The sequence below is a fragment of the Methanoculleus sp. genome, from assembly GCF_035363275.1.
Taxonomy (GTDB): domain Archaea; phylum Halobacteriota; class Methanomicrobia; order Methanomicrobiales; family Methanoculleaceae; genus Methanoculleus.
The window spans coordinates 1-52238 of the sequence record NZ_DAOSET010000013.1 but is presented as its reverse complement, the minus strand read 5'-3'; the positions used below and the strand labels follow the sequence as shown (position 1 = coordinate 52238).

The window sequence follows — 52238 nt, the reverse complement described above, 5'->3', positions numbered from 1 at the left end:
CGCCCCTCTCGACACCCCCGGCGACCTGCGGTCGCCTATGAACTCAAGAAAAACGTAGCGGGAAAAGTTCAACGGAAAACAAGAAGAGTGGACCCGGCGGGATTTGAACCCGCGGCCTCTACGTTGCGAACGTAGCGATCTACCCCTGATCTACGAGCCCAAAGATAGGAGATCAGAGTATGATCTCGATATCTAATTTTTCTGCCAGTTCCTTATATCTGTTCCTGATCGTGACCTCGGTCACGCCCGCAACCTCGGCAACTTCGCGCTGGGTGCGCCGCTCTCCGCCGAGGATCGAGGAGATGTAAATGGCGGCAGCAGCGACGCCCGTTGGCCCTCTGCCGCTCGTAAGTTCGCGTTCTCCGGCCTGCCGGAGGATCTCGACCGCCCGGCTCTGGACCTCACCCTTCAGGTTCAGGCCCGAGCAGAAGCGCGGTACGTAATCGATCGGGGACGTCGGCAGGAGCTTCAATCCAAGCTCGCGCGAGATGAACCGGTAGGTGCGCCCGATCTCCTTCCTCGATACCCGGGAGACTTCGGCGATCTCATCGAGCGTCCGGGGCACGCTGCACTGCCGGCATGCCGCATACAGCGCGGCCGCCGCAACCCCTTCGATACTCCGGCCGCGGATCAGGTTCTTGTCCACAGCGTCACGGTAGACCACCGCCGCGGTCTCGCGCACGTTCCGGGGCAGGCCGAGCGCGGACGCCATCCGGTCCAGTTCCGAGAGCGCGAACGCCAGGTTCCGCTCGGTCGCGTTCGAGACCCGGATACGCCGCTGCCACTTCCGGAGCCGGTAGAGCTGGGCACGGTTCTTGCTCGAGATCGCACGACCGTAGGAGTCACGGTTCCTCCAGTCGATCATCGTCGAGAGACCCTTGTCGTGGATCGTGAAGGTCATCGGTGCGCCGACACGGGACCGCTTCATCCGCTGGTCATGGTCGAAGGCACGCCACTCGGGGCCGCGATCGATGAACTCCTCGTCAAGGACGAGACCGCAGTTCTGGCAGACGAGCTCGGCACGCTCGTAGTCGTGGACGAGCTGGCGGCTCCCGCACTCGGGGCAGACGGACTGGACGCTCTCCTCGGTGCGCTTCTTCTCCGTCTCCTTGACCTTCTGCTCCCCCCTCTTCTTCAGGGCCTCGCGCTGCAACTGCAGCTGCTTAAGTTTTTCTACTTCTGCCATCGAATTTACACCTATTTTGCAAAGATTTTCTCGCCAACCTGCACCGAACAGCCACTGTAGCAGAGGACTACGGCATAGGGAGATGATATATTCCCAAAGATATCAACTACCTTCCCTACGGGTTTTAACCGGCGATCCACAGCCTCACCGTAGAGGCGTGGCAACTGTGCAGCATCACATCGCAAGATTAACAAGCGATTACCACAAACACTTACAGAACGTCCGATTAACCGCAAACTGCAACCTCTAGGGGATACTATAGTTGGAAGTATTTAGTAACATATATATATTGACCCCTGGAGTATAAAATCGTTTTGCTAAATTATAAATACCCCATCTTCTTTCTGGAGAAGCCGTTTTATATCCGGGGAAAGAATCTCCCGGGATTCCGCCTCCGTCAGCCCTGCGCCGAGCGCAACAGTCCAACGCGCCTCCGTCGACATCAGATCGGACGGCACATGCGTATCGGAATCGACCGTGAGAGGACAACCGGCCTCCCGCGCCGTCCGCACCACATGGCCGTTGGTCCGGTTATGCCCCGCGCGGGAGGTGATCTCAAGTGCTATCCCATGCTCTGCGGCTGCGCGGGCATCCTCAATCGTTATGAGCCCGGGGTGGCCGAGGACGTCCACGTACTCGCACGTGCAGGCAGCGCGGTTCGTCCCCGGGGCGACGGGCTCCATCACCGTCTCGCCGTGGACCACGACGATATCGGCACCGCGCCGTTTTGCATCGCGCGCAAGCGCCGGGATCAGGGAGGGCGGGACGTGGGTGAGCTCCACCCCGACAAGCAGTTCAACGCCGTAATATCGCGCCGAATCCCGGACTTCGGCGACCGCCTCAACCAGGTGCGCGAGGTTCGAGGCATCCGCGTGGTCGGTGATGGCGAGGGTATCGTAGCCGAGCACGGCAGCCCGGCGCACGAGTTCGGTCGGGAGGAGTTCACCGTCGGAGAAGATGGTGTGGGTGTGCAGGTCATACATCCCGGTCACTTCCGGCCGGAAAGACCACCGGCAACCTTCCGGATCAGGTCTTCCTTGCTCCCTTCCCACTCCGCCACGATCCGGCCCTCGCGCTCGGCCCACCGGGCGGGATGGTGGTGCTCCTCTACCCGGTGCGGGACCTTCATCTTCCGCAGGACCGCCTCGATGGCGGCGATATCCGCGGACTTTGCGCCGAGATTCTTCGCGACGCGGCGTCCCTCACGCCGCTTTAACGCGGTGTTGAAGTAACAGGGGTACAGGATGCGTTCTGCGCTCATTGCCGTAGGGTTTGAGTGTTAACCTATAAACAGATCATGATCACATTACGTACCATGCACCATATCGACGTCCATGTGGAGAAGGACATTTACGACGTCAACAACCGCATAGCAGACGCCAACGCGGACCACCTCAAGGCTCATGGCATCCGGGCGTTCGACCTCCTCGGCGCTATCGGGTCCGGAAAGACCGCCCTGATCGAGCGGCTCGCACCAAGGATCAGGGAGCGGGGGCTTCGCGCCGGCGCCATCGCCGGGGACGTCTACGGCGACGACGACTTCCAGCGGATCGTCGCTGCAGGGGTTCCGGCCTACAATGCGAACACCGGGAAGGAATGCCACCTCGACGCCCACCTCGTCGAGCACGCCATCGAGCACCTGCCGCTCGACGAGATCGACGTTCTCTTCATCGAGAACGTCGGCAACATGGTCTGCCCGACCGACTTCCGGCTGGGCGCCGAGAAGCGGATCGTCATCGTCAGTTCCACCGAAGGAGACGACGTGGTGAACAAGCACCCGATGATGTTTCGCGGCAGCACCATCGGCGTCATTAACAAGATCGATCTCGCCGGGTTCGTCGGTGCCGACCTCGACAGGATGGAGCGGGATATGCACCGCTACAACCCGGAGATGCAGGTCTTTAAGACGAACATGAAGACCGGTGAGGGGCTCGAGGCACTGCTCGATGCGATCCTCGCGTGATCAGCAGGGTTAAATATCCCGGTCTCGAATAGTTATAGCACTTTAACGAGAGATTGCTATCCCCTGGGATATCGCGTCCTCTACAGAGTATATTACGGTGGTCACATGCAGTGGCAAGGAAGATCAGTACGGAAGCCGTCGGGTGGGCGCTACCACACCTCCCGGGGCAAGATGCGGTCGGAGATCGGAAGAGCTCCGGCAGAGACGCACATCGGTGAAGAACGTAAGAAAGTTGTCCGCTCCTACGGGGGCAACCTGAAGGTCCGGGCACTCCGGCTCGACTACGCGACGGTCGCAGACCCTGCGAAGGGCACGACCCAGAAAGTAAAGATCGAGACGGTCGAGGCGAACAGCGCGAACCCCAACTACGTCCGGCGGAACCTCCTGACCAAGGGCGCCATCATCAGGACCGAGATGGGCCGCGCGCGCATCGTCAGCAGACCCGGCCAGGACGGCGTCGTCAACGCTGTCCTGATCGCATAATACTCTTTTTTTCACGGCTTGAGGTAACACCAGCCTTCGGCCTGCCTGACAATCAGCTCCACGATCGCGGACGGGACGGTCCCGATGTACCCGGGAAAATCGCTGCGCGGGATGTTCCGGGAGTGGAGGGTATTCTCACAGACCACGAACCGGACACCGCTCTCCGCGAACTCTTCCAGGAGCGCCGTATGAGAGGTGCCGGTGCGGAGCCCCTCCACCCCGCCGGCATGGGTGACCACCTCGACCTCGACACCCTCAAGGTCGCCGATGAGGTTCTGTACATTCTCTCAGACAAGAGGCACCTTCTCGTGCTCGTCGAGACGACGACCTTCGGCGGCGTCATATCGCCATCACGCTCCCGCGAAGTTCTGCGCTCGCGGGGCCACGTGAGAGGTAACGTTCGAGCGCCTCGATTGCCCGGATATCAAGGTTCTCCCGGTTCTTCCCGTACTTCGCCGGCACGCCCTGCCCGGTGACAAACGCAGCCCGGTAGACGGCGTCCGGGTCGAGCCTCCGACCGCCCGCAAAGAACTCCTGGATCCGGAGACCGGGTGGGTTCTCAAGCTTGCAGTAGAGTTTGACCCCCATACACCGCTTCACGTACCCCCCCATCTGCTGGTAGGGATCGCGCGCAAAGGTCCGCTCCAGGTTCTCCTCCATCATCGCCCGGAGTTCCTGTCCCGTGACCTCGACCGTCGAGACCGGGGGATTGACCGGGATGATGTTCCAGAGATCGTTTGCCGTCACCGGGCCCGGCGGCACCGGGGCACCGTAACGCCAGCCGTTCGAGAAGGCCATCTGGGTGCCCGTGGCGTCACAGATCGCCTGCAGGAGGAGGTTGTCCATCGTGGCTTCAAGGACCGAATTCCGGTTGAGGGCGGTCCGGGTCTCCCCGACGACCCGCGAGAGACGCTCGCGGTGCGGGTCCACGGCTCCCGCGACCAGGTCGACGACTTCCGGATCAGGCCGGATCTCCTCCCCGACGATGATCAGTTCGTGGGAGTAACGCTTCACCCGCCGGTTCTCGACCGTCAGATCGAGCCGGCCGAGGAAAGAGCCGTGGCAGCCGGACTGGATGAGGATCGTGTCGTTGACGACCGCGGGCTCGAAGAGGCGGTTGTGGGTGTGCCCGGAGAGGAGGACGTCAATCCCGTCCACTTCCCCGGCAAGTTTCACCTCCTGCGGGAAACCGAGGTGAGAGACCACCACGACGAGGTCCACCCCTTCCTCGTCGCGAAGATGAGCGATCTGCCCCGGGAGTTCCTCATTCCCCAGGGTGAAGTGGATTCCTTTCGAGAAGGACTCCGGCATCACCTTGTCGACGATGGTGGCGGCGATCCCGATGACGCCCACCGCGAGGCCATCGGTCTCGCAGACCGTATACGGCGGGAAGACGAGGTCGCCGGTCGCATCGTCGTAGCAGTTGACGGCGAGCATCGGGTAGTCGAGGGCGCGGGTAATCCTCCTGAACTGCTCCGGGCCGTAGGCGAACTCCCAGTGGGCGGTCATGGCATCGAGGCGGAGGGCGTTCAGCACCGGGACGAGCGCCTCGCCCTTCGACCGAACGGCAGGGTAGGTCCCGTGAATGGTGTCGCCGCAGTCAAACGCGAACACCTGCTCCCGCCGCGCATCGCGGATCTCCTCGAAGAGTGCGGCTATCCGGGCATAGCCGCCCGCCATCCGGTACTCCGGCAGGCCCGCGGCATAGAAGAGTTCCGGGTGCAGATCCAGATACCCGTGTGAGTCGTTCATCTGCAGGAGGGTAAGGTGGTCCGTCATACGGATGCAGGGGGCGGGAGTATGCCAAAAACCTTTGTGCCGCGACGGGATCATATCCTTTTTACGTTCCGCAGACCTCAGTTCTAGTGATGCGCAGGATATATCATCGCTTTCCCCAGTCCATCGACCTCGATTTCGAGCTCGTCCGGCCGTTCCAGGACGTCCTCGCCTGTATAGCCCGGATGCACGACACTCATACGACCGTGCGGGGAGTTGACGGTCTCGTCAAGGAACGGATCCTCTTCCAGGTCGCGGACGGGCGGACGCAGTTCCTGGACCTCGACGCCCTCAAACCGTTCTCCGAGAAGGTCAGCGAGACGGCAGACTTCCGGGTCGATCTGCAGAGAACGCTTCTTACGCCTGAAAAAAGGCTGCCGGTCTCGGAGAATGTCTTTTTCCTCCGTATCGTCGACAGGGGTCCGGTGACGGAATGTTACGTGGCCAAGGACGGCCGCCTCGGCGACCTGGATGCGATGGACCTGCGACGACTTCTCAAGGGTGCCTGCGAGTGAGCGTCAGGATTGCGGTTGCTGCACCGTTCAAGCACATGCGCAAAGAGCGGCTTCAGCGAAGCGAGTTCGTCTTCTATATCGCCATCGACCGGAAGTGGATGAACAAGGAGCAGGCGAACCAGCTCCTGGAGCGGGCGACGGCGGAGGGGCTCGTCGAGGTGGACGGGGGGACCATCCGGCCGCTCTTCGATGTCGCGGAGGTCTCGATACCGCTCGGGTTCAAGCCCACCTCCGAGGTTCTCGCTGCCGAGAGCCCCTACGAGGACCTGATCGGGCGGGTCGCCGCCACGACGGGAAAGCCGCCGCAGGAGGTCTTCGCGGAGCTCCACCGGGTCGTGGCCGACCACTTCGACGGCAACCTCCGGGCGGAGGCGGCGGCGGTCATCCTCGCGAAGAAGTATGGGGTGGCATTCGAGGACAAACTGCCCGCCCTGGAGAAGTCGGTTGCAAAGTTGAGGTAGGTGCCGGACGGATGGCGTCCGGGCTCCTGGCGCCATCCGCGCCCCCACTACGGGGCGATGTACCGGTTGCCCGCGGTTATTCGCAAGGAGCGGGGAAAGGATTCGCGCACCGTGGGTACGGGATGCGGCAACCCGGGAGAGAGCCTCCACTCCGGGGACAGAACAATTCTAAAAAAAGAGGCGCTGATTATTCAGCCGCCGCCTCGGGCTGGCTGAAGTATTCGGCTAATGGTTTTGCGCCGCTCTGCTTTACGGCGGCATTGATCTGGACGAAGTCGGTGCTGATCTCGTTTCCACGCACCGACTTCCTGCGGCGCTCCCCGTCCATAACCGGGTGGAACCCGACACCCTTGGAGAGGAGGAGTCTTCTCCGTGCCGGCCCGGGAAGGTCGCGGCGCGCGGGAATGCCGGTCTTGTCTGTGCCGCCGGTGATCTGGATCATGTAGCCTGCAAGGCCGAAGATGCCCCCGTCGATCTCGTCACCGATGCGCTTGCCGATGAGTGCTCCTGCTGCGGGGCCGGTCGCATCGATCTTGTATGCATGCCCGGTCTCCGGGTCTGATAGGATAATTTTGAAATCTGCCATTGTTTTCGACTCCTTCGAAAGTACCTATACAATTTGAGAATATGATATTAATATTCTACCTTCACGAGGTTGATCGGAGATCCCGGCCGGGGGAGGGGGGCCGCATGGGGGCGGAGCGGTTCACTTCCCCCAGAAGGGATCTTCCCGGCGCCTGAGGATGGTGAACTCTTCGAGTGTCTCCCGCAGGCTCGAGCTTAAGTGGTCGAGCATCTCCCGCTCGATGATCTTGACGTGCCGCTCGGGTATGTCCACGTAGAGGTCGTCATCGACGTTGATCTGGCGGCCGACGGTAGGGCCCTCGATCGAGATCGCGACCTCTTTGCCCGCCTCCGCTTCCTGGACCGTCTCGTTCTTCGCCTGGATCTGCTTGATGCGGCCCACTTTTTTGCCGTTCGGGAGGGCCAGGTCGACACCGCTCTGGAGTTTCCCGCCAAGGACCCGGACGCCGACCACCGCGGGGTTGCTCTGCCGGAAGACGCAGTTCGGGAGGATCCGGATCTTGGCGGGCATCACCAGTTTCTCGAACTGCTGCCGCTCGAGTTCCTGCTTCTTTTCCTCGCGCCACTCGATGTAGTCGTCGATGAGCTGGTAGATGACCCCGCCCTCGAATACGTGGACATGGGACATCAAGGCGTCCTCCAGGGTGTCGACCGCGTCCGGCAGGACCGGGGTGTTGAAGGCGATGATCGCACTGTAGAGAGGGTCTTTGATCGTTCCCGCCTCGATGACGTCGTGGCGGGTGACCGGCCCGACGGTGGCCCGCATCACCTGGATCTGGTGGCTTTCGAGTTCTTTTGAGAGCGCTTCGAGAGCGCCGATGGTATCCGCCCGGATGATGACCCCGACATCGGCGAGGTTCACCTGGATGTCCTGGACCTCGTGCCGGACCATCTCGATCATCTCGTCCCGATTGGCCCCCCGGATGGCCCGGAGGGGGGAACCCGCGATGACGCCGTCGAGTTTCGGGGCGGCGACCTTGATCCCGGCGGCGGCGGTGATCGACTTGACCCGCTCGAACCGCTCCTCGATCAGGATCTCCTTCATCGGCCGGGGCTGTAGGAGGGAACGCACCTTCGTCTCGATGATCTGGTCGTTGCCCGCGACGACGATCTCGTCCCCGACCTTGAGAGTGCCGTCGTAGAGGATGACGTCGAGCGTCATCCCGAGTCCCCGCTCCTCTTTCACCTCAAGGACGGTGCCGGCACCGGGGCCGTCGGCGCTGACCCTGAGGCTCTCGGTCATGTAACGCTGGGCAAGCCCGATCAGTACCATAAGGATGTCGGGGATGCCTTCGCCGGTGAGAGCGCTTGTGGGGACGATGCAGATGTTCCGTGCAAAGTCCGAGACCCGGTCGAACCGTTCGGAGTTGAACCCGAGATCGGAGAGTTTCCCGACGAGTTCGTAGACCTTCGTCTCGAGTGTGCCCTGGACACGCTCGTTCTGCTGCGCAAACGTCTTCATGAACGGCTGGCCCCCCTGGACACGCCAGCCGTGGATGCGGTCGACTTTGTTCGCCGCGATGACGAACGGTGTCTTGTAGTTGCGCAGGATCTGGAGGGCTTCGATCGTCTGAGGACGGAAGCCCTCGTTGATGTCCACGACGACGATCGCCATGTCGGCGAGCGCCCCGCCGCGCGCACGGAGGGTGGTGAAGGCATGGTGCCCGGGGGTGTCGATGAAGAGGAGGCCGGGGACGTTGACGCTGACCTTGCTTAAGGCTCCGCCCATGCGGGTGATCGCATCGATGGGGACGAGCGTGGCGCCGATGTGCTGCGTGATCGCGCCCTCTTCGGTCGATACCACGGACGAGCCCCGGATCCTGTCCAGGAGCGACGTCTTGCCGTGGTCTACGTGGCCCATCACGCAGACAATGGGGGTCCTGATCGTTGGTTGCTTTGCCATAATAATCACCTTCCGGTATATGAAGTCTGGACGAATAAACCCAAAAAAACAGGAATATTGGCCATTTTTTCCTAATCACGCCAGAGTCTGGGCGATTCCCCTACCCCCGGGGCTTCGCTCGGCGCCCGGAACACTGGTACGTTATAGAACATGGAGTCTATTAATAATTCACCTCATCGCTCGAAGATCTTCAGTCTTCTCATGCTCCGAACGTTCGCACCCAAGGGTGCTCAAACTCCGGTTCAAACAAACCGTCGCACTTCGCACCCAGGGGTGCTCAAACTCCTGCCCCGAAGCCTGATGGCTTCTCAAGCTCCGGACGTTCGGTCCATCGCACCCTGCGACCGGTCGTGTGTCCGTGACCCCCGGAACAGCGTGTGATGCAGGCACAGTGAAGAGATACCTTAATCAAATCCGACTACCAACTATAATGAGTACCTTGCCAGGGTGGGGTAGTCGGTCATCCTAAGGGACTGTGGATCCCTCGACCCGGGTTCGAATCTCGGCCCTGGCCTTATTATTTCTGTTCTGATTCTCTTCCCGGATAGTTCAATAGCCTCTTTCTGACCTCACCTGCACGGGAGAAGCGTTCACGGCACCAACCCGGGGATCGTAGTCGTTCCGACTCGTCAAACTCACCCATAAGACTTATGCGATCCGCTTTCCTGCTGCCTCAAGCCGGGGAGTCTGGTCGTAGATCTCCTCGACCGTGAGGACGACCGCTGCCATCCCCTCTGTGCGAGTCGCGAACTCCTCAGGGTGTCCGGCCCAGACCTTCCTGTCAAGCGCCGCCGTCACCTCGTCGTCCCTGTGGATCACCACCCTCCCCTTCACCTGGTACGCGGTGAACGGCGGGGTCCGTTCCCAGACACAGAGCGCGACCGGGTGCCGCATGAGGTTCTCGTAGGTCTGCATGAAATAGAGCTCGCCCCAGACGATGGTCTCGGGATCCCTGACCATGACCGACTTCGCCGCGACATTGGGCATCCCGTCGGCCCCGGTGGTCGCGACGGGGACCGAATGCCAGTCTTTGAGGAGCGCAACGAGGGTATCGGGCATCACTACCATGGAGCATCACACCGGAAACGGCTGCGCCATAACACTCTCAGGACCATAAGCAGTCCCGGGGCTGTTCCCCGGACATGCTCATAGGTGTTCCGGTGCAGCACTTCGCCGGCGTTCCGGGGTCAGGCCACCGGGCCTCCCTTCGCAATCCTGCCCCAGGAGGAGCATCGACACCGAGCACGGCGAACGGCATCATGCTCATCTCCCCCGGCAGGCAGCCGCCGGCGGAGGCTGTGCCCCCCTCTTTTTCTCCGCCCGGGGACCCCACAACGATCACCGGCAGGAAGACTTATGCATACCCATGACCGCTCACCCCGGTCAGGGAGGCTGACACCACATGGCAGACGAAGACCATACCGTCGTCCCCCCGGCTCCCCGCGGACGGGAGATCCTCGGATGGATGGGGCCGGCGATCATATGGATGATCTCGGCCATCGCGACCGGCGAACTCCTCTTCACCCCCCGGATAGCCTCGCTCTACGGCTACTCCGTCCTCTGGACGCTCATCCTTGCGATATTCTTAAAGACCGTGCTCTCCATCGAGATCGGGCGCTACGCGGTCGTGACGGGGGGATCGCTCCTCCAGGGGATCAGGAACCTCCCCGGACCGGCGAACTGGGGGATCTGGCTCATCGTGCTCCCCCAGTTCCTCGTTGCGGTCACCACCATCACCGGGATGGCGGGGGCGGCCGGTTCGGCCGTCATTCTCGCCCTTCCGGGGAGCTTCACGCTCTGGGCGGCCATCGTCCTCTTAGTCTCGCTCGCCCTCGTCTTCTTCGGCAGGTACCGGGGCGTGGAACTGACGTCGATCGTCATGGCGCTCGCGATCATCGTCGCCCTGGTAACGACCGCGGGCTTCGTCTTCCCCGGCATCGCCCCGCTCGCTGCCGGCCTCGTCCCGGCCCTCCCCGAAGACGTCGTCTACGCCGAACTCCTCCCCTGGCTCGGGTTCGTGATGTCCGGGGCCGCGGGCCTCATATGGTACTCCTACTGGCTCACGGCCCGGGGCTACGGCGCCGCCTACTACACCGTGCACCGGCGAGGCGGGGAGGAGAGGGTCATCGAGGAGGAAGGGCTGCCGGAGATCGCACACCTCTCCCGGAGCGAGAAGGAGCATATGCAGGACTGGCTCAGGCTGATGACCGTATCCACGGTCATCGCGGCCGGCATCGTCCTCCTCCTGCTCGTCGCCCTCCTCATCCTGGGTGCGGAGCTCCTCCGGCCGCAGGGCCTCCTCCCCGAGGGCCCGGAAGTGACCGCGGTCCTCTCGGTCCTCCTCGGCGACGTCTGGGGAGCGCCGGGAACCTGGCTGATGATCCTGGCCGCGTTCTTCGCCTTCTGGAGCACCCTCGTCGCCAACCTCGACGGCTGGACCCGGATGCTTGGCCAGGGCTCGATCTTCATCGCCCGCCAGGCAAGAGCGACGGGGCGGTGGGTCTCGATGCGGTTCTACCGCTACGTCTACCTGCTCGGTCTGATGGGCGTCGTGCCGTTCATCTTCATCCTCGTCCAGCTCGAACCGGTGACCGCCCTCGCCATCGCGGGGATCGTCGAGGCGATCCAGATCCCGGTCGTCGCCTTCATGACGGTCTACCTGAACCGGCGAACGCTCCCGGTCGAGTTCCGGCCGTCCCTCCCCATCGTGATCCTGACGATCGCCGTCGGGATCTTCTTTGCGGCGTTCTCGGTATACTACATCGCAACCGAGTTCCTCGCCTGAACCCCGAACACGGCCGGGCACCCCCTTTTTATACCCGGGTGCGCAGTCTACGGCCGACAGGAGGCGCACATGAGACAGAACGTGACGATCGGATACCACGCATCCCACGAGCAGTTCCCCCCGGGCATGCTTCTTTCTCTCGCACAGAAGGCAGAAGACGCCGGGTTTCGGGCGCTCCTCTCTTCGGACCACTTCAACCCCTGGACCCCTGCCCAGGGAGAGAGCGGGTTCGCGTGGTCGTGGCTCGGCGCCGCTCTCCAGGCGACCTCGCTTCCGGCCGGGGTCGTCTGTGCGCCGGGTTACCGCTACCACCCGGCGATCATCGCCCAGGCGGCGGCGACGCTCGCCGAGATGTTTCGCGGCCGGTTCTGGATCGCCGTCGGGAGCGGCCAGGCCCTCAACGAGAGCATCACCGGAGAGGTCTGGCCGGAGAAAGGGGCGAGGAACGCCCGGCTCCTCGCGGCCGCCACCCTCATGCGGCGGCTCTGGGCGGGGGAGACGGTCACCGCCGATACCCCGGCCCGCACCGTCAACGCCCGCCTCCACACCCGGCCGGCAGAGCCGCCGCTCCTCGTCGGCGCCGCCCTGACGCCCGCGACCGCGGCATGGGTCGGCGGGTGGGCAGACGGCCTCATCACCGTCGCGATGCCGGAAGACGAACTTGCGGAGGTCGTCAACGCGTTCCGGCGCGGCGGCGGGGAGGGGAAACCGATGCACCTCAAGGTGGACCTCTCCTACGCGCGAGACGACGGGGAGGCCCGGAACGGCGCGTGGGACCAGTGGCGGGCGAACGTCTTCCCGGCGACGGTGCTCGAGACCCTCCGGACGCCGGAGCAGTTTGCGGCTATCGGGGAGTTTGCCGATCCGGCAAAGGTCTTTGAGAAGATCCGCGTCTCCGCGGACCTGGAGAAGCACATCCGGTGGCTCAGGACCGATATCGATCTCGGCTTTACGCATCTCTACCTCCACAACGTGAACCGGAGCCAGGTTGAGTTCATCGAGGACTTCGGGCGCGAGGTTCTCCCCGCGCTCTCCGGGTGACCGCATGGGAGACTACAAACCCATCGGCGACTACGCCGTCATCGGCAACCTCAGGACAGCGGCGCTCGTCGGGACCGACGGCTCGATCGACTGGTGCTGTTACCCCTACCTCGACCGGACAAGCGTCTTTGCCGCCCTGCTCGACGCCCGGCGGGGCGGCAGGTTCAGGGTATCGGTCCCGGGGACCGGGAGCGGGCGGCAGCGGTATGCCGGGGAGACCAACATCCTCAGGACGGAGTTCTCCGGTGAAACGGGGAAGCTCGTCGTGACCGACCTGATGCCGCTCTTCGGGGATATCGAGGGGCGGGCAGGTTCGTTCGCCCCGCCCGAACTCTACCGCATCCTTGAGTGCGCCGGCGGAAGCGTGGAGGCGGCGGTGGAGTGGTCGCCCCGGTTCGACTATGCCCGGGGGACGACCGGCATCTCGCGGATCCCCGGCGGCTGGTTTGCAACCGACGGGAGAGACGACATGACGCTCTTCGGTATCGAGGAGGCCGGGAAGGTCGAGGAGGGAGAGGGCGGACACACCCTCCGGGCGGAGATCCCAATGCGGGAAGGCGACCGGCGCGTCCTGATAGCCCGGTGGGGGACCGAAGACCTGACCTACCGGCCCGACGATGCGGGGTCGGTCGAGGAACAGACCGCGGAGGTCTGGCGGACCTGGGCCTACGGGAGCGGGGCCGGCCGCGCGAGGGAGTGGGCGGGCGACCTCCTCCCGCTCCTCGTCAGGTCCGAACTTGCCCTCAAACTGCTGACGAACGCCGCGACGGGTGCGATCGCCGCCGCACCGACGACATCGCTCCCGGAGGATATCGGGGGCGTGCGGAACTGGGACTACCGCTTTGCCTGGATCCGCGACTCGGCCATGACGGCCCAGGCGCTCATCGCCCTCGGCCACGGGGCGGAGGCGATCGAACTTCTCTCCTGGATGGAGCGGGTCTCGGAGATGCAGGCCGGCGAAGGCCGCGGGCTCCGGCTCATGTACAGCATCCACGGGTGGACCGACCTCGACGAAGAGGATCTCCTCCACCTTGAGGGCTACCGGGGCTCGCGCCCGGTCAGGATCGGGAACGGCGCCGCCGTCCAGCTGCAACTTGAGATCTACGGCGAGCTCCTCAACACCGCCTACGAGCTCGCCCGCCGGGGGCACAAACTCCCGGAGAAAGAGATGGCGTTTCTCTCCAGGGTCGCCGACGAGGCGTGTTCCCTCTGGAAAGAGCCCGATTACGGGATCTGGGAGATCCGCAGCGAGCCGCGCCACTACGTCTACTCGAAGGTGATGCTCTGGGTTGCCCTCGACCGGGCGGTCCACCTCACCGACCGGTACGGCCTCCGGGGAGACCGGGATCGGTGGGCCCGCAACGCCGCCGCGATCCGGCGGCAGGTCCTCGAACAGGGTTACGATGCGGAGGTGGGCGCGTTCGTCCAGTCCTACGGCTCAAAGGACCTCGATGCTGCGAACCTCCGCATCCCGCTGCTGGAGTTCCTCCCGTTCGATGACGACCGGGTAGAGGGGACGATTGATGCGACGATCGAGGGGCTGACGGAGAACGGTCTCGTCTACCGTTACCGGGCTGACGACGGCCTCCCCGGCAGGGAAGGGGCGTTTGGGCTCTGCACCTTCTGGCTCATCGACTGCCTCGCCCTCTCCGGCCGCATCGATGAGGCCCGGTCGCTCTTTAGCCGGATGGTCGACCGCGCAAACCACGTGGGGCTCTACCCGGAGCAGTTCGACCCGGCGACGGGAGCGTTCCTGGGGAACTTCCCCCAGGCGTTCACCCACATCGGCCTTATCAACAGCGCCCTCTACATAGCCTATGCCGAAGGGAAGCCGATCCCGGGCCACGCCCCCATCGGGACGCCGGAGCACCGTGCGGAGCTCGAAGGGGGCCGTGTTGTGATGATGCCGGTCTGAAGGGCGAGGCTTCGAAAAACGTCAGGCATAACTATCCCCGGTGCCATATCGCACTCCATGAACAGAGAGAGTATCGGCATACTGCTCCTGGCTTCCCTCGTCGTGCTCGGCAGCATCGCTGCCGGGTGCATCGATGCGCAGGGAACAACGTCTGCGGACTCCGCCCCACCGGAGGGGCAGGAGCCGCCGGACGACAACGGCAGCGTAGCGAAGGGGAACAACCGGTTCGCGTTCGACCTCTACCGGCACCTCGCGGGCTCGCCCGATTCGTCCGGCAAGAACATCTTCTTCTCGCCTTACAGCATATCATCGGCCCTGGCGATCACCTATGAGGGCGCCCGCGGCACGACCGCCGACGAGATCCGGTCGGTCCTCCACTTCCCGGCGAACAGGACCCTCATGCGGGAAGGATTTGCCGCGACCGACGCCCGCCTCAACCGCGGGAGCGACAACTACACGCTCCGGACCGCAAACGCCCTCTGGGCGGAGGAGACTTATCAGTTCCTCCCGGAGTACGTTGACGCGGCCGCTCAGTGGTACGGGGCGAACGTAACGAACCTCGACTTCAGGAACAACCCCGACGGATCGCGTGCGACCATCAACCGGTGGGTGGAGGAACAGACCGAAGAGAAGATCCGCGACCTCCTCCCGGCGGGCTCGATCGATGCGCTGACCCGGCTCGTGATCACGAACGCCATCTACTTCAAGGGGACCTGGGCCGAGCAGTTCGACCCGAATGAAACGACGGATGAGGAGTTCAGGGTCGGGCCGAACGAGACCGTGCAGGTCCGGATGATGCAGCGGACGGACGAGGACGCGGTCTACCGGTATACAGAGACTGAGACCCTCCAGGCGCTCGAACTCCCGTATACCCACGGCGACGGGACCGGGCTCTCGATGCTCGTCCTCCTCCCGAAAGGCGACAACCTGATGGCCGTCGAGGAGAGGCTCGATGCCGATATGGTTGCAGAACTCCGGAATTCGCTGGATTCGCAGAGGGTCAAAGTCTACTTCCCGAAGTTCACGCTTGAAACTGAGTACAATCTGCCCCCGGCGCTTGCGGCGATGGGGATGCCGACGGCCTTCACCGGTGACGCCGACCTCTCCGGGATGGACGGGACGCGGGATCTCTTCGTCAGCGATGTCGTCCATAAGGCCTTCGTCGACGTGAACGAGGAGGGGACCGAGGCAGCGGCGGCGACCGGGGTCGTCGTGAACCTGGTGAGTATGCCGCTCGAAGATACCACCCCTGTCTTCCAGGCGGACCACCCGTTCGTCTTCATGATCGTCGAGGAGGACTCCGGCACGATCCTCTTCGCAGGGAGGGTCGCAAACCCGGAGAACTCGTGAGGGGCGGGACCGATATCCCCTCACACCTCCTCGAGCCGCTCGACGATCGTCTTCTGCAGATACCCGATGATCGGCATGTCCGACCCGATCACCGCATACCGCCCGGACCCCGCAGTGGCGATGGCGAAAAAATCCCGGCCGTCGACCAGGATCGCGCACTCATCCCTCCTGAGACCCTCCATCACCGACTCGTTCACCGGCCGGGTGTTCAGGAGCTCCATCACGGTCCCCCTGGCCTCGTAGATCGGGAGGTTGATATCGGCACATTCCTCCCTCTTCCGCACGACCACGTAGAGGTCGATCTTCCGCTCCAGCGGCTTGATGATGGTGTAATACCTCCGGAGGAACTCAGGGTTGTAGCAGAGGACCACCATGCTCCTCTTCACCCGCCGGAAGAGCGCGGAGATATGGTTCTCGATGGCCCACCCGCTCCGGAGGATGAAGAACGAGTCCGGGGAAAGGCGCGGTTTGACCGAGAGGTTCTTCAATGCCTCGCGCGTCTCTTCAAGAGAACGGATGTAATCGTCTTTGAGCCGGTCAAAGACCACATCGATGTCGAGCACGTAGTAGGACGCCGGAGAGCCTTCTTCCACACCGATGAACCCCCGCCGGGCCAGATCGTTTAGTATATCGTAGATCCGGCCCCGGGGAACCCTGCTCATCTCGTGGATGTCCCGTGCGGTCGCCTTCTGCAGCCCGACAAGCGTTGAGTAGACGCTCGCCTCGTACTCGTTCATCCCGAGGGCACGGAGCCCGTCGATGATCGCATTCGCCATTGCAACTCTTTTAAGTTGCAACAGACATATAGGTTGCTGGGGAAGAGATAGATCAGCGAGAGAGGTAACCTCCTCGCACGACCGTCCCCTGCCGGGAGGCACCGTCAGAGCGCCTGCAGTGAGGACTGGTGAGAACAGCACGCAGAAGCGATACCACCTGAATCGAGAAGATCGGATACCGTCGAAACAGAACCGGGAGATCCGTCATAATCATGCCCTGACAGGTATCCGGGGCAGGCCCGGGTGTGGCCGGGCCGCTGCCCGCACAGCACCAGAACGTCCTTCCTATCTCAACGCTGATCCCGGGCGAACCCCGCCAGATGATTGGTCCCACAAGATTCCGCGGGGGATCCGACCCCGGAATCGTAGCGCGGGACAAGCCCTCTCCTGAGTTGCACTAAATTCATGATTGACCCTTCGAAACAACTACTCCGATAAAATAAATCGTTTATAGCGAGGAGAGACGTGAACTGCACAACAACGTATACCACAGGGTCCCGTCGCGGCCCCGATGACCCGGTGTGCCGGAGGCCGGCCAGCGGGAACCGTTCCTGCAAGGAACCAGTTTTTGAGGAGACCGACCAGGTCTGGACCGAGGCCGGGTTTCTCCCGCCCGCAGATTACCGGCGGCTCGTGGCTCTGCTCCACCGTCTTGCCATGGAAGAAGAGGCCACAGCATCCCTGCTCTCGTCCGTCCTGACGGCAGCGGCGGTGAAGTCCGGTGATGCGGGCCGCGGCTACAGGATCCTCGACCCCGTGAAACTCCGGCGTACCGCCGAGGAGTACGGGATCGGAACCGCCCCCGGAGACGAGATCGGGATCGCCCGCGCCGTGACGCTCGCTATCATCGGTGAGTACGGGACAGGCATGACGGAGGGGCCTGCATGAAGAACCCCTACGAGTGGCTTGCAAACGCCATCAACAACCACACCTGGACCGTCGCCGGGGTTGCCGTGGCCGTCTTCGTCCTGGCGCTCTTCGGGCTCACGATGGTGACGATGGAGACCGGCGACGACACCTACATCGACAAAGACACTCCCCGCGGCGCTCTCCTCGCCCACTACAAAGATACCTACGGCTCCGACGCGATCATGCTCATCTACGAGGCCGACAGCGTCAGGAACCCCGATGCACTCAGGTACATCGACCGTCTCCAGGAAGACCTCAGGAACGAGCGTTACGTCGACGAAGTCTCCGGCGTCGTCGATCTTTTGAAACAGGCGAACGGCGGCACCCTGCCGCCGTCCATGGCGGAGATCAACACGATCATCGAGATGGCCCCGCCGGAGATGGTCGAGCGGGTGCTGCCCTCGGACATGATGACGATCAGCGTCATTGCCCTCGAACCGGGCGTCTCTACGCAGGTCCAGGGGCAGGTCCTCGAAAACATCGAGACCATCATCAGTATATCAGAGCCCCCGCCGGGCGTCTCGGTCACGGTCTCGGGGACCCCGGCGTTCTCAAAGGAGATGGGCGAGGCGATGGGGGCAGAGATGGGCACGCTGATCCTTGTGGCCATGATCTTCATGACCATCGCGGTGATGCTCCTCTTCTCCCACGTCCGCTACCGCCTCCTCCCCATCGGGGTCGTGGCCGTCGGGCTCATCCTGACCTTCGGGTTCATGGGCATCTTCGGCATCCCGGTCAGCATGGTAGTGATTGCGGCGTTCCCGGTGCTGATCGGGGTCGGGATCGACTACGCGATCCAGTTTCAGGCCCGGTTCGATGAGGAGGCACGGCACTCCCCCCTCCCGGAGGCCGTATGGACCACCATCACGCAGATGGGGCCGTCGATCCTGATCGCGATGACGGCGACGGCGCTCGGGTTCATCGCGATGTTTTTTACACCGGTGCCGATGATAGCCGACTTCGGGAAGGTCTGCGCCATCGGGGTGGCCTCCTGTTACGTTGCGGCGCTCATCATCATCCCGGTCGTTGGACTCATCACGAACTACCGGCCGAAGAACGAGACGCAGACGGTCAACCCCGCCCCGGGGACCGGGCATTCTCTCGTTCTCCGGTATGAGCACTTCATCGGGAAGATGGCCTATACCGTTGCAAAACGCCCGCTTCCCGTTCTCCTGGTCTTCGCCATCGTTGCAGCAGGCGGGTACTACCTCGACGAGAAGGTCCCCATCAGCGCAGACGAGAAGACCTTCGTTCCCGACACGATGCCCGCCCTCCAGGACATGGAGAAGATCACCCGGACGATGGGAGCGACGAGCACCGTTCCGGTCATCGTGACCGCAGACGATGTCCTCTCCCCGGAGATGCTCGCCTGGATCGACCGTTTCGGGACGTATGAGGTCGAACAGAACGACAAGATGACCGGGGTTACGAGCATCGCAACCCTGATCCGGGACTACAACGGCGGAGTCCTGCCCGAAACAAGTGCGGAGGCTGACGCCGTCGTCGCCCGGATCCCGGCATCGACCCTGGAAAGTTATCTCAACGGGAATATGGAGGCGGCCCTCGAGTTCTCGACGGTCGCGATGGAAATGAACGCCATGAAGTCTTTCATCGAGGGGATCCGGAGCGACATAGCCTGGAACGATCCCCCCGCGGGCGCGACGGTGAGGATCACCGGCAGCGGAGAGATGTTCACCGCCCTCATGGACGATATCGCCGACTCCAAGACGTTCATGACCGTACTCGGGTTCGCCTTCATCCTCGGGTTCCTGCTCCTCGTCTACCGGAGAATCGGGGCCGTATCGCCGCTCGTCCCGATCGCCTTCGTCGTAGGCTGGTGCGGGGGGATCATGTACTTCCTCGGCCTCGACTACACGCCGCTGACCGCCGTCCTCGGATCGATGAGCATCGGCGTGGCCTCGGAGTATACCATCGTGATCATGGAGCGGTGCGAGGAGGAACTTGCAAAAGGCGTGGGTTACCTCGAAGCCATCCAGACCGCCGTTCAGAAGATCGGGATGGCCATCACGGTATCCGGGGTGGCGACGATCTCCGGGTTTGCGGCGCTCACCGTCTCGACGTTCAACATCATCAGCAACTTCGGGGTCGTGACGGTCATCACCATCGGGTTCTCGCTCGTGGGCGCGATCATCGCGCTGCCGGCGGTGCTCTCGATCATGTACCGCCACGCGGGGAGCCCCCGGGCTCAGGTTCAGGCAGGAGCCGGAGTCGCGGACTGATACCCCGGGCGCTGCACTTCACCCCCATAGGGAACACCGGGCTGCCTGCCGTCGGACCCCAGAACCCTATTTTTCTTCCGGCGTTGCCGGGAGAGGCCGGATCTGCCGTCGGTGCCCGCCAGGGAGCGTGGCGATGAGCCGCGCCTCTGCCTTTCGCAGGTGCTCGATTGCGGTGGCTTTGCTGATGCTCACTTTCTTCGCGAGCTGCTGGTTGTTGATCCTGCGGGGATTAGAGATCGGTATGGGAAGCGCACGCGAACCGGACTGTGATGTCTCTTTCTGCCGGGGGTTGCAGTAAGTTCATCTCCGGTCCCACAGAAACAGTACCCCAACAGATGAGCCACTTATAGCGAGGAGAGACGTGAGTTACATAATTCCCTGTAACACCGGATCTTGCCGGTGCTCTGATGAACAACGTCGATGCCCCGTACGTCCAGAGGGGTCATACGAGGAACCGTTTTTTGAGGAGACCAACCAGGTCCGGGCTGAAGTCGCCCACGCGGTAACCGTCGCGATCATCGGCGAGTACGGGACGAGCATGCCGGAGGAGCCCGCATGAAGAACCCCTATGAATGGCTTGCCGCCGCCATCAACAACCATACCTGGACCGTCGCCGGCATCGCCCTGGCCGTCTTCCTCGTGGCGTGCTTCGGACTCTCGCTGGTCTCGATGGAGACCGGCGACGACGCCTACCTCGACAAGACCACCCCGCGCGGCGCGCTCCTGAACCACTACGCCGAGACCTACGGTTCCGACGCGATCATGCTCCTCTACGAGACGGACAGTGTCCGGAGTCCCGAGATCCTCAGGTATATCGACCATCTCCAGGAGGATCTCAGGAACGAACGCTACGTCGATAGCGTCTCCGGCGTCGTCGATCTCCTGAAGCAGGCAAACGGCGGCACCCTGCCGTCGTCCAAAGCGGAGATCAACGTGATCATCGGCCAGGCTCCCCCGGAGATGGTTGAGAGGATGCTCCCCTCGGACCTGATGACGATCAGCGTCATCGCCCTTGAACCCGGCGTCACCATGGAGGCGCAGCAGCAGGTTGTCGGGAACATCAAGTCCATCGTCGCCATATCGGAGCCCCCGGCGGGGCTCACGGTCACGGTCTCGGGCAACCCTGCGTTCTCGCTGGAGATGGGCGAGGCGATGGGATCCGAGACGGGCATGCTGATCCTGGTGGCCATGATCCTGATGGTCTTCGCGGTGGTGTTCCTCTTCTCCCACGTCAGATACCGGCTTCTTCCGGTCGGGATCGTGGCCGTCGGGCTCATCATGACCTTCGGGCTCATGGGCCTCTTTGGTATTCCCATCAGCATGGTGGTGGTCGGGGCGTTCCCGGTGCTGATCGGGATCGGGATCGATTACGCGATCCAGCTCCACGCACGCTTCGACGAGGAGATCCGACGCGGCACGATACCCGAGGCCGTATGGGCCACCGTCACCCAGATGGGGCCGTCGATCCTGATCGCCATGTCGTCGACGGCGCTCGGGTTCATCGCGATGTTCTTTGCGCCGGTTCCGATGGTGGCCGACTTCGGAATGGTCTGCACCATCGGGGTCGTCTCCTGCTACGTCGCGGCGCTGATCGTCGTCCCGGTCTTTGCGATCGTCACCCGTTACCGGCCGAGGATGGAGGCTGCAGCCGCCGAGCCCACCCCCGAATCCGGGAGTTCCCTCATCGAGCGCTACGACCGCCTCCTCGGGCGGCTCGCCTACACCGTCGCAAAGTACCCGGTTCCGGTCATCCTGCTCTTTGCAATTGTGGCGGCAGGAGGGTTCTACCTCGACCAGAGCGTCCCCGTCAGCGCAGACGAGAAGACCTTCGTTCCCGGCGATATGCCTGCCCTGCTCTCTCTTGAGAAACTCACCCGGGTCATGGGGTCGACGAGCACCATCCCCGTCGTCGTGCTGGCGGACGACGTCCTCTCCCCGGAGACACTCATCTGGATAGATCAGTTCGGGGCCTACGAGCAGGAGCATAACGACAAGATCACCGGCGTCGCCAGCATCGCGACCCTGGTCAGGCAGTACAACAACGGAGTGCTCCCCGCAACCGAGCGGGAGGTTGATGGTGTCATTGCCCGGATTCCGGAGGCGACCCTGAAGCGTTACCTCAATGGAAACCTGGAGGCGGTGCTTGAGTTCTCGACGGTCGATATGGAGATGAGTGTCGCCCGCGACCAGGTCAGAAAGATACAGGACGATGTAGTGTGGAACAAACCGCCAGCCGGCGTGACCGTGAGGATCACCGGCCAGATGGAGATGTTTGCCGCCGTCATGGATGATATCAGTGATTCGAGGTCGTATATGACCGTGATCGGGTTCGCTTTCATCCTCGGCTTCCTGATCCTGGTCTATCGGAAGTTCGGCGCCGTCTCGCCGGTCATTCCGATCGTCTTCATCGTGGGCTGGAACGGGGCGATCATGTACCTCCTCGGTCTCGACTACACGCCGCTGACTGCCGTCCTCGGCTCTATGACGATCGGCGTCGCGTCCGAGTATACCATCCTGATCATGGAGCGGTGCGAGGAGGAACTCAGCCGGGGCACGGAGTTCCTCGACGCAATCCAGACCGCCGTCCAGAAGATCGGGACAGCCATCACGGTATCGGGGCTGACGACGGTCTTCGGGTTCTCGGCGCTCACGTTCTCGTCCTTCAATATCATCAGCAACTTCGGGATCGTGACGGTCATCACCGTCGGGTTCTCGCTCATAGGCGCGATCGTCGTCATGCCGGCGGTCCTCGCCCTGATGTACCGTTATACCGGGCGCTCCCGGATCCCGGCGGCTGCGGGGATCGCGGAGTAGATCCTCCCGCTACCGGAATGGCAGGGGTTCCGGCCGCGGAGCCCCGGACGCCGGGGAGGGGGCGGGCTCATCAAACTTTATATAGTACCTGCCATATCCTTCCCCGGTGATATACCGTGGCAAATGGAGACCTCACGGCGCAGGTATTGGCGCCATTTGAGCCGGTTGAAGAACTGGCCCGTAACGTTATTCTGTTTCTACCAAACCTCATTGCAGCGATCGTTATCCTGATCATCGGCTGGATCCTCGGGCGAATTCTCGGCAGAGTCGTCTCCGAGGTTCTTGACCGCCTCGGTGTCGACGACGCGCTCCGGAAGACATCGGTCGGCCAGCAGATTGAGCGGTCAGGAACAAACATAAGTCGCCTCTTCGATCTCATCGTCCGCTGGTTCATCTATCTTATCGCTATCCTTGCAGCAGTCAGCGTTCTGCAGATTCCGGCGCTCACACTGGCTGTCGCAGCAATCGTGGCCTACATCCCGAACATCCTCGCGTTCATCATCATCCTGGTCGCTGGATTCATCCTGATCGACTGGCTGATCGACCTCCTCACGCACATGGGAGAGACGCAGCAGATCCAGGGCTTCGGATTGATCGCGATGTTGCTCCGGGCATTTCTCTACTTCGTCGTCGCCATCCTCGCGCTCCAGCAACTCCTGCTCGACCTCTCGATCATCTATGTCTTCGTCGTCCCGATCGCATGGGGAGTCGGGCTCGGCCTCGGTGCGGCGATCGCCATCATCATCGGGTTTGGCCTCCGTGACCGGGCGCCGGAGATGATGGACCGGCTGATGGGCAGGATGAGAAGAGAATAACCTTTTTTTTATGGCGGGTCAGAGTCCGCCGTACTTCCGCACATGCTCCCGGGCCCGGCGGCGGGGTTCGTCGTCGCCGGCGGGGGCGGTCCGGCCGTAGTGCCGCCGGTCCTTCCCCACCGGACAGACCCTGATGCAGATCCCGCAGGGGGAGATGTGGCGCCGGGCGAGATCGGCGCTGTTTGCGGCACAGGCCGCTTTATCGGTGAGGCCTTCGGGGTAGTCCCGCTCGTCGAGCGCGCCCGTGGGGCAGGCCTCGACGCAGAGCATGCACCGGGTGCAGAGGTCCTCCGCGAGCAGGGGGTCGGGCGGGAGGTCCGCGGCGGAAAAGACCGAACCGAACCGGACCCGGGGCCCATACTCGGGGGTGAGGAGGGTGTTGTTCACGCCGAAGGTCCCGAGCCCGGCGAGGAACGCGGCGTGCCGGTGTGAGAAGAAGGCAACGGGGTTCTTTTTGAGCACCTCGACGCTTCCGTAGCCGTCACGGGGGACGAAGACCGAGGGGTAGCCCTCGTCGTTGAGGAAGGTGGTGAGCCGGTAGGTATACTGGTCGAGCAGGGTGTTGACGGTCTTATACAGTTCGTGGTAATAGATCGAGGGAGAGGTCTCGAGCACCGGGAGGTGGACGGGAAGGCCGATGACGATCACCGACCGTGCTTCGGGAAAGATCGACTGCGGGTAGAACTCTTCCGGCATCCAGGGCAGGAACGGCGGGTGCTCCCACCGTTCCGTGCTCGCGACCCCGACGAGGGGGATCTCCATCCGCCGGCACCGCTCGAGGAGGGCTGCCTTCAGGTCGTCGTTCATCATCGATCTCTTGCGCCCGGCAGGAGAAAAGGTTCACCCCGGGCGGAGGGGATCAGTCGACGTATTCCCCCGGCACCCACCGCTCACCGTCCCGGTAGAACTCCTTCTTCCAGATCGGGACGGTCTGCTTGAGCCGGTCGATGATGTATTCACAGGCAGCGAATGCCTCTTTCCGGTGCCCGGCGCCGACGACGATGAGGAGAATGGTCTCACCGACCGAAAGAGTGCCCACACGGTGGACGATATCCACCGATTCGATCGGGTATTTCTGCATCGCCTCGTCGCGGATAGCCGCCAGTTCACGGACCGCGACCTCTTCGTAGACCTCCAGTTCCATCCGCTCCACCCCGCTGTCGTCCCTGACGACGCCGCAGAAGGTGACCAGAGCGCCCATGCCCGGCCTCTTCGCCGCCTCGATCATCGCGCCCGCGTCGATCACATCCCTGGTAATGCCAATCATGGCCTTATACCCCCTCATCCGCCCGCGACCGGCGGGAAGAGGGCGACCTCGTCCCCGTCCGCGAGGGCATCGGAGTCGTCTCTCTTCACCCGCTTCCCGTTTCGCATCAGGACGACATGCGTCCTGAGCGCCCCGGCCTCGTCGAAGATTGCATCGCTTTCGTCCCCGGCACGGTCCCGGAGCGCGGCGAGAACCGCTGCCATCGTCGCCCCGTCGGGGACCTCGATAGCGAGGTCGCTCCCGAGGATCTCCCGGAACCGGGCGAACGCCTTCACCCGGATCTTCATGGCCGCATCTCCCCGCCGCAGACGGGGCAGTCCGGCCGCGGTTCTACGGTAAACGTCTCAAGCGTCGCCGCAAGCCCGTCCCAGATGAGGAGCCGGCCGGCGAGGAGGTCCCCGGCACCGGTGATATACTTGATCGCCTCGTTCGCCTGGATGAGGCCGATGATCCCCGGCGTCGTCCCGACGACCGGGAAGACCTCGGCCGGCGGGGCCTCCGGGAAGATGCACTCGAGGCAGGCCGTCCGGCCGGGGACGATCGTCGCCACCTGGCCGTCGAATCCCCGGATGGCACCATGGATAAGCGGCACGCCGGATCGGAGCGCCTCCCGGTTCAGGAGGTAGCGGGTGGGAAAGTTGTCCATCGCGTCCACGATCAGGTCGGCACCGGTGACCATGTCCCGGGCGTTCGTCTCGTCGATAGTCGTCGCAACGGCCTTGATGCGGATATCCGGGTTTGCCTCCCGGAGTTTCGCCTCTGCGGACCGGACCTTCGGCATGCCGAGATCCTTCTCCCAGTGGAGGACCTGCCGGTTCAGGTTGGTCCGGTCCACAGTATCCCGGTCCACAAGGCGGATCTCCCCGACACCGGCGACGGCAAGATAGAGGGCGATCGGGCAGCCGAGACCACCTGCTCCGGCGATGAAGACCTTCGCCTTCTTCAGCCGCTCCTGCCCTTCCTCGCCGAAGAGGAGGATCTGCCGGGCGTAACGTTCCCGTTCCTGCTCGGTGAGCATACGGTTATCCTCCGCTCGCCTCAGGCGCACCCTGCCGCGCCCGGTAGTCGTCGATCGCCTTGTGGATCCCTTCTTCGGCGAGGACCGAGCAGTGGAGTTTCTGGGGAGGCAGCCCCTCCAGCGCCTCGGCGACCGCCCGGTTGGTGACCGCCAGCGCCTCGTCGAGGGTCTTTCCCCGGATCAGTTCTGTGGCCATCGAACTCGACGCGATGGCGGCGGCGCACCCGAAGGTCTTGAATTTCGCATCCACGATCCGGTCATCTTCGATCCGGAGGGTTATCCGCATGATGTCGCCGCAGGTCGGGTTTCCGACCTCGCCGACACCGTTCGCATCCGGGATCTCCCCCATGTTGCGGGGGTTCATAAAATGGTCCATAACCTGTTCGCTGTACATTATGATCACTCGTTAACGTTCCGGGGTGAGCGGCGAGATCTCCCGCAGCCGCCCGATGATGCCGGGCAGCACTTCGAGGACGTAGTCGACGTCCTCCTCGGTGTTCCGGTGGCCGAGGGTGAGCCGGAGCGAGCCGTGGGCGTGTTCGGGCGGAAGGCCGCAGGCCGTGAGGACGTGCGAGGGCTCAAGCGACGCCGAGGTGCAGGCGCTCCCGGTCGAGGCCGCGATGCCGAGGGCGTCGAGCATGAGCAGGATCGACTCCCCCTCGACGTAGCGGAACGCGACGTTGACGTTGTTTGCGAGCCGCTCGGTCGGGTGGCCGTTCAGCCGGGTATCCGGGACGGCGTCGAGGATCCCCCGGATCAGCCGATCGCGCATCGCGGCGAGCCGGGGGGCGTTCTGCGGCATCTCGCCGACCGCAAGCTCGATCGCGCGCCCCATCCCCACGATCCCGGGGACGTTCTCGGTCCCGGCCCGGCGGCCGCGCTCCTGCGCCCCGCCGTCCATGAACGTCCCGATCCGGGTTTTCCGTCGGATATACAGCGCTCCCGTCCCCTTCGGCCCGCCGAACTTGTGGGCGGATATGGCGAGGAGGTCGGCCCCCATCGCATCCACGTCGACCGGGATTGCCCCGATCGCCTGAACGGCGTCGGTGTGGAACAGGACGCCGTGGTCGTGTGCTATCTCGCTGATCGCCGCCACGGGCTGGACCGTCCCGATCTCGTTGTTTGCCGCCATCACCGAGACGAGGATGGTCTTATCGGTGATCGCCTCCTCGACGGCTCCCGGTTCAACCCGGCCGAACTCGTCGACCGGGAGGTAGGTGACCCGGTAGCCCTGCTTCTCGAGGGCCCGGCAGGGGTGGAGGACCGCGTGGTGCTCGATCGACGAGGTGACGATATGGTCGCCCTTCTTCCGGTTCGCCGCCGCCACCCCTTTGATCGCCCAGTTGTCGGCCTCCGTCCCCCCGGAGGTGAAGAAGACCTCTTCGGGTGCCGCGCCGATCGCCGCCGCCACTCGTCCCCGCGCCTCCTCGACCGCCTCCTTCGCCTCGCGGGCGAGGGCGTAGAGCGAGGAAGGGTTCCCGAACCGTTCCGAGAAGTAGGGGAGCATCGCGCGGGCGACCTCCGGCCGCGTCGGCGTCGTCGCCGCATGGTCCAGGTAGACCAACCGTCGCCCTCCGTCAGTCATGAGACTCACACCGTAATCCGGCCTTGCACAAAGGTATTTCTTCTCCAGGGACAAAGTTAACAATTGTTAACATCTCTGTTAGATCTGCTCCGGAACCATTAAACGTTGTGGTATGCGATGAAACTCCCCTGCCAGTTGATTGTATGGAACGTGTTGCCCGCGATCCGGGCTGCAATCGCCGAAGAACTGAACACCATGGGCGTTTCCCAGCTGGAGGCCGCCCGCCTTCTCGATATGACGCCCTCAGCGATCTCCCAGTACCGCACCGGGAAGCGGGGATACCGGATCGTCTTTGAGGGAAGGGTGAAAGAGTCGATCAACCGGCTGGCGCAGGACCTCGGTGCCGGCCAGGTGGATGACCTCGCTGCCAGGATATGCGAGATCTGTGGGCAGATCCGCGAAGAAAACGATCTGGAGGGTTCGTGTGCCAGGGAGACATAAGGAGGGAGCACCGGTGGAAGCGGAACGCGGCAGCAAAAAAGCGGTCATCAAAGCGCTCGAGGAGAAGGGAGAGGTACTGGTCGCCTGCTCCGGGGGCGTCGACAGTTCGCTCCTCGCCGCTCTGGCCGTCCGGGCGCTTGGGAAGGGCCGGGTCCGGTGCGTCCTCCTGGACTCGCCGCTCGTGCCGCGGCGGGAGATCGAAGAGGCAAAAGAGACCGTCGGGAGGCTGGATATCCCCCTGGAGGTCGTGGCGTTCCCGATTCTTGCGGATGAGATATTCCGGGCGAACCGGCCCGACAGGTGCTACACCTGCAAGAAAGCGTCCTCCCGCCTGCTGAAGGAACTGGCCCGGCGGGAAGGGATCGGCACGGTCGCAGACGGGACGAACGTCTCCGATCTCGGGACCTACCGCCCGGGGCTTGCCGCAAGCGACGAGGAAGGGATCTGCCATCCCCTTGCCGAGGCGGGTGCGGCGAAGAAGGATGTCCGCAGGATCGCCCGCGAGTGCGGGTTCCCGTTCTGGAACAAGCCCTCGGCAGCCTGTCTTGCCACCCGCATCCCCTACGGGGATGAGGTCACCGAAGAGGTGCTCGGCCGGATCGAGGCGGCCGAGGAGGCCCTGCAGGACCGGGGATTCGCCCAGGCGCGGGTCCGGGTCCACGGCGACGTCGCCCGGATCGAGGTGCCTCCCGACAACCTGGAACGGCTCTTCTCCATGCGCGACGAGGTGATGGCGGCGCTTCGCCGGATCGGCTTCACCTACGTCGCCCTGGACCTCGCCGGGTACCGGAGCGGAAGCATGGACGAGGTCCTATGACGATCAAGGACTGCAAGGCGGACTTCCCGATCACCCGGGACCTCATCTACCTGGATAGCGCCGCCACATCGCTCACCCCGAAACCGGTGGTCCAGGCGATGGTCGAGTACGACCTTCGCTACCGGGCGAACGTCGGGAGAGGCGTGCACCGGCTCGCCGCGGTCGCCACCCACCGCTACCGGGACGCCCGCGACGCCGTCAGGTCGTTCATCGGGGGAGAGGGCGGCACCCTCGCAATGACCCGGAACACCACCGAGGCGGTCGGGACGGTCGTCAACGGCCTCACCTGGCAGAAGGGCGACCGGGTGGTGACAACGCTCCTCGAACACCACTCCAACCTCCTCCCCTGGCTCCGGCTCCGCGAGCAGGGGGTCGCGGTGGAGGTCGTCCGGCCGGACGCCGGGGGCAGCCTCGACCTCGCCGACCTGGAAGCGGCCGTCCGCGACGAGACCCGGCTCGTCGCCGTCACCCATGCCTCAAACGTCCTCGGCACCGTCCTTCCCGTCCGCGAGATCGCCGGGATCTGCCGCGACCGGGGCGCACGGCTCCTCGTCGACGGCGCCCAGTCGGCCCCGCACCTCCCGGTCGACGTCGCCGCCATCGGGTGCGACTACTTCTGCTTCTCGGGCCACAAGATGCTCGGCCCGACCGGGACGGGCGGGCTCTGGATGCGCGAGCCGGACCTCGAACCGCTCTTTGTCGGCGGCGGTTCGATCGAGAGCGCGACGGCGGACGGCTACACCCTCGCTCCCGGCGAAGAGCGCTACGAGGCGGGAACGCCGCCGATCGCCGGCACCATCGGGCTTGCACGGGCCGCGGGGTATCTCCGGGGGATCGGGATGGAGGAGGTCCGGCGGCACGAGGAGCGGCTCTCTGCCCGGCTGATCGACGGGCTCGCGGCGCTTGATAGGGTTACAGTCGTGGGGGCGGATGCCGGGTCCGAGCGGATCGGCGTCGTCTCGTTCACGGTCGAGGGAATGCACCCGCACGAGGTGGCGCAGGTCCTCGACGAGGCATCCGCCGTCCTGGTCCGGTCGGGGCACCACTGCTGCCAGCCGCTCATGGAGCACCTCGGCCTCCCGAACGGGACGGTGCGGGCGAGCACCTATGTCTACACCACAACAGAGGAGATCGACATAATGCTGGCCACCGTCGAAGAACTTTCCCGGAGGGCGATCTGATGCTCTACCGGGAACTGCCGATCGTCAGAGTCGACGGCGAGATGTTCGCCCCGGCGACCCACCCCGTCGTCGAGGAGATGCCGCTTTCCGTGACCGTCAACGGGCGCCACGCCCTCACCGCCATGACGAGCCCTGCGATGCTCCGGGAGTTCGTCGTAGGATACCTCTACACGGAGCGGATCGTCAGGAAACTCGACGAGATCGAGTCGATCCGGATCGAGGGGAATACCGCGAGCGTCCTCACCAAAAACCCGTTCGCGATCCTCGTCTCGCACAAGACCGTCCTCTCCGGGTGCGGCGGGAGCACCTCATTCCTCGATGCCGGACGCCTCCCCGCTATCCGGTCCGACCTCATCCTCTTGCCCGAAGCGATCCGGGCGGCGACGAAGGAGACGCTCGACTCGGGCCTTCACCGGACCACCGGCGGCATCCACCTCGTCGGGCTCTTTGACGGAGAGGGGAAGGCGATCCGGATCGCCGAGGATATCGGCCGGCACAACGCGCTCGACCGGGTCATCGGCCACGGCCTTCTATCGGGGGTTGACTTTTCGCGGACGTTTGCAGTCAGCTCCGGCCGGATCTCCTCCGAGATGGTCAGGAAGTGCCTGGTCGCAAACATCCCGGTGATCGTCTCGCGGGGAGCGACGACCACCACCGCCGTCGAGGCCGCAGAGGCAGGCGGGCTCACGATCGTCGGGTTCGTGCGGAGCAAAAAGATGAATATCTATACCGGGCCGGAGCGGGTCCGCGGCGCATCGCAGGCGGCCGCCGGCGAATGACCGGAGGGCATCGGCCCGCCGGACACCAGGGGTATTCGGGGATCGGAGCGACTCCCGAAGGATGCCCGCTCAATGGGAATGGCCGCCACCGCCCCCTTCATGCTTCTCGCCGCCTTTCACATACCGGTAGAGATGGTGGGTGTAGACTACGAAATCGATGAACGCCTGCACATACGCGCGACCTGCTACGACGTCGTCCGGGTCATAATGCTTCTTCTCGATGACGGCATGAAAGCGGCGCTGCAGGTCTTCTCTCGCGACATCGAGGACGAACCTGATGACCTCGCCGGCATCACCGGTTTCTATCGCCTTCTCGGCGCGGGGAACCACAGGCCCCTCGTCAAGGCCTGCCGGTTTCAATCCGGTATAGGGCGCTCCCTCGCCTGCCCGGTGGAGCCTGATCGCGGTCTCGAAGAACCAGTCGTCGGCAAGGTCCTTTGCCCCCTCACCGAGCTTCCGGACCTTCATCGTCCGCTCGAACGCGTCGGCCAGTTCTCTCTCCGATTCCTTCGGCACCCAGATGAGAACGTAATTCACATTTCCCTTCTCCAGAGCCTTCTCTGCTGCCCTGACCACAGGGCCGTCCCGTGTATCACAATGCGGTGGCATCCGTAGACCTCCGTTGATCGGTTCGCTTAGATCCTGCGCAGCAATAAGGCTTCTCTGCTCGATTCGCCAGCAGGCGGGCCGGGCGGCATGCGTCTCACCGGACTTCCGGAGCCTGATACACGGGAACCCTGCGGCACCCGGTGCCGGAAGGAGAGCGGAGCAGCGGAGACATATGGAGGAGTGATTATAATATTCCCCGAGAGGCCGACGATCTTCTATCCTCCCTGCCCGAGCAGCCTGCAGACCTGGCAGACCTCGCCGCTCGTAAGTTCGCCGCATCTGCGGCAGGTAGAGAGCGCCTTCACCGGTTCCACGGAACGGGCCGACCGCCTGACCCCGTCGCGGAACCTTATTATGCGGAGCATCGTCCCCGGGTGGCGGTGCTCGAGCCCTGCAAGCATCGTGCGCACCTCCGACCGGAGCGCGGTCCCGGCGTAGGGGCACTCGGGCAGGTCGCGGAAGTAACCGCGGAGGAGGAGGTAGGTCACGATCTCCTTCTCGGAGAGGACGGCGAGCGGCTTTATCCGCGGAACAAAGTGACCCGGCTGTCCGGTCGAGGTGTCCTGGCGAAGGCGGGGGAGGTCGCCGCGGAGGACGTTCATCAGGACCGACTGCGCCTCGTCGTCGAGGTTATGGCCGGTGGCAAGCTTCGTCGCGCCGACCCGCTTCACCCCTTCGGCGAGCGCCCGCCTGCGCAGCACGCCGCAGACGGTGCAGCCCTGCGCCTCCCTGCCGACGAGCAGCCGATCAAGGTCTTTCCCGAAGAGGTCGGCGAACGTGACGATCACATGCTCGACGCCGAGCTCCGCCGTCAGAGCCTCCGCGGCCTTGAGGGTCTCTTCGCGGTAGCCCGCTATCCCTTCGTCGACGGTGACGGCGACGAGGGTCGCGCCGAGCGTGGGGAGGATGGGGTGGAGCAGCAGGAGCAGGGCGGTGCTGTCTTTTCCCCCGCTCAGGCCGACGGCGACCCGGTCGCCCGGCGCGACCATGCATTCGTCTTTCATGGCGGCAAAGACACGGGCTTCGGCGTCCTCGATGAAGTGGGCGGCGCAGAGCCGCCGCTCCGGCCCGGTAAGGCGGGCGACCGCGGGTTTGCCGCAGAAGGAGCACCGGTTCTCCGCCGAAGTCACCGCCTCACCCGCCGTGTGAGAACCGGACGATCCGGAGCTCGTCGCCTTCGGTCGCCGTCACGTCTTCGGGGACGATCCTGCCGTTCATTATGACGATCACGGTCGTCGGGTTGATCCCGAGCTCAAGGAGGATCTCTTCTATCGGTGCGGAGGCGCGGGAGAGCGTCCGCACGCTCCTGTCCGGGAGGATGATCTGCATGTGTCGTATAGTGTTGGTCCCGCCACCCCATAAATATCCTCAAGGATCGGGGGCAGAATGCGGCCGGATCTGCCGTAACAGTAAATAATATAAGGATCTCAGAAGAGATCCGTGTGCAGATTCACAATTGTTAATCTGTGCCCGGCAAGCCCGTGACGACGACCGGGAGGAGGAGAAGAGATGCACATCATGACACCCGAGGAGAAGGCATACCTCGTCAGCATAGGCTCGGCGAGCATCGACGAGGCCCTCGGTGCGAATCTCATTCCGACGACGGCGACGGCGGGTCCGGGCGCCGGAGGATCGTCGGTCTTCATCCGCTCCGGCGGCCGGCGGGTCAGGCTCTCCACCAACCCGGCATCGCCGCTCCGGGTCGTCCCGGACGGTGATGGGGTCGCCGTCGTCCACGACAAAGAGACGATCACGCGGGGCAGCATCGAGCGCCCGCTCTGCCACTGCCCGGAACAGGCCTACATCACCGTCAGCGAACGCTGCGTCCACGACTGTACGTTCTGCCCGGTGCCGAAACTCGACGGGGCGATCAAGAACACGAAGACGGTCGCGAGAATGGTCGAAGAGGCCAATGCCGGCGGGAGCCTCTCTGCGATCTCCCTCACGAGCGGTGTCGCGGAATCGCCGGAGCGGGAGGTGGAGCGGGTGGCGGCCGTGGTGAGGGCGCTCCGGGCGCGGTTCGACCTCCCGATCGGGGTCTCGGTCTACCCGACCGCGGCCTCGACCGCGATCCTCCGCGCCGCCGGTGCCGATGAGGTCAAGTACAACGTCGAGACGATGGACCCGGGTGTCTTCCGCGCGGTCTGCCCCGGCCTCTCCCTTCCGTTCATCCTCGACGCGCTCGCAGGGGCGGTGGAGGTCTTCGGGAGGAACGCCGTCTTCTCGAACTTCATCATCGGTCTCGGTGAAGAGGACAGCATGGTCAGGGACGGCGTCGCCTACCTCGCAGAACTGGGTGTCATCCCCATCCTCCGGCCGATCTCCGCATCGCCCCTCCGGGCAGGCGAGATCGCCGTCGAGCGTCCGTCGGCGGAGCGGCTTCTTGGGCTCGCGGCGATGACCCGCGATATCCTGGAGCAGAACGGTCTTGACCCGCGGCGGGCGAGGACGATGTGCCTCCCCTGCACCGGGTGCGACCTCACGCCGTTTCGGGACGTGTGAGACGGGCCGCGAGGGTGTTTACCGGCCCCGCCCGCACAGCCGCTTCCCCTTCGCGGTAAGGACGTACCGCACCGGAAGATCGGCCGCACCCCCGCACCCGCAACCGCCGGAACAGCACCTGCACCGGCCCGGGACGGTCTCGCAGGGCCGTTCGCAGGCGATATAGCCGAGCCGCTCCATCAGCGCGAGCCGGTCAAGCAGCGACTCCCGTGATATGCCGAGTTCCATAGCAAGCGATGGGAGCGTGAACGCCCCCGCACCGATCCGTTCAAGGATGCTCTGCATCATGCCGTTGCAAGCCCCCGGAAGAACGCCCTGCACCACGCGAGGAACCCTGCGGCTCCTATGACGGCAAGGTAGACGGCCGGTGTGAGCGCATCCGCGACCGACCATGCCTCCCCTGCGATGGCCGCTTCGAGTGCCCCCGCTCCGGCCGCAAGGAGCGTGACTGCCCCGAATGCGACCGAGAGCAGGGTGCCCACGTTGACGAACCCGATCCCGTCATCGAGCCCCCGTGCGAGGTTCCGCACACCCGTCAGCAGAACGGCGCCGATAACGAGCAGGACGAATCCCCCAAAGAGGGAGGCCGGGACGAACGGGACGGCCGGACCGGTGAGGGCGGCGACGATCTGGAGCGTACCGAAGACAGCGTAGAGCGCCCCGAGCACCGCTCCGAATACTCCCTGTACCATATTGTTCATGTTATGCACCTCCAATGAAGGACGGGGCGATCCGCCCGACGATCAGTGCCAGCAGCCAGGCGAGGACGAGGCCGTACGCCACCGAAAAGCCGGCCCATTTCCACGATCCCGTCTCTTTCCGGATGGTCGCGATCGTTGCGAGGCACGGCGTATAGAGCAGCACGAAGACCATCAGGGCGAGCGCTGTCGCCGCCGAGAGGCCGGGGTCGGCGAGGAACGCCGTCGAGAGGGCGTCTCCCTCCTCCCCGGCCCCGTAGAGCACGCCGAGCGATCCGACGACGACCTCTTTTGCCACGAATCCGAAGAGCAGCGCGACCGCGATCTTCCAGTCAAACCCGAGCGGCGCGACGAGCGGCTCGAGCAGGTGGCCGAGAGCGCCCGCAAGGCTCGCGCTGCTTCCGTACTCGACGCCGAACGGGAACGATGCCAGGCACCAGAGAACGAGCGCCCCGGCAAGGATGATCGTCCCAGCTTTGCGGACATACATCACCCCTCTGCTCCACGTGTGGAGCAGGCTCGTCCCTGCTGTCGGGAGCCGGTAGGGCGGCATCTCCATGATGAAGGGGGACGATTCTCCCGGCAGGATCGTGTGCCGGAAGAGTTTTGCCGACCCGATGGCGGCGGCGATGCCGAGGACGTAGAGGAGGAAGACGACGACGCCCGCTGCCGCTCCGAAGAATGCGCCGGCAAAGAGGATGTATACCGGAAGCCTCGCACTGCAGGATATGAACGGGTTTACCAGGATCGTGATCAACCGGTCTCTCTCGCCCTCGATCGTCCGGGCCGCCATGATCCCGGGGACGTTGCACCCGAACCCGATCAGCATCGGGATGAACGCCTTCCCCGGCAGCCCGATGGCGTACATGAGCCGGTCCATGATGAACGCGGCCCGCGCCAGGTAGCCGGTGTCCTCGAGGAACGAGAGGATCAGGAAGAGGATGAAGATGTTCGGGACGAAGACGAGGACGGACCCGACACCGCCGATGATCCCGTCGCCGACGAGCGATGCAAGCCATGCGGGCCCGATCGATCCGGCCACGGCCGCCGAAAGCCGGGCAAGCCCGGCCTCGATCAGGGCGACAAAGGGCGCTGCGACCGCAAACGTCAGCTCGAACGTCCCCCACATCAGGGCGAGGAAGATCGGGATGCCGAGGTACCGGTCCGTGACGACACGGTCGACCATCTCCGAGACGTTCATGCCCCGGGCACCGGCGGTGCGCACCTGCGGCAGGACGGCGGCGATCACGTCATAACGCCTGTCCGCCATCGCGGCCTCGCACTCGTCGGGGTCGATTGTAGAGAGGAGGGCCTGCACCCGGGGAGAGACAGGGCTCTCCCGGACTTTAGCGAGGGCGTTCTCGTCCCCCTCGAGGAGCCTGGCCGCGAGCCAGCGGAGAGGATACCGTTCTGCAAGATCTTTATCGGCTTCGAGGACGCCGACCAGTGACGCGATCATCGCCTCCACATCGTTCCTGTACCCGACGGTGTGCTCGTGGTGCGGCGGCGTCTCCGCCTCCCGGACTGCAGCGTCGAGGAGGTCGTCGAGCCCCTCGCCCCGGATTCCGACCGTCCGCACGACGGGGATCGCAAGGAGGGCCGAGAGCCTCTCCCGGTCGATGGCGCATCCCCCGGCCTCGGCCGCATCGGCCATGTTCAGGGCGATGACGACCGGAACCCCGAGTTCGGCTATCTGGGTCGTCAGGTAGAGGTTCCGCTCGAGGTTCGTCGCGTCCACGACCTGGACGACGACGTCCGGCCTCTCCTCGAGGATATAGTCCCGCGCGACGACCTCGTCCGCGGAGCAGGCGGTCAGGCTGTAGGTTCCCGGGAGGTCGATCACCTCGATGGCATGGCCGCTCCGGTTGATCCGGCCGGTCTTCTTCTCGACCGTGACGCCCGGCCAGTTCCCGACGTGCTGGCGGGACCCGGTGAGCGCGTTAAAAAGCGTCGTTTTGCCGACGTTGGGGTTGCCGGCGAGTGCAACCCGGATTCCGGTCATGCAGCCTCCTTCACCAGGATCTTCATCGCTATCCCCCGCGAGAGGGCGTACCGGGCGTCGCCGACCGAGACGATGAGCGAGCCCCGGTCGGCGCACTGCACCCGCACCCGTGCGTCGGGGCAGAGCCCCAGCCCGGCGAGGCGGAGCCGCATCCCCTTGCCGGCCCTGACGTCGGCGATCGTCGCCTCGGTCCCGGCAGCGAGGAGGGCGAGCGGGCAGACGGCTCCCATCATTCCTCCTCCGGGACGACCTCGATCTGGCCCGCCTCGGCACGCCGCAGCGAGAGGGCGTATCCTTTCACCCGGTACTCGACGGGATCGCCGAGCGGTGCGGCCCTGACGGCCTCCACATCCGCCCCGGGCACCATGCCCATGGCGAGCAGCCGTTTCCGGAGCGCCCCGGAAGCGCGGATGCCGACGATGCGGCACCGGCAGGCAGGGCCGATACAATCGAGGGTGGTTACCGCTCCACGTAGCGGGGCGTTTTGATCCGATGGTTCCATGGATCCTGCTCTCTTGTTTGGTCGGGATAATCTCGCGCCGAAATTGTTTCGGTGCCGGCACAATTCCCCGAAAGATGTTAGGAAAACCTGGAAAAAACCGAATATCGCCGCTGCCGGCGGGGCCTGTCAGAGTTAGGACACCCTAACAATTATATGCCCCGGCATCAGACAATCATGATACTGTGCGGAACCTGAGCAGGAAGGCAGAAGACTACCTCGAAGCGATCCTCAACGTATCTCTCGAGAAAGGCTACGCAAAGACAAGAGACATCGCCGCGGAGCTCTCGGTCCGGCCCCCGACGGTCGTCGAGATGGTCAGGAAGCTCGATGCGATGGGTCTGGTCACGCACCGCCGGTACGAGGGGGTGGTCCTGACGTCCGAAGGCCGGAGCATTGCCGGGGTCATCAAGTACCGGCACGAGACGCTCCGGGCCTTCCTCACGCTCATCCGGGTGCCGGAGGAGGTTGCTTCACGGGATGCCTGTATCATGGAGCACGAACTTTCCCCGGAGACGATCGAACAGATCCGCCATTTTGTCGAGTTCATCGGCACCGATCCGGGCAGTGCGGATCTTCTGCGCCGGTTTGAAGGGTTTTGCAGGTCAAAGCGGGAGCCGACGCACCGGGAGCATTGTGGCCGGGAAACCCTGTGGTATCAGGCGGGGGCGGTTGAAGGAGTACGACCCTCCGCGGCGCCTCCGGGCCGGCCGGCGGCGAGAGACCGTTCTCTCCAGTGAGGCCGGAGCAGTGCCGGAGCACACCCCCGGCCGGTCAGGGTGCGCATCCGTCAGCGCTATCGTAGTGCTGCAGGATCGAGAGGGCGGCGTCCCGGCCGAGCCGGTTATCGACGAAGGTGAGGAAGACCTCGATGTAGTCGGGAGGAACGCAGCCGAGACTCTCGCTCCCGTCCAGTATCAGTCCCACAAGGTAGCGGAGGTCGTCATCGTCGAGCCGTTCCAGGCGGGCGAAGAAGTCCCGGGCGTCCGTCGAGTAATGGTTCGCAAGCGGTGGGAGGATGGACCGGTACGGCCCTCCTGAACCCGAACACATTAGTTCCGTGCATTCGGGAGCGGCCTTCTTCAGGACTGTCGCGTCTCGTTCAGATAGGGTTCGCGCCATAAGACCGTCTCCGTGGGAGCCCGGGGCGGGGCCGTGCCACACTTCACAATTGTTAAGGGTACAAAGGGATAACACTTGTTCATCAGGCTCACATCGTTGACCAGAGAGGTTGTGATACCATCCTGTCCACCAGTCCCGATCAGACCTTCGCCGAACGGATAGTCGAGCTGAAAGAGGAGAAGAGCGCCGTCATTCTCGCCCACAACTACCAGATCCCCGAGGTGCAGGAGGTCGCCGACCTCGTCGGGGACTCGCTCGAACTCGCACGGGCGGCGGCGACGATCGATGCCGACGTCATCGTATTCTGCGGCGTCGACTTCATGGCCGAGACGGCGGCGATACTCTCGCCGGAGAAGACGGTCGTCCTGCCCGCGGCCGATGCCTGCTGCCCGATGGCGGAGATGGTCACCGCCGGCGAGGTCCGGGTGCTCCGCGAGCGGTTCCCGGAGGCCGCTGTCGTCGCCTACGTCAACACCTCAGCCGCGGTCAAAGCGGAGAGCGATATCTGCTGCACCTCCGCAAACGCCGTCGCCGTCGTCGAGTCGCTGGACGCGGAGCAGGTTATCTTCCTCCCCGACCGGAACCTCGGCCGCTACGTCGCCCGGTTCACGAAGAAGGAGATCCTTCCCTGGGAGGGCTACTGCATTGTCCACGACCGGATGACGGCCGACGAGGTGACAGTCGCCCGCCGCGCCCACCCGAACGCCGAGGTGCTCGTCCACCCCGAGTGCCGGCCCGAGGTGATCGACCTCGCCGATCACGTCTTCTCGACCTCGGGGATGGTGCGGCACGCCTGCTCAAGCCCTGGCCGGGAATTCGTCATCGGCACCGAGGTCGGGATCCTTCACCAGCTCGAAAAGAAGTGCCCGGAAAAGGTCTTCTACCCCCTCTCAAACCGGGCAGTCTGCGTCAACATGAAGAAGACCGATCTCGCGAAGGTGCTCGCGGCCCTCGAACAGTGCGAACCACGGGTGACGGTTCCGGAGGATACCGCCGCCCGGGCGCGGACGGCGATCCAGCGGATGCTGGACCTCCCCCGGTAGACCCGACTTCAGAATTCCCTGAGAACGTCCCTCTGGCCGAAGAACCGGTCCCAGTCCCAGGGCTCGTCGAAGATCCGGATCTCGACGTCCCGGACGCCGCTCACGCCGAGCACCCGCTGCCTGACCCGGTCGGTAAGGTAGTCGACGAGCGGGCAGGTGGCAGTGGTCAGGACCATCTCCACGAGCACCGAGGAGTCCTGGACGGTGATCCCCTTGATCAGGCCGAGGTCGACGACATCGATCCCGACCTCCGGGTCGATCACCTCTTTTAGCGCCGCCCGAATACTCTCCTCGAGCACGATCTCCTCTTGCCGCTTCCCGGCAACAAACCCCGACCGCTCCACCGCCCGGAGCCGCTCCTCGATCCGGTTCTGCCGGTCAAGCATGCGGCTGACCACCCGGAGCATCGGGTCGGGGAGGTCGCCGCGGTCGAGCCGCTCCTGGCCCTTCCGGCACTTCGGGCCGGCGAGCCTGCCCGGGACCCCGACGACCGTCGCACCGGGAGGGACGGGGTGGACGACGACCGACCCCGCACCGACCTTTGCCCCGCGGCCGACGGTGATGGGGCCGAGAACGCTCGCCCCCGATCCGATGATGACGCCGTCCTCGATCGTCGGGTGCCGTTTTGTCTGTTCAAGCGCCGTGCCGCCGAGCACCACGCCCATGTAGATCAGGACGTCGTCGCCGACCTCCGCCGTCTCCCCGATGACGACGCCCGACCCGTGGTCGATGAAGACCCGGCGCCCGATCTTCGCACCGGGATGGATCTCGATCCCGGTCAGCGCCCGCGAGATATGAGAGACCAGGCGGGCCGGGAAGTAGAGCCGGCGGCGGTAGAAGGCATGCGCTATCCGGTGCGCCCAGAGCGCGTGGAGGCCCGGGTAGCAGCAGATCACCTCGAGCGTCGACCGGGCCGCCGGGTCTTTGTCAAAGACTGTCTGGATGTCCTCTCTGATGCTCACCGCGTCCCGCCCCCGTTTCAGGCTTCAAAGAGGTCCGTCGAGAGGTATCGCTCGCCGGTGTCCGGGAGGATGACGACGATCACCTTTCCCTCGAACTCCGGCCGGCGGGCGACCTCGCGGGCCGCGTGGACCGCCGCACCCGACGAGATGCCGGCGAGGATCCCTTCTTCTGCGGCGAGCAGGCGTGCCATCGCAAATGCGTCCGCGGAGGTGACCCGGATGACCTCGTCGACGAGATCGGTCCGCAGGACTCGTGGCACGAACCCGGCCCCGATCCCCTGGATCCGGTGCGGGCCGGCCGTTCCGCCGGAGATGACCGGAGATTCGGCAGGCTCGACGGCGATTGCACGGAAGGAGGGCCTCCGTGCCTTGATGGCCTCGGCAACCCCGGTGATCGTCCCGCCCGTCCCGACGCCGGCAACGACAGCATCCACGGTCCCGTCGGTGTCCCGCCAGATCTCTTCAGCGGTTGTTCGGCGGTGGACGGCGGGGTTCTCCGGGTTCTCGAACTGCTGGGGAATGAAATAGACGTTCGGGTTCTCGGCAGCTATCGCGGCTGCACGGTCGACTGCTCCCTTCATCCCTTCGGCCCCGGGCGTGAGGACCACCTCGGCGCCCAGCGCCGCGAGGAGTTTGCGCCGCTCCATGCTCATCGTCTCGGGCATCGTCAGCACGAGCCGGCAGCCGCGGGCGGCGCAGACGAGCGCGAGCGCGATCCCGGTGTTGCCGCTCGTCGCCTCGACGATTGTCGTCCCTTCCCGGATCTTGCCGGCCCGCTCGGCCTCGTCGATCATCGCAACCCCGATCCGGTCTTTCACGCTCCCCATCGGGTTGAACGACTCCACCTTGGCGAGGACCGTCGCCCGGGAGCCTTCCGTCACGCGGTTCAGCCGGACGAGCGGAGTGTTTCCGATCGTCCAGGTGATATCACGATATATTCGTCCCATGGTATCAGCCTCCTTCGGTCATTCACATACTTGAATTGGCAGCATTCCCACATCTCCGGCATCCCTTACCGCCTCTTCGAGCGCACGGACCGTCTCGACCGCAGCGGCGGTGGAGGGGCGTGCCGGGACCGCTCCGCACCCGCCGGCGGGGGCGATCGAGGCGTCGAACGTCCCGATATCGCGGGCGAGCCGGACGACGTCTTCCTTGTCGAACGCGATCAGCGGCCGATAGACCGGGATCGCCGCCGCATCGGTGAGCACCGCCAGGTTATCCAGGGTCTGTGACGCGACCTGGCCCATCGACTCGCCGGTGACGAACCCCTTCGCCCCTACCTGCCGGGCGACTTCGGCGGCGATCCGGTACATACGCCGCTTGCAGAGGAGGCAGGTGTAGCGCTCCTCGCCCCGCTCTTCAAGCATCCGCCGCGCCCGGGCGAGGTACCCGTCACGGACGACCAGAAGTTCGATATCCGGCTGATATCGGCGGAGAGCCTCGACCGTGGCCTTCGCCCGGGCAAAGTTCGTCTCGTTGAGGTAGCCCTCGAGCCCGACATAGAGCGGGACGATCCGGCACCCACGCTTCATCATCAGGTAGGCCGCGACCGGGGAGTCGATCCCGCCGGAGACGAGCGCGACGAGCGTTCCCTCGACGCCGGGGGGGATGCCGCCGGCGGCAGGGATCTTCCGGTCGAAGAGGTAGCAGGTCCCGTCCCGGACCTCGATGAAGATCTCCCGTTCGGGATGATCGAGATCCACGCGGATGTGCGGGTACTCTGACCGGATCAGGTCCCCGAGCCGTTCGGCAAGATCCCGGGAGGTGAAGGGGTGCTTCCCGATGCGCCGGATCCGGAGGGCGAAGGTCGCGGCATCCCCGATGCCGTGGCCTTCACAGAACGTGAGGAGGCCCGCCGGCAGATCGTCGAGCGGCACGACGTCGCAGAGCGAGAACGAGACGATTCCGAAGATCTTCCGGAGCACCTCCGGGTCGACGTCCCCGGCAAGCCAGATCCTCCCGCGCTCCCGCCGGGCTTTTACACCCGGGAGCGCCCGTTCGATCCCGCGGACGAGGGCCCTCTCCCACTCCCGGCGGACGGGCTCCGATTTGAGGAAGACCTCGGAGTAACGCACCAGCCAGACGCGGTCCGGTTCGGTCACGGTCTCCGTCTCCCCTTCCGCCTGAGCCGTTCGACCTCCTCGCCCCCCGGCACCCGGATCAGGAACGTCCCGTAGCAGGGCTTGGTGTAGGGGAGGATGATGAAGGTATCCTCCTCCACCCCGACGGCGATCGGCGGGACCCCGATGAGGTGCGTATCAAAGATCGCATACCCCGGATCGACGTAGTAGACCTCGCGGCAGCGTTTCTCCACCAGGGCGCGGCATTCCGCGAACGAGGCTCCCCGGAGGAGAACCTCAGGGTTCAGCTCGTCGATGCACGCCATCCGAAGACCTCATCGATCCCTTTCTTTAGTTTCCCCGGGTTGTGGACCGCCTTCTCCATGACCTTCTCGCAGGGGAACTCGACCCCTGCTGCGAGTTCTTCGGCGTTCCGGCCGAAGACGATGACCACGAGGCGGGCTTCCGGAAGGAGGTAGCGCATCGTGGCGGCGTACGATATGCCGGCATCGTTATGGGCAAAGACCACACAGAGAGCGGCGTCCCGCTTCTTCTCCGAGACCTCCCCGATGCAGCGGTCGAGATCGATGGTCCTTCCGATATAGTGCCGCCTCCAGTCGGAGACGCGGAGGAGGGCAAGAACCGAGGGGTTCCCGGCACTGAGCACGTCGTAGCTGTCTTCGGCGAGCCGGCCTGCGAGGTAGAGGCCGATCGCCGCCTGCACCGGGACCTCCGGGCACCCGAAGATCAGGAGGGCTGGTTCATCTTTATGTGCCTGAGTTGTCATGCGCATCGTCCTATCAGTGTGCTGATCGCGTCGCTTGAGATGAGCCCGATCACCCGCCGGTCCGCGTCGACGACGGGAAGGGCGGAGATCGATCGCTCCTCCATCCTCCGGGCGGCCTCCGTGACCGGTTCGTCCGGGGCGGCGGTGACGACCGAGCAGGACATGATCTCGTCGAGGCTCCCGTAACCGCAGGCGACCGCTTTCGCGATGTCCCAGGAGGTGACGATCCCGGCGAGATCGCCCTTCCCGGCGAGGACGGGGAGGTGGTTGACGGCGTTCTCGATCATGACCCGGGCGGCGTCGTGGATGGACGCCCGTTCTACGATGGTCGGAATGCCCGTCTCCATGACGTCCCGGACGAGGAGGTGATCGAGGAACGTGCCGATGAGGTAGTTCATCTGCCCGTCCTCGACCAGGAACCCATCGTGGCCGTAATTCGACCGGATCTCACAGTACTGGACGTTGATACCGTTTGCAGCCAGGGCGTTCGCGATCTCCTCGGATTGATAAGGCGGATAGAGCCAGTCCGAGGAGACCGAGACGATCAGGAACGAGGCCTTCACCCCGGCAAACCCGGCGGCAAGCGAGTCGTCCACGGCGAGGTCGAAGTAGTCGAGCGCCCGGGTGATGTAGAGGTAGGAGTTGGCGTCGAACCGCCGGGTGAAGGTCTCGCCCTGGTGGTGGAGGTAACTCTCGACCTGGAACTCGGTGGAAAAGCCGTAGCCGACGCTGCTGCGGCCCTGCAGGTTCCGCCCGAACTTCTCGCGCATCGCCCCGTCGGAGAGGTAGGTGATGTGCCCGATCATCCGGGCGAGCCGCAGGCCCTGCACCGGCGGGCGATCCGCCGGGTAGGCCCCGCCCGCCCACGCGGGATCGGCCATGATCGCCTGCCGCCCGACCTCGTTGAAGGCGATCTGCTGGGCGGTCGAGCGTGCGGTCGTGGCGATGGCGATCACCTTCCGGACCGCCTCCGGGTAGGCGACCGCCCACTGGAGCGCCTGCATGCCCCCCATCGAACCGCCCGCCACCGCGGCGAGGCATTCGATCCCGAGGTGCTCGATCAGCCGTTTCTGCGCCCGGACCATGTCCTGCACGGTGATCACCGGGAAGGTGAGGGCGTAGGGCCGGCCGGTCGCGGGGCTGACGGAGGCGGGCCCGGTCGAACCCTTGCAGCCGCCGATGACGTTTGAGCAGACGATGAAGTAGCGGTCGGTGTCGAAGGCTTTGCCGGGCCCGACGACGCCGTCCCACCATCCCGGCCGGGTCTCGCCGTCGTGGTAGCCTGCCGCGTGGGCGTCGCCGGAGAGGGCGTGGCAGATCAGGATCGCGTTGCTCTTCTCCCGGTTCAGCCGGCCGTAGGTCTCGTAGGCGATCGTCACCGGCGCAAGAACCGCACCGCTCTCGAGGGTGAGGGGTTCGGGGAAGGTGACGTACCTCGTCCTGACGGTACCGACCGATCCGGGCATGTTACGCATCCTGAAGGGCCTGATCGAGGTCTTCGATGATATCTCTGACGTCCTCTATCCCGACGGAGAGGCGTATGAAGTCAGGAGTGACCCCGCAGGTCGCCTGCTCCGCGGGCGTCAGCTGCTGGTGGGTGGTGCTCGCCGGGTGGATGACGAGGCTCTTTGCGTCGCCGATGTTTGCCAGGTGCGAGAAGAGCCGGAGCCGCTCGATCACCTTCTTGCTCGCATCGCACCCCCCTTTCACCCCGAACCCGACCAGGGCGCCGAACCCGCCGGAAAGGTAGTTCCGCGCGAGGGCGTGGGCCGGGTGATCGGGGAGGCCGGGGTAGTTCACCCAGGCGACCTTCGGGTGGTCCCGGAGGAACCGGGCGACCGCCAGGGCGTTCTCCGAGTGCCGCTCCATCCGGAGGTGGAGGGTCTCGAGCCCCAGCAGGAGGAGGAAGGCGTTCATCGGCGAGAGGCACGCGCCCATGTCCCGGAGGACCTCTAGCCGGACCTTATAGGCGAGGGCGACGTTCCCGATGCCCGGGTAGTCGCAAAACGTCTCCCAGTACCGGAGCCCGTGGTAGGAGGGGTCGGGCTCGGTGAAGCCGGGGAACTTTCCGTTGTCCCAGGCGAAGTTGCCGGAGTCGACGATCACCCCGCCGATCGAGGTGCCGTGGCCCCCGACGAACTTGGTGGCCGAGAGGACGACGATGTCGGCGCCGTGGTCGATGGGGCGGACGAGACCGACCGCCGCGGTGTTGTCGACGACGAACGGCACCTCGGCGTCGTGGGCGATCGCCGCGACGCCCTCAAAGTCGGGGACGTCAAGTTTCGGGTTCCCGATCGACTCGGCGTAGACCGCCCGGGTCTTCTCCGTCACCGCCGCCGAAAACGCCTCCGGGTCGGTCGAGTCGACGAAGATGACCTGCCGTCCCAGTTTCGGGAACGTGTAGTTGAAGAGCTCGTAGGTGCCGCCGTAGAGGTTGTCGGCGGCGACGATCTCGTCGCCCGGCCGCGTGACCGCAAGGAGGGCGCTCGAGATCGCCGCCATCCCCGACGCGACCCCCACCGCCGCGGTTCCTCCCTCGATCGCGGCCATCCTCTGCTCGAAGACGTCGGTGGTGGGGTTCATCAGCCGGGTGTAGATGTTCCCGGGCTCTTTGAGAGCAAAGAGGTTCGCCGCGTGTTCCGTGTCGCGGAAGACGTAGGAGGTCGTCTGGTAGATCGGTACGGCCCGGGCTCCCGTCGCCGGATCGGGCGACTGCCCGGCGTGGAGGGCGAGCGTGCCCGGCCGGTAATTGTGCGTGCTCATGTTGATTCTTTCCTGACGTTCAGATCGTATTTTGCGGCGATATCCTGGAAAGCCTCCGTCAGGTAGCGGATCTTCTTCCAGGAGAGGCCGAAGGTGTTCAGTTTCCAGGTCCGGGTGGCGCCGGCGAACTCCCCGGCGATCCCGCGCCCTGAGAGTTCGTCGGAGAGGAAGAATCCCCGCCGCTTGTGGGTCGCGGCGACCGTGTCGAAACTCCCGGTGGTGTCCACTTTCGTGAGGGTGTGCCTCCGCGGGTACTCGGAGAGGACCTTCGTCCCCTCGATGGCGAGGAGGCCGTCGATGAAGTGGTTGGACTTCTTCACCTCTTCGTCCCAGTGGAGGGTCCGCTCCCGGACGGCAGGGAACGAGGCGATCATGGCGATGAGGTTCGCCCCCATCAGGGTGCAGCCGAGCATCTCCACCTCCTTGACCCCGAACTTCCGGTGGGTGAGATCGCCGGTCATCGCCGTGGTCCTGAAGACCCGCGGCGCCCACTCGGCGGTGGCGGCAAGGACCCCGGACGGAGCGGGGGAGGCCATGCTCTTGTGCCCGGAGCCGACGACGAAGTCGGCCCCGATCGCTTTACCGTCGACGGGCATGGTCCCGACCGTGTAGGCCCCGTTGAGGAGGAACGGGACGTCGTACTGGTGAGCGACCTTCGCGATGCCGGCGACGTCGTGGAGGTTCCCGAACTGGTAGTCGACGTGGTCGATCATGGCGAGCGCCGGGTTTTTCCCGGTCTCGCGCCGGACGTCCTCGATCTTTGCGGCGACGGCGTCGGGGGTGACGAGGTTCTCCTTCGAGACCGGGACCTCCTTCACCACGCCTCCCGCCCCTTCGACGGCAAGAAACTCCGTGTAGTGGGCGAGAGCCGAGACGATGACCGGGTCGCCCTTCTCGACGAGGGTGGAGGCGACCGCCTGGAACCCCCGGCGGGCGCCGGGGACGACGCGGACCACATCCATGTTCAGGAATCGGGCCAGGTCCTCGTGGAACGCCGCGATGGGGGGCTTCGTGATCTTGTCGAGGCGGAAGGGTTTCCGGCAGGCGTCGCAGGTGGAGTAGCCGTCACCGTAGGCGATGAGCGCCTTCCGGCCCTCGAGGGTCAGGCGGCCGGCGGCCTGGATCGGCTGGATGTTGATATACGCCTCTTCCCGGTTCCGGATATCGAGGGTGCCCGCGATCTTCGTGACCGCAGGGGCCCCGGTCCCCGCCTCCAGGTCGTCGAGGATGGCACGGACCCGGGCGACACCCTCGCGGAGCGCCTGCTCTTCGCCGGAGTCCGGGCCGGTCGGGAGTGCCTCCCGGAGCACCTCGCGGATATCCTCGAGCGCAAAGAGCGCTTCGAACGTCTTCTGAACCTGTTCTTTCATGGGGATACCTCAAGCCGAGGCCCGGAGTCGAACCGGGATGGAGTTGATCTGCAGTCAACCGCGTAGCCGTTCCGCCACCTCGGCAGGATTCGAAGTTAACAATTGTTAATCGGACCTACAGTAAATAACAATTGTGAATATTTATACCTTCGGATCGTGCCCGCCACCGACCCCCTTCGGGGAGAAGGAACGCCGCAAGAACAGCAGGTGGTTCCCACCTGGCCAGCGGGCTCTGCGGCAAGAACGGCAGCGGGTCCGCGGCAGGTCCGGGTACGCCGACACCATCCGGGGTTGACCGCCGGACCAGGGACGAAATGAGCCGTAATTTCCTCGCCCCCGGAGGGATGTAGGTAAATTCCCGGAAGAAGTCGAGTCACGAAACCGTTGGTGTAAAAGAGCCAGGTTTTTATCCAGTGTAGACATACACCACGCTTATGAGCGAGATGAACGGTCGCTATGAACGTGGGCGCTGGGTCCAGGATCCCGCCCCCATACCGGAGGCAAAACAGGAGCCCGATGTAAAAACAGATTCTATCCAGGGTAGCCATCCACCCACGCTTACGAACGAGATGAACGGTCGCTATGAACGCGGGCGCTGGGTCCAGGGTTCCGTACCGGCACCGGAGGCAAAACCGGAGCCGGCGGCAATACAGGAACCCGAAGTGAAATCAGGGCCGGCGGTAAAACCCGAACCGGAGGTGAAACCCGAACCCGGGGCAACATCAGGGCCGGAGGCACCCACCATCGAGGAGCATATGCACGAGGCATCGCGGTCGGTCCGCAAGGCAGTCAACGACGTGATGAACGCGGGGCACCGCCTGCTCGGGACGCCTGAAGGGCACGAGCAGATCGAGCAGGCGGCACGGAAGGCCGGGGAGGACCTGGAGCGAGCGATCAACGCCTGGGCGGAGTCTGCGCGGCGGGCCCTGCAGAGGCGGTGAGGAGGTAATCCCTGACGCGGGCGACGACCTCGGGGTTCCTCGGCAGCCGGGTGTGGCAGTAATGCTCCGGGTCCCGGGCGAGGAACGTGGGGTCTGCCGGAAGCACATCCATCCGGGCCCCGGGGAGGTATGAGTCGATGTGGGGGACGATCCCGTCGCCGGCATAGGTCGCCCGCCATTTCCCGTCGGGAGCGATCTCCCAGGTCCGGCCGCCGAAGGCCGGGAAGAAGGCCGGGGTCGCGGTGAGGTTCGCGCCGAGGAGGATCCGGTAGTCGATGTCGTCGCGGGTCCCGGCGGCCCGGAGCGCCGCGACGGTCCTGCTCCCCGGCCGGAACTCCTGGACGATGGTGTCGTCGGCGGGGTCGTAACCCTCCGGCACGAAGACCCCGGCAAGGCGCCGGATCACCTCCGGGCCCCGGTCGGGGTCGTTGAAGAGCTCGGCCATGGCCGAGCCGTTGTTCGGCGGGCCGATCCCGACGAGCATCCGGACCTCTTCTTCCCGTGCGCCGCCGTCGAGGACCTCGAGGAGGTAGCGGGCGATGCAGGTCCCCATCGAGTGGCAGACGATGTCGACCGGGCCAACGTAACCGGTCCCCTTCCGCTGTGCGTGGATGAAGTCCTGGAGAGCGAGGGCGATCGGTTCTGTCCCGTCATCCTGCATCGTGGTGTGGTCGAACCTCCAGAAGGGCACCGCGGCATCGGTGAGCACGGGGGCGAGGCGGTTCCAGATCCCGGGATGGCTCCGCCACCCGTGGACCAGAACGGCAGGACATCTCTCGTTCGTCAGAATGGCAGCACGCCCCCCCTCTGCCGGCAGCAGATCATAACCCATAATCGGGCGCTCATCACGATGTAGGTTTCGGCGGGGGCTAGCCGACCACCATCTTGTTCGCCTTCAGGAAGAACCCCGCGGGCATCGGGTGGTCGAGTTCCCAGGTGATGCTCATGGGCCGGCTCCCCTCGTGGGAGACGTAGCGGGCGGTTCCGAGGAAGAGATACGGTTGCGTGATGCCGTCGACGTTGTTGTATTCGCGGACGAAGAGGAGGATCCGGCTCCCCTGCTGTTCGTGCTCGATGTAGCGCCGGCCCGTCGGTGACGACGCGGATGTGGTGCTCTGGGACTGCCAGTGGAAGAGGGTCTCGCTGATCGCATAATCCCGGTACATGGTTGTGGGTGAGTAGTGCTCCTCGGTCTTGTTCAGGGTGACAAAGAACACGTCAGCCTTCTTATCCTTCAAGTATACAACACCCTCCCGGCCGCCCTCTGCCGGCTTCCGGGTCAGGGTGTAGTGGCCAAGCGCTGCAAAAGCCTGGGCCCGGGTGTAGATGGCGTGGAGTTCGAGAGCATTCTCGAAACCGAGGTCGAGAGGTCCTGGAAGAAACTCGAGGTGTGCCTCGTTATACTCCAGGAGATCACAGACCTCATGCCGGATTTCATCATGCCCGAAGATCTCCGGGAAGATATCCCTGATGTCCGCACTCTCGCCACGTTGGGGTTGATCGTTGAGCGAGTAGTAGAAGAGCGCAAGCACGCCCTTTTCGCGGTCCGATAGGACTGCCGGCGAGTAATGAGAGGGACCGGACAGCACCGCCCTGATGAGGCGGAGCGCTTCCGGCGAGTTCAGGGTCGTCAGCCGGATCCCGGCAGCTTTCGGGAAGAGGCGCTCATCAGCGTAGACCTCAGGGTATATGCCTGCCTCTGCAACCAGTGAACAGAAGGTACCCTTCCGGTAGACGTCGAGAGGCTCGAGGCTGTAGCGCTGGAGGAATTTCCGGAAACTGATAGGCTCGCCGATGTCCGCCTCAAATGAGCGAATACTCCGGATAAGCGTTGTCTTATCCGTTCTGTTTGCCTTGATGTTTGCAAGAACCTTATCCCGGGCCACTTTCTCCAGATGGATGTGACAGCCCCTGGGCAGCGAGTATGCGTCCTGAGCGATCTGGTCCACCAGGGTCCTTCCGCCCGACGAGAGGAGCGCCGCAATCCTCTCCCCGAACCGGAAGTTTCTGTTGTGGTTCCCGACGAAGTCGAGGACCGTGAGGCATTCCTTCCCGTCCGAGAGGCGGAGGCCCCGACCGAGTTGCTGGACAAAGACCGTGAGACTCTCGGTGGGGCGCAGGAAGAGGATGGTGTTCACTTCGGGGATATCGACACCCTCGTTGTAGAGGTCGACAACGAAGATGAAGTGGATCTTCCGGGCGACGAGGTCTTTCTGGATGGAGGAACGAAGTTCCCGCGGGCTCCCGGCGTGGAGGCAGGCCGCCGGGATGCCTGCCTCCCGGAACGATGCAGCCATATATTCAGCGTGTTCCACGGAGGCACAGAACCCGAGCCCGATGACTTCGGCAAGGTCGGTCGTGTAGTCCCGCACGGCCCTGGAGATCAGGTCCGCACGCTCCCGGTTCCCGGTGTAGAGCCTGGAGAGCTCGGCGGGATCGTAGCCGCCCCGCCTCCACGGCACACCATCGAGGTCAACGACATCGGTGACGCCGAAGTAGTGGAACGGGGCGAGGAGTTTCCGGTTGATCGCTTCAGGGAGTCGGATCTCGGCGGAGACCCTGCCGTTGAAGTACCCAAGAATGTCAAGGTTGTCCATCCTCTCCGGCGTTGCGGTGAGGCCGAGGAGGACCTTCGGGGTGTAGTGGGTGAGCAGTTTCTGGTATGAAGGGGCAGCGGCATGGTGGAACTCGTCGACAACGATCATATCGTAGTAGTCCGGGGGAGTGAGGTCCGAAAGGTTCCTGCTGTTGAGACTCTGGATCGAGGTGAAGAGATGATCGAACTGCGCAGGTTCGTTCCCGCCGACCAGGAGATCTCCGAAGTTCTGGTCATTTAGAACTCCCCGGAAGACCTGGAGGCTCTGTTTGAGGATCTCTTCACGGTGGGCGACGAAGAGCAATCTCGGGTACTCTCCCGGCCTCCGGATGAGACTTTTGTAGTCGAACGCGGATACAACGGTCTTTCCCGTCCCTGTGGCGGCGACGATGAGGTTCCTGTAGTTCTTGCGCACCTCCCGCTCGACCTTCAGGCGTTCGAGGATCTCTTTCTGGTAGTAATAGGGCTGGATGTCAAAGACCGGGCGGAGATCGAACTCACCCCGCTTCTCCCTGGAGAGGGCATGCCGCAATTGTTCCCGGCTCTCCGGGGTGTATGCGACGAACTCCGGGTCGTTCCAGTAGGTCTCAAACGTCTCCTCAATCTTCCTGATGATATCGTATGAGTCCTGCTCGGTGATCTTGATGTTCCACTCAAGGCCGCTCGTCATCGCAGGGCTCGAGAGGTTTGACGACCCGATATAGGAGGTGGAGAACCCGTTGTTTCTGTGGAAGGTGTAGGTCTTCGCGTGGAGCCGGGTCCTCTCGGTATCATAGGATATCCTGACGGTCGTATTCGGGAGGGCCGCGAGAACCTCGACCGCCTTGATATCAGTCGCCCCGGTATAGGAGGTCGTGATCACCCGGAGACAACCGCCATGCCGGACAAACTCTTTCAAATCATCGAGAATCAGCCGGATCCCGCTCCATTTGATGAACGAGACAAGAAGGTCGATGCGGTCAGCGGACTGGATCTCCTTTCTCATCTCATTCACGAGACCGGGCTCTTTCGGAGACCCGGTAAAGAGGCTGCTCTGCGCGATGGAGGTCTCTGGCCGCGCGGGTGCAATGATGTTGAGCGCTGAGGGGTTGCGTTCCGCAAGGGCGAGCAGGATCTCCGCGTCGGGCGTGATCGCACACCGTTCAAGCGTCTCATCGTGCAGTTCCGCGGCCAGGTGACCGATGAGGCGGTTGCAGATCCGGACCTGCTCCGCCAGCGGGAGATGCCGTTCATCGGCGGAGAGAAGAGCACCCCTGAGAATCTTTGCGATGTGTCGTGCGAGGACGTTCTGGGGGTCGAAGCGTGCGAGGGGATCTTTAAGAACCCTCCCTTCCCTTTCGGGGCCGGAGAGTTTTGATGCGAGATATTGGCTGATGACCTGTTCGTAGATCCCCGGAAGCAGTTCCATACTTCCCATTTGGGAGAGGGATTAAAAATGACTCTGATATGCTCCAACCTCATCGCGGCAGGGTGATGGGGGGTCCGGGCACCCTCCTACCGGGTCCGGTTCAGGAAGAACCCCGCCGGTTACCGCACCTCAACACTGTGCCGGTACGTCCTGCCGACGTCCCCGTCCAGTGTGAGGCTGACCCATTTTGTCTCTCCCGTGGGGATGAAGACCTGCACCGAGACCTCATCGCGTGTAAATCCCTTCTCCTCGTCGATCAGTCTCGCGGTCA

The 52238-nt window shown here is 64.3% G+C and carries 55 protein-coding genes and 3 tRNA genes; 21 read left to right on the top strand and 37 right to left on the bottom strand.

The window, feature by feature from the left end; genetic code table 11:
• Window positions 1-88: 88 nt before the first annotated feature.
• The 4 genes from PLN84_RS04305 to PLN84_RS04290 all read right to left on the bottom strand — a co-directional run bounded on the left by PLN84_RS04305 (window position 89) and on the right by PLN84_RS04290 (window position 2447).
• Window positions 89-160, bottom strand: a tRNA-Ala gene (locus tag PLN84_RS04305).
• 12 nt (window positions 161-172) lie between these two features.
• Window positions 173-1186 carry a transcription initiation factor IIB gene (locus PLN84_RS04300; RefSeq protein WP_011843316.1) on the bottom strand — a complete coding sequence of 338 codons (1014 nt, stop codon included), beginning with the start codon at window positions 1184-1186 and terminating at the stop codon, window positions 173-175.
• Window positions 1187-1503: 317 nt separating this feature from the next.
• Entirely contained in the window at window positions 1504-2169 is a 666-nt protein-coding gene (locus PLN84_RS04295; protein WP_292382600.1) for a histidinol phosphate phosphatase domain-containing protein, read from the bottom strand.
• A 5-nt stretch (window positions 2170-2174) separates the two neighbouring features.
• Complete coding sequence (locus PLN84_RS04290; RefSeq protein ID WP_292382601.1) at window positions 2175-2447, bottom strand: signal recognition particle subunit SRP19/SEC65 family protein; 273 nt, start codon at window positions 2445-2447, stop codon at window positions 2175-2177.
• Between the two features lie 54 nt (window positions 2448-2501).
• Here PLN84_RS04290 and hypB point away from each other — a divergent pair, with 54 nt between their 5' ends.
• On the top strand, window positions 2502-3149 hold the full coding sequence (gene hypB / locus PLN84_RS04285) for a hydrogenase nickel incorporation protein HypB (RefSeq protein WP_292382764.1): 648 nt from the start codon (window positions 2502-2504) through the stop codon (window positions 3147-3149).
• Window positions 3150-3254: 105 nt separating this feature from the next.
• Entirely contained in the window at window positions 3255-3632 is a 378-nt protein-coding gene (locus tag PLN84_RS04280) for a 30S ribosomal protein S8e (RefSeq protein ID WP_292382602.1), read from the top strand.
• A gap of 11 nt (window positions 3633-3643) precedes the next feature.
• Here the strand turns inward: PLN84_RS04280 and PLN84_RS04275 are convergent, their stop codons facing one another.
• Window positions 3644-3901, bottom strand: a complete 258-nt coding sequence (locus tag PLN84_RS04275) for a DsrE family protein (RefSeq protein ID WP_292382766.1) — start codon at window positions 3899-3901, stop codon at window positions 3644-3646.
• Between the two features lie 70 nt (window positions 3902-3971).
• Window positions 3972-5411 (bottom strand): bifunctional metallophosphatase/5'-nucleotidase, encoded by a 1440-nt coding sequence (locus PLN84_RS04270; protein ID WP_292382604.1) that lies wholly within the window; start codon window positions 5409-5411, stop codon window positions 3972-3974.
• Between the two features lie 89 nt (window positions 5412-5500).
• Between PLN84_RS04270 and PLN84_RS04265 the strand changes: the two genes are divergently transcribed.
• Window positions 5501-5923 (top strand): hypothetical protein, encoded by a 423-nt coding sequence (locus PLN84_RS04265; protein WP_292382606.1) that lies wholly within the window; start codon window positions 5501-5503, stop codon window positions 5921-5923.
• On the top strand, window positions 5920-6384 hold the full coding sequence (locus PLN84_RS04260; RefSeq protein ID WP_292382608.1) for a DUF2240 family protein: 465 nt from the start codon (window positions 5920-5922) through the stop codon (window positions 6382-6384). Before PLN84_RS04265 ends, PLN84_RS04260 begins: the two co-directional genes overlap by 4 nt.
• A 187-nt stretch (window positions 6385-6571) precedes the next feature.
• Here PLN84_RS04260 and PLN84_RS04255 read toward each other — a convergent pair whose 3' ends face one another.
• Together PLN84_RS04255 and infB are read right to left on the bottom strand one after the other, a co-directional pair.
• Window positions 6572-6970: a 30S ribosomal protein S6e gene (locus PLN84_RS04255; protein WP_292382610.1), complete on the bottom strand. Its 399-nt coding sequence runs from the start codon at window positions 6968-6970 to the stop codon at window positions 6572-6574.
• A gap of 120 nt (window positions 6971-7090) precedes the next feature.
• Complete coding sequence (gene infB, locus PLN84_RS04250) at window positions 7091-8872, bottom strand: translation initiation factor IF-2 (protein WP_292382612.1); 1782 nt, start codon at window positions 8870-8872, stop codon at window positions 7091-7093.
• A gap of 441 nt (window positions 8873-9313) precedes the next feature.
• Between infB and PLN84_RS04245 the strand changes: the two genes are divergently transcribed.
• Window positions 9314-9386, top strand: a tRNA-His gene (locus PLN84_RS04245).
• A gap of 134 nt (window positions 9387-9520) precedes the next feature.
• On the opposite strand, the gene PLN84_RS04240 is transcribed toward PLN84_RS04245, so the two are convergent.
• Window positions 9521-9940, bottom strand: coding sequence for a pyridoxamine 5'-phosphate oxidase family protein (locus PLN84_RS04240; RefSeq protein WP_292382614.1), 420 nt, complete (start codon window positions 9938-9940; stop codon window positions 9521-9523).
• Between the two features lie 334 nt (window positions 9941-10274).
• Here PLN84_RS04240 and PLN84_RS04235 point away from each other — a divergent pair, with 334 nt between their 5' ends.
• From PLN84_RS04235 to PLN84_RS04220, 4 genes are all read left to right on the top strand, one after another.
• The gene (locus PLN84_RS04235) at window positions 10275-11657 is read left to right on the top strand and encodes an Nramp family divalent metal transporter (protein WP_292382615.1); all 1383 of its coding nucleotides are present in this window, start codon (window positions 10275-10277) and stop codon (window positions 11655-11657) included.
• A gap of 69 nt (window positions 11658-11726) precedes the next feature.
• Complete coding sequence (locus PLN84_RS04230) at window positions 11727-12698, top strand: TIGR03885 family FMN-dependent LLM class oxidoreductase (RefSeq protein WP_292382616.1); 972 nt, start codon at window positions 11727-11729, stop codon at window positions 12696-12698.
• Between the two features lie 4 nt (window positions 12699-12702).
• The gene (locus PLN84_RS04225) at window positions 12703-14613 is read left to right on the top strand and encodes a glycoside hydrolase family 15 protein (protein ID WP_292558740.1); all 1911 of its coding nucleotides are present in this window, start codon (window positions 12703-12705) and stop codon (window positions 14611-14613) included.
• A 57-nt stretch (window positions 14614-14670) separates the two neighbouring features.
• A complete protein-coding gene (locus PLN84_RS04220; RefSeq protein WP_292558739.1) occupies window positions 14671-15963 on the top strand; it encodes a serpin family protein in 1293 nt (430 codons plus the stop codon).
• Between the two features lie 20 nt (window positions 15964-15983).
• Here PLN84_RS04220 and PLN84_RS04215 read toward each other — a convergent pair whose 3' ends face one another.
• Window positions 15984-16739, bottom strand: coding sequence for a helix-turn-helix domain-containing protein (locus PLN84_RS04215; protein ID WP_348531929.1), 756 nt, complete (start codon window positions 16737-16739; stop codon window positions 15984-15986).
• Window positions 16740-17204: 465 nt separating this feature from the next.
• Here PLN84_RS04215 and PLN84_RS04210 point away from each other — a divergent pair, with 465 nt between their 5' ends.
• Together PLN84_RS04210 and PLN84_RS04205 are read left to right on the top strand one after the other, a co-directional pair.
• Window positions 17205-17627 (top strand): hypothetical protein, encoded by a 423-nt coding sequence (locus PLN84_RS04210; protein ID WP_292382622.1) that lies wholly within the window; start codon window positions 17205-17207, stop codon window positions 17625-17627.
• Entirely contained in the window at window positions 17624-19888 is a 2265-nt protein-coding gene (locus tag PLN84_RS04205; protein ID WP_292382623.1) for a hydrophobe/amphiphile efflux-3 (HAE3) family transporter, read from the top strand. The genes PLN84_RS04210 and PLN84_RS04205 overlap by 4 nt, the downstream gene beginning before the upstream one ends.
• Window positions 19889-19954: 66 nt before the next feature.
• Here the strand turns inward: PLN84_RS04205 and PLN84_RS04200 are convergent, their stop codons facing one another.
• On the bottom strand, window positions 19955-20107 hold the full coding sequence (locus PLN84_RS04200) for a helix-turn-helix domain-containing protein (RefSeq protein ID WP_292382768.1): 153 nt from the start codon (window positions 20105-20107) through the stop codon (window positions 19955-19957).
• Between the two features lie 336 nt (window positions 20108-20443).
• On the opposite strand from PLN84_RS04200, the gene PLN84_RS04195 reads away from it, so the two are divergent.
• Both PLN84_RS04195 and PLN84_RS04190 read left to right on the top strand, forming a co-directional pair.
• Entirely contained in the window at window positions 20444-22702 is a 2259-nt protein-coding gene (locus tag PLN84_RS04195) for a hydrophobe/amphiphile efflux-3 (HAE3) family transporter (protein WP_292382625.1), read from the top strand.
• 116 nt (window positions 22703-22818) lie between these two features.
• Complete coding sequence (locus PLN84_RS04190; RefSeq protein ID WP_292558737.1) at window positions 22819-23517, top strand: hypothetical protein; 699 nt, start codon at window positions 22819-22821, stop codon at window positions 23515-23517.
• Window positions 23518-23535: 18 nt separating this feature from the next.
• On the opposite strand, the gene PLN84_RS04185 is transcribed toward PLN84_RS04190, so the two are convergent.
• The 6 genes from PLN84_RS04185 to nifS are packed head-to-tail and all read right to left on the bottom strand — an operon-like array spanning window position 23536 to window position 27387.
• Complete coding sequence (locus PLN84_RS04185) at window positions 23536-24324, bottom strand: 4Fe-4S binding protein (RefSeq protein ID WP_292558742.1); 789 nt, start codon at window positions 24322-24324, stop codon at window positions 23536-23538.
• 52 nt (window positions 24325-24376) lie between these two features.
• Window positions 24377-24784, bottom strand: a complete 408-nt coding sequence (locus PLN84_RS04180) for a molybdenum cofactor biosynthesis protein MoaE (protein ID WP_292382628.1) — start codon at window positions 24782-24784, stop codon at window positions 24377-24379.
• A gap of 14 nt (window positions 24785-24798) precedes the next feature.
• Window positions 24799-25071, bottom strand: a complete 273-nt coding sequence (locus PLN84_RS04175; protein ID WP_292382630.1) for a ubiquitin-like small modifier protein 1 — start codon at window positions 25069-25071, stop codon at window positions 24799-24801.
• Window positions 25068-25802: a HesA/MoeB/ThiF family protein gene (locus PLN84_RS04170; protein WP_292382631.1), complete on the bottom strand. Its 735-nt coding sequence runs from the start codon at window positions 25800-25802 to the stop codon at window positions 25068-25070. Before PLN84_RS04170 ends, PLN84_RS04175 begins: the two co-directional genes overlap by 4 nt.
• A gap of 4 nt (window positions 25803-25806) precedes the next feature.
• A complete protein-coding gene (gene nifU / locus PLN84_RS04165) occupies window positions 25807-26196 on the bottom strand; it encodes a Fe-S cluster assembly scaffold protein NifU (RefSeq protein WP_292382632.1) in 390 nt (129 codons plus the stop codon).
• A gap of 12 nt (window positions 26197-26208) precedes the next feature.
• A complete protein-coding gene (nifS, locus tag PLN84_RS04160) occupies window positions 26209-27387 on the bottom strand; it encodes a cysteine desulfurase NifS (protein ID WP_292382772.1) in 1179 nt (392 codons plus the stop codon).
• 117 nt (window positions 27388-27504) lie between these two features.
• Here nifS and PLN84_RS04155 point away from each other — a divergent pair, with 117 nt between their 5' ends.
• Genes PLN84_RS04155 through fdhD form a run of 4 tightly spaced genes read left to right on the top strand, consistent with a single transcriptional unit; the run spans window position 27505 to window position 30605 of the window.
• Entirely contained in the window at window positions 27505-27828 is a 324-nt protein-coding gene (locus tag PLN84_RS04155) for a transcriptional regulator (RefSeq protein WP_292382633.1), read from the top strand.
• Window positions 27829-27841: 13 nt separating this feature from the next.
• Window positions 27842-28645, top strand: a complete 804-nt coding sequence (gene larE / locus PLN84_RS04150) for an ATP-dependent sacrificial sulfur transferase LarE (protein ID WP_292382635.1) — start codon at window positions 27842-27844, stop codon at window positions 28643-28645.
• Window positions 28642-29826 (top strand): cysteine desulfurase, encoded by a 1185-nt coding sequence (locus tag PLN84_RS04145; protein WP_292382636.1) that lies wholly within the window; start codon window positions 28642-28644, stop codon window positions 29824-29826. The genes larE and PLN84_RS04145 overlap by 4 nt, the downstream gene beginning before the upstream one ends.
• On the top strand, window positions 29826-30605 hold the full coding sequence (gene fdhD, locus PLN84_RS04140; protein WP_292558735.1) for a formate dehydrogenase accessory sulfurtransferase FdhD: 780 nt from the start codon (window positions 29826-29828) through the stop codon (window positions 30603-30605). The genes PLN84_RS04145 and fdhD overlap by 1 nt, the downstream gene beginning before the upstream one ends.
• A 69-nt stretch (window positions 30606-30674) precedes the next feature.
• Here the strand turns inward: fdhD and PLN84_RS04135 are convergent, their stop codons facing one another.
• The 3 genes from PLN84_RS04135 to PLN84_RS04125 all read right to left on the bottom strand — a co-directional run bounded on the left by PLN84_RS04135 (window position 30675) and on the right by PLN84_RS04125 (window position 32543).
• Window positions 30675-31181 (bottom strand): DUF6448 family protein, encoded by a 507-nt coding sequence (locus PLN84_RS04135; protein ID WP_348531928.1) that lies wholly within the window; start codon window positions 31179-31181, stop codon window positions 30675-30677.
• A gap of 248 nt (window positions 31182-31429) precedes the next feature.
• Window positions 31430-32344, bottom strand: a complete 915-nt coding sequence (locus PLN84_RS04130) for a TIGR00269 family protein (RefSeq protein WP_292382642.1) — start codon at window positions 32342-32344, stop codon at window positions 31430-31432.
• Between the two features lie 4 nt (window positions 32345-32348).
• Window positions 32349-32543, bottom strand: coding sequence for a MoaD/ThiS family protein (locus PLN84_RS04125; protein WP_292382644.1), 195 nt, complete (start codon window positions 32541-32543; stop codon window positions 32349-32351).
• A gap of 180 nt (window positions 32544-32723) precedes the next feature.
• Here PLN84_RS04125 and PLN84_RS04120 point away from each other — a divergent pair, with 180 nt between their 5' ends.
• Entirely contained in the window at window positions 32724-33716 is a 993-nt protein-coding gene (locus tag PLN84_RS04120) for a radical SAM protein (RefSeq protein ID WP_292382646.1), read from the top strand.
• Window positions 33717-33734: 18 nt separating this feature from the next.
• Here PLN84_RS04120 and PLN84_RS04115 read toward each other — a convergent pair whose 3' ends face one another.
• Genes PLN84_RS04115 through PLN84_RS04095 form a run of 5 tightly spaced genes read right to left on the bottom strand, consistent with a single transcriptional unit; the run spans window position 33735 to window position 36918 of the window.
• Complete coding sequence (locus PLN84_RS04115) at window positions 33735-34004, bottom strand: hypothetical protein (protein WP_292382647.1); 270 nt, start codon at window positions 34002-34004, stop codon at window positions 33735-33737.
• Entirely contained in the window at window positions 34001-34417 is a 417-nt protein-coding gene (locus PLN84_RS04110) for a hypothetical protein (RefSeq protein WP_292382649.1), read from the bottom strand. Before PLN84_RS04110 ends, PLN84_RS04115 begins: the two co-directional genes overlap by 4 nt.
• A gap of 1 nt (window position 34418) precedes the next feature.
• A complete protein-coding gene (gene feoB, locus PLN84_RS04105; protein WP_292382651.1) occupies window positions 34419-36416 on the bottom strand; it encodes a ferrous iron transport protein B in 1998 nt (665 codons plus the stop codon).
• The gene (locus PLN84_RS04100; RefSeq protein WP_292382653.1) at window positions 36413-36649 is read right to left on the bottom strand and encodes a FeoA family protein; all 237 of its coding nucleotides are present in this window, start codon (window positions 36647-36649) and stop codon (window positions 36413-36415) included. Before PLN84_RS04100 ends, feoB begins: the two co-directional genes overlap by 4 nt.
• Window positions 36646-36918 (bottom strand): ferrous iron transport protein A, encoded by a 273-nt coding sequence (locus PLN84_RS04095; protein WP_292382655.1) that lies wholly within the window; start codon window positions 36916-36918, stop codon window positions 36646-36648. Before PLN84_RS04095 ends, PLN84_RS04100 begins: the two co-directional genes overlap by 4 nt.
• A 182-nt stretch (window positions 36919-37100) precedes the next feature.
• On the opposite strand from PLN84_RS04095, the gene PLN84_RS04090 reads away from it, so the two are divergent.
• The gene (locus PLN84_RS04090) at window positions 37101-37655 is read left to right on the top strand and encodes a metal-dependent transcriptional regulator (RefSeq protein WP_292382657.1); all 555 of its coding nucleotides are present in this window, start codon (window positions 37101-37103) and stop codon (window positions 37653-37655) included.
• Window positions 37656-37689: 34 nt separating this feature from the next.
• Here PLN84_RS04090 and PLN84_RS04085 read toward each other — a convergent pair whose 3' ends face one another.
• Window positions 37690-38037 carry a hypothetical protein gene (locus tag PLN84_RS04085; protein WP_292382659.1) on the bottom strand — a complete coding sequence of 116 codons (348 nt, stop codon included), beginning with the start codon at window positions 38035-38037 and terminating at the stop codon, window positions 37690-37692.
• Between the two features lie 92 nt (window positions 38038-38129).
• Here PLN84_RS04085 and nadA point away from each other — a divergent pair, with 92 nt between their 5' ends.
• Window positions 38130-39080, top strand: coding sequence for a quinolinate synthase NadA (gene nadA / locus PLN84_RS04080; protein ID WP_348531930.1), 951 nt, complete (start codon window positions 38130-38132; stop codon window positions 39078-39080).
• An 8-nt stretch (window positions 39081-39088) separates the two neighbouring features.
• Here nadA and cysE read toward each other — a convergent pair whose 3' ends face one another.
• The 9 genes from cysE to PLN84_RS04035 form a co-directional block, all read right to left on the bottom strand.
• Window positions 39089-40042, bottom strand: coding sequence for a serine O-acetyltransferase (gene cysE, locus PLN84_RS04075; RefSeq protein ID WP_292382661.1), 954 nt, complete (start codon window positions 40040-40042; stop codon window positions 39089-39091).
• 17 nt (window positions 40043-40059) lie between these two features.
• Window positions 40060-40989, bottom strand: coding sequence for a cysteine synthase A (cysK, locus tag PLN84_RS04070; RefSeq protein WP_292382663.1), 930 nt, complete (start codon window positions 40987-40989; stop codon window positions 40060-40062).
• An 18-nt stretch (window positions 40990-41007) separates the two neighbouring features.
• A complete protein-coding gene (thiI, locus tag PLN84_RS04065; protein ID WP_292382664.1) occupies window positions 41008-42144 on the bottom strand; it encodes a tRNA uracil 4-sulfurtransferase ThiI in 1137 nt (378 codons plus the stop codon).
• On the bottom strand, window positions 42141-42428 hold the full coding sequence (locus PLN84_RS04060; RefSeq protein WP_292382666.1) for a DUF1894 domain-containing protein: 288 nt from the start codon (window positions 42426-42428) through the stop codon (window positions 42141-42143). The genes thiI and PLN84_RS04060 overlap by 4 nt, the downstream gene beginning before the upstream one ends.
• Entirely contained in the window at window positions 42407-42889 is a 483-nt protein-coding gene (locus tag PLN84_RS04055; RefSeq protein WP_292558733.1) for a DUF1890 domain-containing protein, read from the bottom strand. The genes PLN84_RS04060 and PLN84_RS04055 overlap by 22 nt, the downstream gene beginning before the upstream one ends.
• Window positions 42886-44355 carry a homoserine O-acetyltransferase gene (locus PLN84_RS04050; RefSeq protein ID WP_348531927.1) on the bottom strand — a complete coding sequence of 490 codons (1470 nt, stop codon included), beginning with the start codon at window positions 44353-44355 and terminating at the stop codon, window positions 42886-42888. The genes PLN84_RS04055 and PLN84_RS04050 overlap by 4 nt, the downstream gene beginning before the upstream one ends.
• 1 nt (window position 44356) lies before the next feature.
• Complete coding sequence (locus tag PLN84_RS04045; RefSeq protein WP_348531926.1) at window positions 44357-45652, bottom strand: O-acetylhomoserine aminocarboxypropyltransferase/cysteine synthase family protein; 1296 nt, start codon at window positions 45650-45652, stop codon at window positions 44357-44359.
• Complete coding sequence (gene pscS / locus PLN84_RS04040; RefSeq protein WP_348531925.1) at window positions 45649-47022, bottom strand: O-phospho-L-seryl-tRNA:Cys-tRNA synthase; 1374 nt, start codon at window positions 47020-47022, stop codon at window positions 45649-45651. Before pscS ends, PLN84_RS04045 begins: the two co-directional genes overlap by 4 nt.
• 12 nt (window positions 47023-47034) lie before the next feature.
• Window positions 47035-47106: transfer RNA gene (locus tag PLN84_RS04035), tRNA-Cys, on the bottom strand.
• A 350-nt stretch (window positions 47107-47456) separates the two neighbouring features.
• On the opposite strand from PLN84_RS04035, the gene PLN84_RS04030 reads away from it, so the two are divergent.
• Window positions 47457-47963, top strand: coding sequence for a hypothetical protein (locus tag PLN84_RS04030; RefSeq protein ID WP_292559801.1), 507 nt, complete (start codon window positions 47457-47459; stop codon window positions 47961-47963).
• Here the strand turns inward: PLN84_RS04030 and PLN84_RS04025 are convergent.
• Window positions 47917-48795 carry an alpha/beta fold hydrolase gene (locus PLN84_RS04025; protein WP_292382675.1) on the bottom strand — a complete coding sequence of 293 codons (879 nt, stop codon included), beginning with the start codon at window positions 48793-48795 and terminating at the stop codon, window positions 47917-47919. The two genes, PLN84_RS04030 and PLN84_RS04025, sit on opposite strands and share 47 nt — an antisense overlap.
• A 37-nt stretch (window positions 48796-48832) precedes the next feature.
• Window positions 48833-51967 (bottom strand): DEAD/DEAH box helicase, encoded by a 3135-nt coding sequence (locus PLN84_RS04020; protein ID WP_292382677.1) that lies wholly within the window; start codon window positions 51965-51967, stop codon window positions 48833-48835.
• Window positions 51968-52238 lie beyond the last annotated feature (271 nt).

Excerpts from the sequence above, each read along its gene's own strand:
- PLN84_RS04300 (WP_011843316.1), bottom strand. The coding sequence starts at position 1,186 with ATGGCAGAAGTAGAAAAACTTAAGCAGCTGCAGTTGCAGCGCGAGGCC.
- PLN84_RS04295 (WP_292382600.1), bottom strand. The coding sequence starts at position 2,169 with ATGTATGACCTGCACACCCACACCATCTTCTCCGACGGTGAACTCCTC.
- PLN84_RS04290 (WP_292382601.1), bottom strand. The coding sequence starts at position 2,447 with ATGAGCGCAGAACGCATCCTGTACCCCTGTTACTTCAACACCGCGTTA.
- hypB (WP_292382764.1), top strand. The coding sequence starts at position 2,502 with ATGCACCATATCGACGTCCATGTGGAGAAGGACATTTACGACGTCAAC.
- PLN84_RS04280 (WP_292382602.1), top strand. The coding sequence starts at position 3,255 with ATGCAGTGGCAAGGAAGATCAGTACGGAAGCCGTCGGGTGGGCGCTAC.
- PLN84_RS04270 (WP_292382604.1), bottom strand. The coding sequence starts at position 5,411 with ATGACGGACCACCTTACCCTCCTGCAGATGAACGACTCACACGGGTAT.
- PLN84_RS04265 (WP_292382606.1), top strand. The coding sequence starts at position 5,501 with ATGCGCAGGATATATCATCGCTTTCCCCAGTCCATCGACCTCGATTTC.
- PLN84_RS04255 (WP_292382610.1), bottom strand. The coding sequence starts at position 6,970 with ATGGCAGATTTCAAAATTATCCTATCAGACCCGGAGACCGGGCATGCA.
- infB (WP_292382612.1), bottom strand. The coding sequence starts at position 8,872 with ATGGCAAAGCAACCAACGATCAGGACCCCCATTGTCTGCGTGATGGGC.
- PLN84_RS04240 (WP_292382614.1), bottom strand. The coding sequence starts at position 9,940 with ATGGTAGTGATGCCCGATACCCTCGTTGCGCTCCTCAAAGACTGGCAT.
- PLN84_RS04235 (WP_292382615.1), top strand. The coding sequence starts at position 10,275 with ATGGCAGACGAAGACCATACCGTCGTCCCCCCGGCTCCCCGCGGACGG.
- PLN84_RS04230 (WP_292382616.1), top strand. The coding sequence starts at position 11,727 with ATGAGACAGAACGTGACGATCGGATACCACGCATCCCACGAGCAGTTC.
- PLN84_RS04225 (WP_292558740.1), top strand. The coding sequence starts at position 12,703 with ATGGGAGACTACAAACCCATCGGCGACTACGCCGTCATCGGCAACCTC.
- PLN84_RS04220 (WP_292558739.1), top strand. The coding sequence starts at position 14,671 with ATGAACAGAGAGAGTATCGGCATACTGCTCCTGGCTTCCCTCGTCGTG.
- PLN84_RS04215 (WP_348531929.1), bottom strand. The coding sequence starts at position 16,739 with ATGGCGAATGCGATCATCGACGGGCTCCGTGCCCTCGGGATGAACGAG.
- PLN84_RS04205 (WP_292382623.1), top strand. The coding sequence starts at position 17,624 with ATGAAGAACCCCTACGAGTGGCTTGCAAACGCCATCAACAACCACACC.
- PLN84_RS04195 (WP_292382625.1), top strand. The coding sequence starts at position 20,444 with ATGAAGAACCCCTATGAATGGCTTGCCGCCGCCATCAACAACCATACC.
- PLN84_RS04185 (WP_292558742.1), bottom strand. The coding sequence starts at position 24,324 with ATGAACGACGACCTGAAGGCAGCCCTCCTCGAGCGGTGCCGGCGGATG.
- PLN84_RS04180 (WP_292382628.1), bottom strand. The coding sequence starts at position 24,784 with ATGATTGGCATTACCAGGGATGTGATCGACGCGGGCGCGATGATCGAG.
- PLN84_RS04175 (WP_292382630.1), bottom strand. The coding sequence starts at position 25,071 with ATGAAGATCCGGGTGAAGGCGTTCGCCCGGTTCCGGGAGATCCTCGGG.
- PLN84_RS04170 (WP_292382631.1), bottom strand. The coding sequence starts at position 25,802 with ATGCTCACCGAGCAGGAACGGGAACGTTACGCCCGGCAGATCCTCCTC.
- nifU (WP_292382632.1), bottom strand. The coding sequence starts at position 26,196 with ATGTACAGCGAACAGGTTATGGACCATTTTATGAACCCCCGCAACATG.
- nifS (WP_292382772.1), bottom strand. The coding sequence starts at position 27,387 with ATGACTGACGGAGGGCGACGGTTGGTCTACCTGGACCATGCGGCGACG.
- PLN84_RS04155 (WP_292382633.1), top strand. The coding sequence starts at position 27,505 with ATGAAACTCCCCTGCCAGTTGATTGTATGGAACGTGTTGCCCGCGATC.
- PLN84_RS04145 (WP_292382636.1), top strand. The coding sequence starts at position 28,642 with ATGACGATCAAGGACTGCAAGGCGGACTTCCCGATCACCCGGGACCTC.
- fdhD (WP_292558735.1), top strand. The coding sequence starts at position 29,826 with ATGCTCTACCGGGAACTGCCGATCGTCAGAGTCGACGGCGAGATGTTC.
- PLN84_RS04125 (WP_292382644.1), bottom strand. The coding sequence starts at position 32,543 with ATGCAGATCATCCTCCCGGACAGGAGCGTGCGGACGCTCTCCCGCGCC.
- PLN84_RS04120 (WP_292382646.1), top strand. The coding sequence starts at position 32,724 with ATGCACATCATGACACCCGAGGAGAAGGCATACCTCGTCAGCATAGGC.
- PLN84_RS04115 (WP_292382647.1), bottom strand. The coding sequence starts at position 34,004 with ATGATGCAGAGCATCCTTGAACGGATCGGTGCGGGGGCGTTCACGCTC.
- PLN84_RS04110 (WP_292382649.1), bottom strand. The coding sequence starts at position 34,417 with ATGAACAATATGGTACAGGGAGTATTCGGAGCGGTGCTCGGGGCGCTC.
- feoB (WP_292382651.1), bottom strand. The coding sequence starts at position 36,416 with ATGACCGGAATCCGGGTTGCACTCGCCGGCAACCCCAACGTCGGCAAA.
- PLN84_RS04100 (WP_292382653.1), bottom strand. The coding sequence starts at position 36,649 with ATGATGGGAGCCGTCTGCCCGCTCGCCCTCCTCGCTGCCGGGACCGAG.
- PLN84_RS04095 (WP_292382655.1), bottom strand. The coding sequence starts at position 36,918 with ATGGAACCATCGGATCAAAACGCCCCGCTACGTGGAGCGGTAACCACC.
- PLN84_RS04085 (WP_292382659.1), bottom strand. The coding sequence starts at position 38,037 with ATGGCGCGAACCCTATCTGAACGAGACGCGACAGTCCTGAAGAAGGCC.
- cysK (WP_292382663.1), bottom strand. The coding sequence starts at position 40,989 with ATGGGACGAATATATCGTGATATCACCTGGACGATCGGAAACACTCCG.
- PLN84_RS04060 (WP_292382666.1), bottom strand. The coding sequence starts at position 42,428 with ATGGCGTGCATCGACGAGCTGAACCCTGAGGTTCTCCTCCGGGGAGCC.
- PLN84_RS04055 (WP_292558733.1), bottom strand. The coding sequence starts at position 42,889 with ATGACAACTCAGGCACATAAAGATGAACCAGCCCTCCTGATCTTCGGG.
- PLN84_RS04050 (WP_348531927.1), bottom strand. The coding sequence starts at position 44,355 with ATGCCCGGATCGGTCGGTACCGTCAGGACGAGGTACGTCACCTTCCCC.
- PLN84_RS04045 (WP_348531926.1), bottom strand. The coding sequence starts at position 45,652 with ATGAGCACGCACAATTACCGGCCGGGCACGCTCGCCCTCCACGCCGGG.
- pscS (WP_348531925.1), bottom strand. The coding sequence starts at position 47,022 with ATGAAAGAACAGGTTCAGAAGACGTTCGAAGCGCTCTTTGCGCTCGAG.
- PLN84_RS04030 (WP_292559801.1), top strand. The coding sequence starts at position 47,457 with ATGAGCGAGATGAACGGTCGCTATGAACGTGGGCGCTGGGTCCAGGAT.
- PLN84_RS04025 (WP_292382675.1), bottom strand. The coding sequence starts at position 48,795 with ATGGGTTATGATCTGCTGCCGGCAGAGGGGGGGCGTGCTGCCATTCTG.
- PLN84_RS04020 (WP_292382677.1), bottom strand. The coding sequence starts at position 51,967 with ATGGAACTGCTTCCGGGGATCTACGAACAGGTCATCAGCCAATATCTC.